57 protein-coding genes and 1 pseudogene (2 of these 58 only partly in view) are annotated in these 57671 nt (G+C 62.3%); 31 read left to right on the plus strand and 27 right to left on the minus strand.

Features of this window, described 5'->3' with window-relative positions:
• A protein-coding gene (locus tag B5527_RS15355) for a helix-turn-helix domain-containing protein (protein WP_079602210.1) crosses the window boundary here: on the minus strand, positions 1-222 show its beginning. It extends 999 nt beyond the left edge of the window; 222 of the gene's 1221 nt are visible here — the first part of the coding sequence; the start codon lies at positions 220-222; its stop codon lies beyond the left edge, outside the window.
• A 223-nt stretch (positions 223-445) separates the two neighbouring features.
• On the opposite strand from B5527_RS15355, the gene B5527_RS15360 reads away from it, so the two are divergent.
• The 5 genes and pseudogenes from B5527_RS15360 (at position 446) to B5527_RS15380 (ending at position 3141) form a co-directional block, all read left to right on the plus strand.
• Positions 446-1270: a DUF899 domain-containing protein gene (locus B5527_RS15360; RefSeq protein ID WP_079602212.1), complete on the plus strand. Its 825-nt coding sequence runs from the start codon at positions 446-448 to the stop codon at positions 1268-1270.
• Between the two features lie 29 nt (positions 1271-1299).
• The gene (locus tag B5527_RS15365; protein ID WP_079602213.1) at positions 1300-1809 is read left to right on the plus strand and encodes an SRPBCC family protein; all 510 of its coding nucleotides are present in this window, start codon (positions 1300-1302) and stop codon (positions 1807-1809) included.
• 17 nt (positions 1810-1826) lie between these two features.
• Complete coding sequence (locus B5527_RS15370; protein WP_079607293.1) at positions 1827-2480, plus strand: glutathione S-transferase family protein; 654 nt, start codon at positions 1827-1829, stop codon at positions 2478-2480.
• A 57-nt stretch (positions 2481-2537) separates the two neighbouring features.
• Positions 2538-2834, plus strand: a pseudogene (locus tag B5527_RS15375) (DUF899 family protein); the annotation flags it as partial.
• Positions 2835-2856: 22 nt separating this feature from the next.
• Entirely contained in the window at positions 2857-3141 is a 285-nt protein-coding gene (locus B5527_RS15380) for a hypothetical protein (RefSeq protein WP_079602217.1), read from the plus strand.
• A 46-nt stretch (positions 3142-3187) separates the two neighbouring features.
• On the opposite strand, the gene B5527_RS15385 is transcribed toward B5527_RS15380, so the two are convergent.
• The 8 genes from B5527_RS15385 to B5527_RS15420 form a co-directional block, all read right to left on the minus strand.
• A complete protein-coding gene (locus tag B5527_RS15385) occupies positions 3188-3988 on the minus strand; it encodes a hypothetical protein (protein ID WP_245332612.1) in 801 nt (266 codons plus the stop codon).
• A gap of 31 nt (positions 3989-4019) precedes the next feature.
• The gene (locus B5527_RS15390) at positions 4020-5033 is read right to left on the minus strand and encodes a YncE family protein (protein ID WP_079602218.1); all 1014 of its coding nucleotides are present in this window, start codon (positions 5031-5033) and stop codon (positions 4020-4022) included.
• A gap of 65 nt (positions 5034-5098) precedes the next feature.
• Entirely contained in the window at positions 5099-5638 is a 540-nt protein-coding gene (locus B5527_RS15395; RefSeq protein WP_154072262.1) for a PepSY domain-containing protein, read from the minus strand.
• Positions 5639-5683: 45 nt separating this feature from the next.
• A complete protein-coding gene (gene chrA, locus B5527_RS15400) occupies positions 5684-6862 on the minus strand; it encodes a chromate efflux transporter (protein ID WP_079602221.1) in 1179 nt (392 codons plus the stop codon).
• Between the two features lie 108 nt (positions 6863-6970).
• Entirely contained in the window at positions 6971-7918 is a 948-nt protein-coding gene (locus B5527_RS15405; RefSeq protein ID WP_154072263.1) for a DUF1259 domain-containing protein, read from the minus strand.
• 110 nt (positions 7919-8028) lie between these two features.
• Complete coding sequence (locus tag B5527_RS15410) at positions 8029-8625, minus strand: superoxide dismutase (RefSeq protein WP_079607296.1); 597 nt, start codon at positions 8623-8625, stop codon at positions 8029-8031.
• Positions 8626-8818: 193 nt separating this feature from the next.
• Positions 8819-9466 (minus strand): family 16 glycoside hydrolase, encoded by a 648-nt coding sequence (locus tag B5527_RS15415; protein WP_154072265.1) that lies wholly within the window; start codon positions 9464-9466, stop codon positions 8819-8821.
• A gap of 23 nt (positions 9467-9489) precedes the next feature.
• Complete coding sequence (locus B5527_RS15420; RefSeq protein WP_154072266.1) at positions 9490-10296, minus strand: chromate resistance protein ChrB domain-containing protein; 807 nt, start codon at positions 10294-10296, stop codon at positions 9490-9492.
• 725 nt (positions 10297-11021) lie between these two features.
• Between B5527_RS15420 and B5527_RS15425 the strand changes: the two genes are divergently transcribed.
• A complete protein-coding gene (locus B5527_RS15425; protein WP_079602227.1) occupies positions 11022-14237 on the plus strand; it encodes an efflux RND transporter permease subunit in 3216 nt (1071 codons plus the stop codon).
• An 80-nt stretch (positions 14238-14317) separates the two neighbouring features.
• Complete coding sequence (locus tag B5527_RS15430; protein WP_172842565.1) at positions 14318-15517, plus strand: efflux RND transporter periplasmic adaptor subunit; 1200 nt, start codon at positions 14318-14320, stop codon at positions 15515-15517.
• Between the two features lie 204 nt (positions 15518-15721).
• Here the strand turns inward: B5527_RS15430 and B5527_RS15435 are convergent, their stop codons facing one another.
• A complete protein-coding gene (locus B5527_RS15435; protein WP_079602230.1) occupies positions 15722-16663 on the minus strand; it encodes a LysR family transcriptional regulator in 942 nt (313 codons plus the stop codon).
• 191 nt (positions 16664-16854) lie between these two features.
• Between B5527_RS15435 and B5527_RS15440 the strand changes: the two genes are divergently transcribed.
• Both B5527_RS15440 and B5527_RS15445 read left to right on the plus strand, forming a co-directional pair.
• Positions 16855-20037 (plus strand): efflux RND transporter permease subunit, encoded by a 3183-nt coding sequence (locus B5527_RS15440; RefSeq protein WP_079602232.1) that lies wholly within the window; start codon positions 16855-16857, stop codon positions 20035-20037.
• A gap of 11 nt (positions 20038-20048) precedes the next feature.
• Positions 20049-21242, plus strand: coding sequence for an efflux RND transporter periplasmic adaptor subunit (locus tag B5527_RS15445; RefSeq protein ID WP_079602234.1), 1194 nt, complete (start codon positions 20049-20051; stop codon positions 21240-21242).
• Positions 21243-21336: 94 nt separating this feature from the next.
• On the opposite strand, the gene B5527_RS15450 is transcribed toward B5527_RS15445, so the two are convergent.
• The 3 genes from B5527_RS15450 to B5527_RS15460 all read right to left on the minus strand — a co-directional run bounded on the left by B5527_RS15450 (position 21337) and on the right by B5527_RS15460 (position 23865).
• A complete protein-coding gene (locus B5527_RS15450; protein WP_079607297.1) occupies positions 21337-22404 on the minus strand; it encodes a Cj0069 family protein in 1068 nt (355 codons plus the stop codon).
• Positions 22405-22473: 69 nt separating this feature from the next.
• Positions 22474-23202: a sulfite exporter TauE/SafE family protein gene (locus B5527_RS15455; protein ID WP_079607298.1), complete on the minus strand. Its 729-nt coding sequence runs from the start codon at positions 23200-23202 to the stop codon at positions 22474-22476.
• A gap of 252 nt (positions 23203-23454) precedes the next feature.
• A complete protein-coding gene (locus B5527_RS15460) occupies positions 23455-23865 on the minus strand; it encodes a RidA family protein (protein ID WP_079602236.1) in 411 nt (136 codons plus the stop codon).
• A gap of 758 nt (positions 23866-24623) precedes the next feature.
• Here B5527_RS15460 and B5527_RS47605 point away from each other — a divergent pair.
• From B5527_RS47605 to B5527_RS15475, 4 genes are all read left to right on the plus strand, one after another.
• A complete protein-coding gene (locus tag B5527_RS47605) occupies positions 24624-24761 on the plus strand; it encodes a hypothetical protein (RefSeq protein WP_154072267.1) in 138 nt (45 codons plus the stop codon).
• A 51-nt stretch (positions 24762-24812) separates the two neighbouring features.
• Positions 24813-26504, plus strand: a complete 1692-nt coding sequence (locus B5527_RS15465) for an SWIM zinc finger family protein (RefSeq protein ID WP_425305073.1) — start codon at positions 24813-24815, stop codon at positions 26502-26504.
• A 154-nt stretch (positions 26505-26658) separates the two neighbouring features.
• On the plus strand, positions 26659-27009 hold the full coding sequence (locus tag B5527_RS15470; protein WP_079602238.1) for a Lin0512 family protein: 351 nt from the start codon (positions 26659-26661) through the stop codon (positions 27007-27009).
• A gap of 91 nt (positions 27010-27100) precedes the next feature.
• Positions 27101-28438, plus strand: a complete 1338-nt coding sequence (locus tag B5527_RS15475; RefSeq protein WP_079602240.1) for an amidohydrolase — start codon at positions 27101-27103, stop codon at positions 28436-28438.
• Positions 28439-28462: 24 nt separating this feature from the next.
• Here the strand turns inward: B5527_RS15475 and B5527_RS15480 are convergent, their stop codons facing one another.
• The 6 genes from B5527_RS15480 to B5527_RS45325 form a co-directional block, all read right to left on the minus strand.
• On the minus strand, positions 28463-29773 hold the full coding sequence (locus B5527_RS15480) for an MFS transporter (RefSeq protein ID WP_154072268.1): 1311 nt from the start codon (positions 29771-29773) through the stop codon (positions 28463-28465).
• Positions 29770-30111 carry a hypothetical protein gene (locus B5527_RS15485; protein WP_079602241.1) on the minus strand — a complete coding sequence of 114 codons (342 nt, stop codon included), beginning with the start codon at positions 30109-30111 and terminating at the stop codon, positions 29770-29772. The genes B5527_RS15480 and B5527_RS15485 overlap by 4 nt, the downstream gene beginning before the upstream one ends.
• Positions 30112-30113: 2 nt before the next feature.
• A complete protein-coding gene (locus B5527_RS15490) occupies positions 30114-30677 on the minus strand; it encodes an isochorismatase family protein (protein WP_079602243.1) in 564 nt (187 codons plus the stop codon).
• 36 nt (positions 30678-30713) lie between these two features.
• On the minus strand, positions 30714-31184 hold the full coding sequence (locus B5527_RS15495; RefSeq protein ID WP_197689305.1) for a MarR family winged helix-turn-helix transcriptional regulator: 471 nt from the start codon (positions 31182-31184) through the stop codon (positions 30714-30716).
• A 79-nt stretch (positions 31185-31263) separates the two neighbouring features.
• Positions 31264-31803, minus strand: a complete 540-nt coding sequence (locus B5527_RS15500; protein WP_245332613.1) for a disulfide bond formation protein B — start codon at positions 31801-31803, stop codon at positions 31264-31266.
• Positions 31804-31830: 27 nt separating this feature from the next.
• Positions 31831-31989 (minus strand): DUF5993 family protein, encoded by a 159-nt coding sequence (locus B5527_RS45325; RefSeq protein ID WP_172842566.1) that lies wholly within the window; start codon positions 31987-31989, stop codon positions 31831-31833.
• A gap of 88 nt (positions 31990-32077) precedes the next feature.
• Here B5527_RS45325 and B5527_RS15505 point away from each other — a divergent pair, with 88 nt between their 5' ends.
• Entirely contained in the window at positions 32078-32461 is a 384-nt protein-coding gene (locus tag B5527_RS15505) for an ArsC family reductase (RefSeq protein WP_079602249.1), read from the plus strand.
• 3 nt (positions 32462-32464) lie between these two features.
• On the opposite strand, the gene B5527_RS15510 is transcribed toward B5527_RS15505, so the two are convergent.
• Positions 32465-33061: a TPM domain-containing protein gene (locus B5527_RS15510; RefSeq protein ID WP_245332614.1), complete on the minus strand. Its 597-nt coding sequence runs from the start codon at positions 33059-33061 to the stop codon at positions 32465-32467.
• A gap of 34 nt (positions 33062-33095) precedes the next feature.
• Positions 33096-33698, minus strand: coding sequence for a PAS domain-containing protein (locus B5527_RS15515; RefSeq protein WP_079602252.1), 603 nt, complete (start codon positions 33696-33698; stop codon positions 33096-33098).
• A 377-nt stretch (positions 33699-34075) separates the two neighbouring features.
• Here B5527_RS15515 and B5527_RS15520 point away from each other — a divergent pair, with 377 nt between their 5' ends.
• The 9 genes from B5527_RS15520 to B5527_RS15560 all read left to right on the plus strand — a co-directional run bounded on the left by B5527_RS15520 (position 34076) and on the right by B5527_RS15560 (position 43244).
• Positions 34076-34831: an ABC transporter ATP-binding protein gene (locus B5527_RS15520; RefSeq protein ID WP_079602254.1), complete on the plus strand. Its 756-nt coding sequence runs from the start codon at positions 34076-34078 to the stop codon at positions 34829-34831.
• 7 nt (positions 34832-34838) lie between these two features.
• Complete coding sequence (locus B5527_RS15525) at positions 34839-35585, plus strand: ABC transporter ATP-binding protein (protein WP_425305099.1); 747 nt, start codon at positions 34839-34841, stop codon at positions 35583-35585.
• A 31-nt stretch (positions 35586-35616) separates the two neighbouring features.
• The gene (locus tag B5527_RS15530) at positions 35617-36840 is read left to right on the plus strand and encodes an ABC transporter substrate-binding protein (RefSeq protein ID WP_079602257.1); all 1224 of its coding nucleotides are present in this window, start codon (positions 35617-35619) and stop codon (positions 36838-36840) included.
• A gap of 68 nt (positions 36841-36908) precedes the next feature.
• Positions 36909-37772, plus strand: coding sequence for a branched-chain amino acid ABC transporter permease (locus B5527_RS15535; protein WP_079602259.1), 864 nt, complete (start codon positions 36909-36911; stop codon positions 37770-37772).
• A 1-nt stretch (position 37773) separates the two neighbouring features.
• Complete coding sequence (locus tag B5527_RS15540) at positions 37774-38742, plus strand: branched-chain amino acid ABC transporter permease (RefSeq protein ID WP_079602260.1); 969 nt, start codon at positions 37774-37776, stop codon at positions 38740-38742.
• A gap of 259 nt (positions 38743-39001) precedes the next feature.
• A complete protein-coding gene (locus B5527_RS15545; protein WP_079602262.1) occupies positions 39002-39646 on the plus strand; it encodes a DUF47 domain-containing protein in 645 nt (214 codons plus the stop codon).
• Positions 39647-39660: 14 nt separating this feature from the next.
• Complete coding sequence (locus B5527_RS15550) at positions 39661-40671, plus strand: inorganic phosphate transporter (RefSeq protein ID WP_079602263.1); 1011 nt, start codon at positions 39661-39663, stop codon at positions 40669-40671.
• Positions 40672-40756: 85 nt separating this feature from the next.
• Entirely contained in the window at positions 40757-42376 is a 1620-nt protein-coding gene (locus tag B5527_RS15555; RefSeq protein WP_079602265.1) for a peptide chain release factor 3, read from the plus strand.
• Between the two features lie 256 nt (positions 42377-42632).
• Positions 42633-43244, plus strand: coding sequence for a hypothetical protein (locus tag B5527_RS15560; protein WP_079602267.1), 612 nt, complete (start codon positions 42633-42635; stop codon positions 43242-43244).
• A 187-nt stretch (positions 43245-43431) separates the two neighbouring features.
• Here the strand turns inward: B5527_RS15560 and B5527_RS15565 are convergent, their stop codons facing one another.
• Positions 43432-43842 carry a hypothetical protein gene (locus B5527_RS15565; RefSeq protein ID WP_079602268.1) on the minus strand — a complete coding sequence of 137 codons (411 nt, stop codon included), beginning with the start codon at positions 43840-43842 and terminating at the stop codon, positions 43432-43434.
• Positions 43843-44111: 269 nt separating this feature from the next.
• Between B5527_RS15565 and B5527_RS15570 the strand changes: the two genes are divergently transcribed.
• The 8 genes from B5527_RS15570 to B5527_RS15605 all read left to right on the plus strand — a co-directional run bounded on the left by B5527_RS15570 (position 44112) and on the right by B5527_RS15605 (position 51933).
• Positions 44112-44696 carry an NnrU family protein gene (locus tag B5527_RS15570; protein ID WP_079607301.1) on the plus strand — a complete coding sequence of 195 codons (585 nt, stop codon included), beginning with the start codon at positions 44112-44114 and terminating at the stop codon, positions 44694-44696.
• Between the two features lies 1 nt (position 44697).
• Complete coding sequence (gene panB, locus B5527_RS15575) at positions 44698-45522, plus strand: 3-methyl-2-oxobutanoate hydroxymethyltransferase (RefSeq protein ID WP_079602270.1); 825 nt, start codon at positions 44698-44700, stop codon at positions 45520-45522.
• A 15-nt stretch (positions 45523-45537) separates the two neighbouring features.
• Positions 45538-47139, plus strand: a complete 1602-nt coding sequence (locus B5527_RS15580) for a class I adenylate-forming enzyme family protein (RefSeq protein WP_079602272.1) — start codon at positions 45538-45540, stop codon at positions 47137-47139.
• 59 nt (positions 47140-47198) lie between these two features.
• Positions 47199-47795, plus strand: a complete 597-nt coding sequence (locus tag B5527_RS15585; RefSeq protein WP_245332615.1) for a TolC family protein — start codon at positions 47199-47201, stop codon at positions 47793-47795.
• Between the two features lie 148 nt (positions 47796-47943).
• Positions 47944-48597 (plus strand): tetratricopeptide repeat protein, encoded by a 654-nt coding sequence (locus tag B5527_RS15590; protein WP_079602275.1) that lies wholly within the window; start codon positions 47944-47946, stop codon positions 48595-48597.
• A 33-nt stretch (positions 48598-48630) separates the two neighbouring features.
• Entirely contained in the window at positions 48631-49224 is a 594-nt protein-coding gene (locus tag B5527_RS15595; RefSeq protein WP_079607302.1) for a hypothetical protein, read from the plus strand.
• 55 nt (positions 49225-49279) lie between these two features.
• Positions 49280-50665 (plus strand): ribosome biogenesis GTPase Der, encoded by a 1386-nt coding sequence (gene der / locus B5527_RS15600; protein WP_079602276.1) that lies wholly within the window; start codon positions 49280-49282, stop codon positions 50663-50665.
• Positions 50666-50673: 8 nt separating this feature from the next.
• The gene (locus B5527_RS15605; RefSeq protein WP_245332616.1) at positions 50674-51933 is read left to right on the plus strand and encodes a TCR/Tet family MFS transporter; all 1260 of its coding nucleotides are present in this window, start codon (positions 50674-50676) and stop codon (positions 51931-51933) included.
• Here the strand turns inward: B5527_RS15605 and B5527_RS15610 are convergent.
• From B5527_RS15610 to radA, 5 genes are all read right to left on the minus strand, one after another.
• A complete protein-coding gene (locus B5527_RS15610; RefSeq protein WP_154072866.1) occupies positions 51925-53076 on the minus strand; it encodes a hypothetical protein in 1152 nt (383 codons plus the stop codon). The two genes, B5527_RS15605 and B5527_RS15610, sit on opposite strands and share 9 nt — an antisense overlap.
• Before the next feature lie 114 nt (positions 53077-53190).
• Complete coding sequence (locus B5527_RS15615) at positions 53191-53931, minus strand: SDR family NAD(P)-dependent oxidoreductase (RefSeq protein WP_079602281.1); 741 nt, start codon at positions 53929-53931, stop codon at positions 53191-53193.
• Positions 53932-54055: 124 nt separating this feature from the next.
• Positions 54056-55609 carry an amidophosphoribosyltransferase gene (purF, locus tag B5527_RS15620; protein ID WP_154072269.1) on the minus strand — a complete coding sequence of 518 codons (1554 nt, stop codon included), beginning with the start codon at positions 55607-55609 and terminating at the stop codon, positions 54056-54058.
• A 23-nt stretch (positions 55610-55632) separates the two neighbouring features.
• A complete protein-coding gene (locus B5527_RS15625; protein ID WP_079602283.1) occupies positions 55633-56262 on the minus strand; it encodes a CvpA family protein in 630 nt (209 codons plus the stop codon).
• Positions 56263-56421: 159 nt separating this feature from the next.
• Positions 56422-57671: the 3' portion of a DNA repair protein RadA gene (gene radA / locus B5527_RS15630; RefSeq protein WP_079607304.1), read on the minus strand. Its footprint extends 229 nt past the window's final position; 1250 of the gene's 1479 nt are visible here — the last part of the coding sequence; the start codon falls outside the window, past its right edge — the gene reads right to left on this strand; the stop codon is at positions 56422-56424.

Raw genomic sequence — 57671 nt, forward strand, 5'->3', positions numbered from 1 at the left:
GGCGACGACGCACCTCGCGCGGGCCACGGCCTCTTTCGCACCGAACGCGCGCGCCGCGCTTCGCAGCAGGGCCTTGGCCCGAACGAGATCGCCGAGCTGCGCCATCGCGATGCCGCGCAGCGCCAGCGCCGGCGCGTCGCCGCGCAGAGCGACCCGCTTCAATGCGCCGAGGACATCGCCCGCCGCCAGCGCGCGCGCCGCGGCTGTTATCAGTGAGTCCATTGGAATCCCGTCACACTTGTCACTCTCACCATCCGCTGTCCGGTCCTATTCTATCACACGACGACAAACCAATGCGTCGCAGCAAGGAGGACACTGTCATGGTTGACTGGACAATCCTTTCCCCAACGTTTCTCGCAGCCGTGGTCCAGTGGGCCGGAGCCGCTGTGACCGTGCTTGCCGTCGGCCCGGGCCAACAGACGATCGAATCCCATGGAGAAGAACGATGACGGAACACAAGACCGGAACACGTGAACAGTGGCTGGCGGCGCGGCTCGAACTGCTTGAGGCAGAGAAGGAACTCACCCGGCGCGGCGACGAGGTGGCGCGGCGGCGTCAGGCGCTGCCGTGGGTCCGCCTCGACAAGGACTACCAATTCGAGACCGAAGACGGAAACGTCTCGCTGGCAGATCTGTTCAAGGGGCGCTCGCAGCTCCTCGTCTATCACTTCATGTTCGGGCCCGACTACACGGCGGGGTGTCCGTCCTGCTCGGCGATCGCGGACGGGTTCGATGGCTTCGTCGCCCATCTGGCGAACCACGACGTCATGCTTTCGGCGGTGTCGCGGGCACCGCTCGCGAAGCTGCAGGCGTACAAGCGGCGGATGGGGTGGACGTTTCCCTGGGCCTCCTCGCGCGGCAGTGACTTCAACTTCGACTTCAACGTCGCGTTCACCGAGGCGCAGCAACGCGGGGGGACGGTCGAATACAACTACCGGCTCGGCGGCCACGCGATGGACGCGGCAACGGTCCCGGCGCCCGTCGCCCAGTTCGCGGCCACCTGCGGAACTGACGCGTCGACCTACAGGCGCGATCTGCCGGGCCTGAGCGCGTTCGTGATCGAGGACGGCGTCGTCTACCACACCTATTCCACCTATGCGCGCGGCGTGGACGGCCTCTGGGGCATGTATCAGTGGCTCGACCGCGCGCCCAGGGGGCGCAACGAGACGGGCCCGTGGTGGCGCCGTCACGACGAGTACGACAAGGGCGGCTCGGTCGCCCGTGGCGGGCACCATCACGCAGCGAGCTCCGGCTGCGGCGCGCAAGGGTGACACGCTTAGTTCTTGAAGGAGATCGATCCATGACCGACGCCGCAATGAAATTGGCTACACAGGACATCGTGGTCGAGGAAGTGCTTCCGCACGCGCCGGAGACCATCTGGAAAACCCTGACGACCGGCAAGCTCGTCAACCGTTGGCTAATGAAGTCGACAGGGTTCCAGCCTGTGAAAGACGCGCGCTTCACGTTTCAGACGACGCCGGCCGGCGCGTGGGACGGCGTGATCCACTGCGAGGTGCTGCACGTGACGCGCAACGAACGTCTGTCTTATTCGTGGCAAGGCGGCCATGACAGCAATGCGCAATATGGCTCGCTTCTCGACACGATCGTCACCTGGACCCTCGCCAGGGTCGACGGCGGCACAAGGCTTCGTCTCGTGCATTCCGGCTTCGTAACGCCGAAAAACGATGCCGCGTCCAAGAATCTGGGCGAAGGCTGGAAGAAGGTCATCGGCAAGATCGGCGCCATTTCCGGCGAACAGACCGAAACGGGCATCTCCCATCCGGAGATGACCGACACCTCCAAAACGTAAAGATGATGGGAAACGACATGGAAAAGATCGCTGTGTGGGGTTTTCGTTGGGCGCCGCCCTTCGCGCAGGGGCTTGTGCGCGATCTACGCGTGCGTTGGGCGCTGGAAGAGGCGGGGCTTGCCTATGAAAGCCGGCTGATCGGCATCGAGGAGCGGACCTCCGATGCCTATCGGCGCATGCATCCTTTTGCGATGGTGCCCGTTCTCGAGTCCGGCGGCGAAACCGTGATCGAGTCGGGCGCGATCGTCCATTCCATCGCCGAAGATTGCGAGGTGCTCATGCCGGCCGGCCGGCGCACCGAAACGCTCGCCTGGATGTTCGTCGCGCTCAATACCGTCGAGCCGCCGGTTCAGAACCTCTCGGCGATGGACCTGCTGCATAAGGAAGAAGAGTGGGCAAAGCTGCGGCGTCCTGGAGCCGTCGATGCGGTGAAGGTGCGGCTCAGCGTGCTTTCCGAACGGCTCGACGGGCGCGATTATCTGCTTGGCCGCTTCACGGCGGCCGACATTCTGATGACGACGGTGCTGAGGCTTATCCGGCATACGGATCTGGTGGCCGGATTCTCCGTAGTCGACGCCTACGTCAAGCGCTGCGAAGCGCGGCCGGCGTTCCAAAAGGCCTTGCGCGATCAGATGGCCGACTACGCAGGCAACGCACCGGTCGCAGCCTGAGAACGATATCAAGATGACAACTCGAACTAAAGGCGCACCGACGAAAGGAGAGCAACGATGACCGATCGTCAAGCCGGAACATGTGAAGAATGGCTTGTCACGCGGCTGCCGCTGCTCGAGGCAGAGAAGGAGCTGACCCGCCGCAGCGACGAGCTAGCGCGCCGACGGCAGCAATTGCCGTGGGTAGGCATCGACCAGGAATACGTCTTCGACACCGACGAGAGCGAACAGTCACTGCGTGATCTGTTTGCCGGGCGCTCGCAGCTTCTCGTCTACCACTTCATGTTCCGCCCGACATGGAGCGCAGGGGGCCCCACCTGCACGCTGCATACGGAAAGTTTCGACCGTGCCGTCGTCCAATCGTGAATCCGCCCCAATGATTGTGACCCGGCGTGAAACTGCTGATGGCTCCGCCCGAAGCGGCAATCCCGCCGCGCTCGGCGCAGCCGACTTTCTATGCCTCGCGGCCGCGCCGGCCTTCGCCATCATGGCGCTGCTGACGGGCGTTCTCGGTGGCGGCCAGCCTGGGATGCTCTGCGCGCCGGATGCGTCACCGCTGAGCGGAATGGTCCCGATGTACGTGCTGATGAGCGCGATCCATTCGGCGCCCTGGCTGAGGCTGATCTCCGGCCGACGAAGCGGTGGCCGCGGATGGAGATAAGTTATGGAGAGACTGACCAAAAGGCTCCACTTACCCAGGCATCATGCTATCTCGATGACCGTTGTTGCCGTTCGCCGACGAACTGCAGCGGAAAGCCAAATGTCAATCCGGCACGCACTTCGTTCACCGGATGCCCGTTCGTGAGAGCATGCCGCAGTCCGACGTCGAAACTGAGATTATCGCGAACCTGCCAGATGAAGCCAACCAAGGCGGATACAGTGTTGAATTGGCCGAAGTCTTGCTCGACGAAAAACTCCGCAACAGGCCGCACAGACCATTTTGACGGTCCTTCGATAATAGCGCCAAAAAACAGATCCGCGTGATGATCTTTGGTAAGAGCTGCTGCAGCATTCAAGTGGATTGTGCCCCAGTCCCACCGCTGCGAGACAATGCCGGCGACACTGGCGCCGACCCCGGAATTTCCCATGCTGTCGGGAAGCAACACACCAAATTCGGTCGCAATACTCGGTCCGGTCTTATCCTGCAGACTGCCAGGCTGCAGGATATGTTTGAGGAATGCGCCGGCCGCCGTCAGACTGGTGGGCCCCGAAGACGACAGCGGCGTTTGCCCCAGTCCTTCCAGTACGGCCTCCCATCCTTCGCTGATTCCGTAATTGAAGACGGTGGCTGGCGCGATGAGAGAGGTTCCGGTCTCGTCGCGCAAGCGTCCCGCTGGTTGCAATTCGATTTCCACCTCTCCCGGAGCGGCCACGGCAGCGTCGGTGCCGTCGAAGGGACGATAAGCGACCGCGGGGCCGGGCCATGCTGCGAGACTCGAAGCGATGCATGATCCCGACACGAACCGTTTGAGGAGCCGCCGTTTGTGGAATGGACTTCTCGCGAGCATGCGTCAGTCCTCTGCGTCGCATTGTTGTCTATCAAGGTATCGGTCGGAACACCCAGATGGCTGCCGGTTCGGCCGTGCTTGTCCGGACGGCAACCAGCAGACGGTCAAGTTCGGGCACAAAGAACGACGTACGTGCCCCAGACACGGTGGGAATGCGCGCGGTCCGCCGATAGGTCGTCCCTTTCGCCTCTAAAACATCGAGAAAACCGGCCCCGCAACTCACGTAGACGCGGTTGCGCTTCGCATCGATGAACAAGTCGTCAGAGTCGCCGCAGGTCTCGGCGGTCGCGATGAGCTTGCCGCCTATTATGGAGAAGACGCCAAGCTCGGCGGGCGCCCGAAAAATCACCAGAACCTGGCGGCGCACAGGATCCAGGGCCATCGGGAAGTTAGCGCCGTGATCGGGTATCGGCCATTTGCCAGTTTGCTTTTGGGAGGCGCGATCGACGACGGCGATACCATGGGCATCCGGCACATTGACGAAGATTTGGCTAGTATCGGGATCGATCTGAAAGCCTTCGGGGTGCGCCTTCACCGGGATGTCGCCAACTTTGCTGCGGGCGGCGGGATCGATGACGGCCAGTGCACCGCTCCCATAACCGATGAAAATCCGATTGGCCGCAGTGTCGACGCGGACATTGTCCGCATCGCTGCCAAGCTCGATCTGGCCTTTGGGTTTGTATTCGGTTCCTTCGAACAAGCGCACGGAACCGTCGCCGGCGTTGGCGACGTAGAGCGTGTCGGTGGACGGCTCGTAGCCGACTCCCTGTGGCTCTTTCAGTCCTGCGATCGTCTGCAGCAATTTGCGATTGGCGAGATCGACTACGCCGACACTGGCGTTGCCCAGTTCGGCCACGAACAACCGCTGCCGTTTCAAATCGACCGCCATGTGGTCAATGCGCCCGTGCACACTGCCGAGAGGAATTTTCGCTTCGAGCTGGAGCGGCGCCGTTTCCGCCGGCTGGGCAACCGCATTACTGCCCACACCCGGGAGCGCCTCGGCGGCGAGGAACAGCGTAACGATTATCGCAAATCGAGGTAACACGATCGCACCTTCCCTTCATCGCGGCGCAACGTCCACGCGATCGGTTGGGTTGCCTCCGGGCACGACTAATCCAGCGGCTGCTGGATCGCTCTGACCTGGTTGTAGGTGAGTACATCGATCGAAGCGATCGGATGTCCGTCCTTCATACTGGGCACCACGCTTACGGCTCGGATGTTCGCCGACTGGGCTATCGTTTTGTCGACCACAGCTTGCAAAGACGTTTTCGCGTTCGCCATCGCCTCGTTTTGCTCCATAGCGGCGGAGAGATCGTCGCCCTCGGTGATGGGCTCGGCTCGCAAAACCTTGCCGGTCACGTAATTGAGCAGCACCTCGAAAAACTTGCCTTCCTTCGCGGTGTAGACCGAAAGCTGGAGCTTGCCGTCGTCGACCTCGAATTTGGCCGAGATCGGCTGACCCTGCTGTTCGCTGGCTGCCAGACCCTGCCGCAAATTAATCTTGGCGGTGTCCAAAAGCTTGATGAGCGCTTCTTGCGATGCATCCTCGTCGTCTGCCGCGAAGGCATTGCTACCGGCGAAACCTGCCAGGCCGGCAAATCCGAGAGCTATCGCGCCGGCCGTCGTGAGCATCATCATTCTTCGCGTCATGTTTTTTCTCCATCGGTCGATTAACTTCGCCCCATTTTTCTCCAGCTATTTGACCATCACCCAGTCTGGCTGCAGCCACGGGAACGCGATCAGACCCACCACCGCGGTCGCGGCGATCAGCAACGGGTTGCTCACTTTCCAACGGAAAAGAATAGCGAGTGAGACCACCCCAATAGCGCAGGTAAGCCAGTCGCCGATGGCGATGCGCCCCAGCAGGATGCAGGCGCCTAATATTGTTCCTATCGCTGCTGCATAAGCGCCTTTGACAAATCCCTGCACGTTGGGATTGCCGCGATGGCGCGCCAGCAGCGGCGCGGCGACCAGCACCAGCAGAAACGACGGCAGGAAAATGCCGATGGTCGAGACCACCGAGCCCCAGAATCCGGCGACGAGATAACCGACAAAGGTCGCGGTGATGACGACTGGTCCAGGGCTAATCATGCCGATGGCGACCGCGATCAGGAACTGGCGCTGGTCGAGCCAGCCGAACTGTTGCACAAGTCCCTGTTCGAGGAACGGCACGATCACAAGGCCGCTGCCAAAGGTGAGCGAGCCCGCCTTGAGGAAAAACAGAAAAAGCTTGCCCAGGATCGAGCCGGAAGCTGTTGGCGCGAGTTGTGCCAGAACCGGCACGACGGTTACCGAAAGCGCCGTCGGCGGCGCACGGCGAAAAAGGCTGCCGTAATAGAGGATACCAACAAGGCCGGCGCCGATGAACAGCAGCGCTACTTCGGCCTGCAGAATGACGGTCACCGCCAGGCAGACGGTGGCGATCACCCACTGCAACCAGTCTTCCATGCCGAGCTTGGCCAGCCGGTAGCAGGAATGCAGGATCAGCGCGATGACGGCGGGACTCACACCGTAGAAGATGGCGGTCACCGGCTGCAGGTCGCCAAGATAGACATAGAGTGCGCCCAGCGCCGCGACGATGATGAAGTTTGGCAGGATGAAGGCCCAGCCGCCGGCCCAGGCACCCCAGAAGCCGCCGCGCAGGTAAGAGACATAGACGCCGACCTGAATGGCAAGCGGTCCGGGCAGCGATTGGCAAATCGCGATCGCCTCGCGCATTTGCGCCTTGGTGAGCCATTTGCGGTCGTTGACCAGCTCGCGTTCCATCTGGCCGACCAGCGCAACCGGGCCGCCGAAGCCGAGGCAGCCGAGCCGCAGGAAGTAACGGACCAGTTCGCCGATCCGGCCTTCCGGAATGGTTGTCGTCATTGTCATCTGAGCCCCCGCCCGTTGTTATGAATTTGTGTCTTGCCGCGAACTCCTCGGCCTCACTCTTTCGAAGAGTCTCGCGGCAAGAGTCTCCTAGCTGTTGAGCCGGATAGCCTAGCTCTTCGCGCTCGCCGTCTTGTCGAGTGCGGCGCGCAGGCCCTTCGCCAACTTCAACGCGTCGTCGACGGCCCAGAAATGCAGGAAGAACAGCCGCGGCTGCTCGTCCAGCATGTGACTGTGGACCGCCGTGACGTCGATGCCGTTGGCGCGCAACGCCTTGATCACTGGATTCACTTCGTCGTTGGTGAGCACGAAGTCGCCGGTGATGGCTGCCTTGCCGCCGCCGGTTGGCTGAAAATTGATGCCGATGGCGGCACCGAGCGGCGCAGGCGGCGTCATGGTCGTGCCGTCCATGCTCACGGGATCGCGGCGCGGCACGTTGAATTGATAGACGCCGCCGTTGGCCTGCCCTTTGGCGCCCATGATTTGATCGAGTTGCGCGGTATCGAGATCGACCGCGGGAGGCGGAGCGGCGGCGGCCGGCATCGAAAGCGGCGTCTTGCTCACGGCCAGCGCATCATGGATCGCGGCAGCCATCCTGGCCGGGTCGCCGTGGCCGCCGACATGCATGTAGAAGGTGGCGGGGCTGGCGCGCAGCAGATGATTGTGCACGGCGGTGATGTCGAGCCCACCTTCGATCATTTTGAGCATGACGGGGTTGATTTCGCTCTCGAGCAACACGAGGTCACCCATCACCATGGCTTCGCCGTGCATCGGCTTGAACGCAACCCAGCCGCCAAGCGCCAGGGCCGGTTTGATGGTGACGCCGTCGAGCGTCACGGTGAGATCGCTGCGCGGAAAGCCGTAACGGCGCACGTCACCGGAGACCGCAGGCTTCCTGCCGAGCGCGTCGTCGACCTTCTGCCAGTTGATTTCCTGGGCGTGGGCGGAGGTCACGAACGGCTCCGTGAAAATCTGCCAGTCGATGTTTTGCGCACTTGCGCCGGTGGCAAACGAGACCGCGAGAATTGAAGTCGCAGTCCAAAGTCGAATCTTACGCATGGTTAGGTCCTCCTTGGTTGAGCCGATGGTCATCTCGTCGGCTCGAATTATCGTCGGCTGGTAACGGGCGATCGTGAGTTCTTTGCGCGAGGCGTCGCGCACGGCAGGCGTTAGCTTTCGTGGCTGTACTGGTCGTACAGCTTCGCGGCGTTGTCCCAGCGGATTGCCTCCATATAGATGTCGACATAGCGCGCGGCCGCCGCACCGTAATCCATATGATAAGCGTGCTCGTACATATCGAGCACAAGCACGGGCCGGCCACCGGCTAGTGTCGTGCTATGGTCTGCCGCCCATTGGTTGACGAGGCGTTTGTCGCGCGGCGAGTAAGACAGGATCACCCAGCCGGAACCGCCGCCTTCTGCCTTGCCCATCGCGACAAATTCCGCGCGCCAGCGCTCAAGGCTGCCGAAATCGCGGGCGATCGCCTCCGCCAACGCGCCGTTCGCGCCGGTACCACCACCAAGCCCATCGAAATATATCTCGTGCAGGATCATTGAGTTCGCAGCGATCAACTCTTCACGCTTCAAGCCGTTGATCATGAAATTGGGCGCTTTGGCAAAATCCAGCTCGGCCAGCTGCGCGCCGATCGCGTTGAGGCGCTTCACGGCGCCAACGTAGTTGTTTTCGTAATGGCTCACGAGAACCTTTTCCGAAATGCCCTTGATCGACTTTGGATCAAGCGACAGGGGTTTTGCTTGATAAGGCATCGTTCTGGCTCCGCTCGGTTGGTTGCTTTGTGCGAATGCTGGGCTCGCCGCCAGCGCTGCTGTTGATGCGGCGGCCGCAACGAGTCCCGCTCCCTGAATGAAGCTCCGGCGTTCGGTTGTGATGGTCATGGAATCTCCTTGTGTTAACAATCACGAGAGGTGACGGCTGCAGATGGCAGGTTTGCTATGGGTCTCATTGCAACGGTTCGATCTCGATCTGGTCGAATCGCGTGATGCTGTCGCCTTTGGTCCAGAGTGCGACGCGGCCTGCACGGGATAGAGTTCTATCGAACCCGGTGAATACCCAAACCCCGTCGAGCGAGACGGTGAACTGATTGTCTACCGCCCGAACCGTCAGCGTATGCCAACTGTGCGACGCAATGTCGGCATCGACGCCTGCGATCTCCTCGGACGCCCCGTTGCTCACCAAAGAGAAAAGAACTCTGTCCCTCAGTGCGTCCACTTGAACAAGATAATAGTCTTGTGGGCCGCTCAGCCGCACGGCGATCCCACCACCCTGATCTGACTTTCCTCCGTCCGCCTTAAGACGAAGGCTGATTTCCGCATTCTTGACCGCCGCAGTTTTATAGATTGCGAGCGGGAATCGGTCCTCGGTCGTCTGTACGCCGGACTGTTCGATGGCGAGGCCGGCTGTGGCGGTCGCGTCACCCACGATCTTCCACCGCCCTCGCGATACATTGAATTCGGCCGGCGCGGCTCCAACGCCCTCCTTTCCGATGTCGATGCTCGTTGCGGCGACCAGGCCACTTCCGCCCAATTCCACCCATGTGACGCACGCAACAGCCAAGAGCACACGATAAATGCGTGCTCGCCTCGACATTGGTTGGTCTCTCAATGGCATCTTCAAGTTCCCGCCGCTCGCGCGGGCCAGTTGTGGGTCTCCGCCTGTAGCGTGCGGCACCAGGTGTAGAGCGCGTCATAGATGACCATGCCGTGCTTCAGCATCTCATGGTCGTCGGGAAAGTTCGCTGACAGGCCCAGAGAGATTGCGAACAGCCCGCCGCACTGGGGACTTAAATCGTGCCGCGAGGTGTCGGCGCCCCGGACGATCGTCGCCAGATGGTCGAGTGTCGAGTCCTTGATGTCGTAGATGCGCAGGATGGTGTCGAACGAGCAGCGCTCGCCTTCATGGGTGAATTCCACCCCATCGATGTCGTAAGGAATTCCGCCTGTCTGCTGAGCGACGGCGACGACCTGATCCTTGGGGACATAGATGAATTCAGCGTTGGGATCGATGAAGCGCCGGATCAGCCAGGGACAGGCGATGCGATCGATCTTCGGGTGTTCGCGCGTCACCCATTTGCTGGGGGAAGGGCCGATATTCCGGCGCGTCGGCAATCCCTGTTCGGTCCAGCCCGCGATGCCGCCTTCGAGGAAATTTGCCTCTATCCCCATGATGCGCAAGGCTGTGGCTATGCCTTGGCTGAGCTCTTCTCCGTGAGCGCAATAGGTGACGACCGTGCGTCCACTGGGAAGTTCGTTGCGCCATTCATCGATCCGATCCGGCGAACGATGGAACGCGGGAGCGACGACTCTCTCGGCGCCGAGGATGTCGGTGTCGCGCCGAACATCGATAACGATCGGCGCGGCTTCGGAGCCGAGCCGTTCGTAAAGGTCGCGAGGTGAAATGGAGTGGCTGTCTCGGTCCATGCGCAAATCTCCTCGACAAGTCGAGTGTTGCGCAGTCGTTGGACCGAAGTCTGAAGGGGAGACTGCATAGTCCCCTGCGCGCTTTTTAAGTTGATCCGATCGCAAAAGCAAGAGGGACAACGAACGGGCGCGGTCCATCACAAATTCGTGCGGACTGATAGTCGCTTACCGCCGCGAGTTCTGGCCAGGGAACTCCGGCGCACATCCTTGAACGTCAACGCCGGCTTGCAAGCAAACTGCGCCGTGGCTGGGGTGGCCACGCCAAGCACCAGGCTCGCAACGAGGCATGCACCAACGCATGCCAAACACTCTCGTCGTTCTCATCAATAAAAAAGGTGTGAGTGTTGTCGTCCATGCGCAAATCTCCGCGACACTTCGAGTGCTGCGGCAGGGCCGTCGGGGCAGCCTTCTACGGAACGCAGGTCCACAATTCGTCCGCACCTTCGATCGGATTTCAGAAATGTGAAACTAAATTTACTTGAGACGATCGCAACCGACTGCGATGTTCGGCCATCATCTATCGCCGGGGCTCGCAGACCCCCGGCATCCCAAGACGGTTCTCCGTCCAAGCTCTGCTCGCAACTCGAGGTCGTCCGACCTCGGGGAGCTGAGCATTTGGACGGAAATATGCGCCGCATTTCTCAAAAAAGTACCACCAGCTTTTGCTGGAGCCATCGAGGCTCACTCCGCTGTGCGTGTGCGGCAGAGCGGACTGAGGCATCAAGATGAACTTGGCGTCGTTTGCGTTGCGACGCCCGATCTCGCTTTTGACAATGGTCCTAGCCGTTGCATTGGTGGGTTTTCTGGCGGCCCATCGAATGTCTCGGGACATCTTCCCGGATCTCGGCGTACCCGTCCTGTACGTGGCACAGCCGTACGGCGGCATGGACCCGGCGCAGATGGAAGGGTTCATCGTCAACTATTATGAATACCACTTCCTCTACATCACCGGCATCGAGCATGTCGAAAGCAAATCGATCCAGGGCGTCGGGCTGATCAAGCTACAATTTCATCCCGGCACCGACATGGCGCAGGCCACGGCGGAGACTGTCGGCTACGTCGACCGCGCCCGCGCCTTCATGCCTACGGGAACGGTACCGCCTTTCGTGATGCGATTCGACGGTGGCAGCGTTCCGGTCGGCGACTTGGTCTTCTCCAGCAAGACAAAAACAGTCGCCGAGCTTCAGGATGCGGCGCTCTTCAAGGTTCGCCCGTTGTTCGCGACTTTGCCAGGCGTGTCGGCGCCGCCGCCCTTCGGCTCGAGCCAGCGCACCATCGTTGTCAGCTTGGATCCTGACAAGCTCCGTTCCTACAATATGTCACCGGATGAGGTGGTGCGGGCATTAGGTGCCGGTAACACGGTCAGCCCATCTGGAAACGTCCGCATCGGCGATCTCATGCCAATGGTGCCGGTCAACTCCGTTGTCGGGGATTTCAAGGGTCTGAGCAACATTCCCATCCGCTCGCGCGGGACGCAGACGATCTTCATACGCGACGTCGGATCGGTCGAAGACAGCGCCGACATCCAGACCGGCTACGCGCTGGTGAATGGACGCCGCACGGTCTACATCCCCGTAACCAAACGAGCCGACGCCTCGACACTTGCGGTTGTCCAGGCTGTCAAAGCCAACATGCCCCGCTTCCAATCGGTACTGCCCAATGATGTTGAGGTCAGTTACCAGTTCGACCAGTCTCCCTACGTCACGCGTGCCATCCAGGGCCTGTTGGTCGAAGGCGCTCTCGGCGCGGTGCTCACGGGCCTCATGGTGCTCCTGTTTCTGCGGGATTGGCGCAGTTCGCTTGTCGTGGTTTTAAACATTCCGCTCGCGATCCTCGCATCGGTGACAGCGCTCTGGGTATCGGGTCAGACGATCAACATCATGACCTTGGGCGGGTTGGCGTTGGCAGTCGGCATCCTGGTCGACGAGGCGACAGTCACCATCGAGAACATCCATACCCATCTTGCTGATGGCCAAAGCCTTGCCCGTGCCGCGAGTAAGGCCACGGCCGAGACCACGCTGCCCCGTTTTGTGGCCATGCTCTGCATTCTGGCGGTGTTCATTCCCGCCTTCTTCATGACCGGCGCCGCGCACAACCTGTTCGTACCGCTGGCCTTGGCAGTCGGCTTCTCGATGGTTGGGTCGTATCTGCTTTCCAGTACCTTTGTGCCGGTGCTCTCGGTCTGGATGTTGCGCGATGCGGGCACGCGCCCCGAACCGCAAGAGACGTTTTTCGATCGGCTGCGTGCCAGGTACGATCGGTTCGCGCGCGCCGTCATGAAACGGCGGCGCATCGTCGTGTTTTCCTATCTCATCATCAGCGGCGCAATCATTTCCCTGGTCGGCGGCTCCCTCGGCACCGAGATTTTTCCAGTCGTGGATACCGGCCAGCTTCAATTGCATCTTCGGGCTCCGGCAGGAACGCGCATCGAGCGGACCGAGCAGATCGCGCTACAAACACTCGACGTGATCAAGCGCGAGGTCGGGCCGGATAACGTGGACATCAGCCTGGGTTTTGTCGGCACGCAGCCGCCCAATTACCCGATCAATACCATTTACCTCTGGAGTTCCGGCTCCGAGGAAGCCGTGCTGCAGGTGCAGCTCAAACGCGGCGCCGGGATCCGCATCGAGGATTTGAAGGAGCGACTGCGTCAGACACTGCCCCAAGAACTGCCGGGTGTACGCTTCTCATTCGAACCAAGCGACATCGTCAGCCGGGTGATGAGCTTCGGTGCGCCGACACCAATCGAAGTGGCCGTGAGCGGGCCGAACCTCGCCGATAGTCGCCAATACGCCGACAAGCTCCGAGCCAAATTGGCACAGGTGCCGACGCTGCGAGACCTGGGATTCGAGCAGGAACTCGATTACCCGACCGTAAACGTCGCTGTGGATCGCGAGCGAGCGGGCGTATTGGGGGTAACGGCGGATGATGTGGCAAAATCGGTCGTCGCGGGCACGTCATCCAGTCGCTACACCTCCGCGAATTATTGGGCCGATCCCAAGAGCGGCATTGGCTATCAGGTGCAGGTCGAGATCCCCGAGCACCGGATGAATTCCCTGGAGGAGGTAAAGAACCTCCCCATCGCTCGCCGGTCGGGCGGACAGATCGACCTCCGCAACGTGGCCGGCGTCACCGACGGCGCGGCGCTCGGCGAATATGACCGCTACAACATGCAGCGCATGCTGACACTCAGCGCCAACATCTCCGGCGAAGATCTTGGACGCGCGGCAGCCCGCGTGCAGCAGGCGATCAACGATACGGGAAAGCCGCCCGATCGGGTAAACGTGACGGTGCGCGGGCAAGTCCAGCCCATGGCGGAGATGTTCGAAGGCCTGCGTCTGGGACTCTTGATGGCGGTGGGTGTCATCCTCCTGCTGCTGACCGCCAACTTCCAATCGCTCCGGCTTTCCCTGGCGGTGGGGTCGACGATTCCCGCCGTCATCGCCGGGGTCGTACTTGTGCTGTGGCTCACCCGGACCACGCTCAACATTCAATCTTTCATGGGCGCGATCATGGCGATCGGAGTGGCCGTGGCAAACGCGATCCTGCTGGTCACTTTCGTTGAGCGCAGCCGCATCGAAGGCCGCGAGCCATGGGAGGCGGCAATAGAAGGCGCACGGAGTCGTCTGCGTCCGATCCTGATGACCAGTTTCGCGATGCTGGCCGGGATGGTGCCGATGGCGTTGGGCCTGGGCGAAGGCGGAGAGCAAAGTGCGCCGCTTGGGCGGGCGGTGATCGGCGGTCTCCTCGGCGCAACCTGTGCCACGCTCATCGTCCTGCCGGCGATCTTGGCCACGCTCCAGTCGCGGCATGCCTTGATTTCCGCCTCGCTCGATCCTGATGACCCGCATAGCCGCTATTTCGAGTCGGAGCCGCGGCTCGGCCCGGTATCGGAACGTGGCGACGGATTCCCTGAACACCATGCTCGGGCAGCGGAATAGGCGGAACAACCACAAACTGAATTTAAAGGCGGAACATTATGAATTTCAGGGGTCGAAGGGGCGTAAAGCTCTTGGTAGTCGTGGTCGGCGTCGGCGCGGCAGGCGTCGTTGCGGATTGGCATTTGGCAGCATCGCCATCGCCACCGCTCGTGAGTCCGTGGAAGCCGGATAACCTGCCGCGGGTCGAGGTTGTGCATCCGCGCCGCGCTGCTGTAGCCCAACGTCTCCAAACCAACGCCACCCTCGAAGCCTTTGAGGAATCCGATCTCTTCGCCAAGGTCTCCGGGTACCTGTCCGACGTCCGCGTCGATATCGGGGATCACGTGAAGGCAGGTCAAGTGCTCGCGATCATCGACGTTCCCGAAATGAAGCAGGAGCTTGCCGAAGCAGAGGCCCAGCTGGAATCCAAGAAAAGCTCGCTAGAGAGCGCGCGCCACCAACTGGATCACAACAAGGCGGACGCAGCGCTTCAAAACGCCTTGGCGAAAGACCGGGAGCAACTGGGCGAGGGACGGCAGTTCATCAGCGACCGGACCCTCGATCAGGTGCACGCCAACGCGGATATCGCCAAGGCGGATCTCGGCGTGGCGGAAGCGAACCGCGACCTCGCGGCCAACCAGGTCGACGTCGCCACCGCGACTGTGGAGAAGATCAAGACACTGCTCGCCTATACCCAGATCGTGGCGCCTTTCGATGGCGTGGTGGCACGACGCCAGGTGAACCGGGGCGATTTGGTCCAGGCCGCCACGGCCACGCGGACGACGCCGTCTGCGGGATCGCTGTTCACAGTGCAGCGGATCGACACGATTCGGGTGTTTTGCGACGTTCCGGAGAACGACGTGCCTCACCTTCACGTTGGCGATCCGGCCATCGTCAAGCCGTCTGGCTTCGACGGGAAGGCATTTATGGGCAACGTAACCCGTTTCTCCCTACGTCTCGATCCCGAGACCCGCAATATGCGTACCGAGATCGACCTGCCCAATCCCAAGGAGCGACTATATCCCGGAACGTATGCGGAGGTCTCACTGGAAATGAGCCGGCGCCCCAATGTTCTCACCGTACCCGCGGCGGCTGTAGGTTCGGATGACGGCGGAAGCTTCGTGTACACCGTCACCGACGGACGTATCGCACGCCTAGCGGTCAAAACTGGTCTTACCGATAACGGCCGCATCGAGGTAGCTACCGGTGTGTCGGAAGAGACACCGGTGGTCGCGAGCAGTAAGGGCGTGCCGCCACTGACAACGGCCGTTCAGCCGCAGATGATCCGCGAGAACTCCTAGCGTCGCGCCACGGAGACCAAATGCGTTCCTCTTGAGGGCTAATCAGAACGAAACAGCATTATAAACTAGCTAGGGCCCGTACTCATGCGCGACCAAATTCCAATGCGTCGCGAAACGACGCGACGTGCCGATATCGGGCTCATGCACCGCATAAAGTCCGGGTCGTCTCGGTCAGGGCTGATTCGCTTCTGAGCACCCAACAGTTCATGTGCCACGAAGGTCGTCGGATACACGGGCGATGACGTCGCGCAACCAGGCGTGCGCAGGCTGGTTATCGAACCGTCGTAGCCAGATCATGGCCGCCTCGATCGGCTTGGGCGAACGTGAAAGCCGACGGTAAACAAGCTGGTGCGACCTCGTCATGCCTTTCGCGACGTTCAGCGGAACCACCGCCACCAGGTCCGATGTGGCGAGGATCTGCGCCGTCGACAGGAATGGCGCCCGCATCGCCCGTTTGGCGCCGGGCTTTGGTCCTGCTGGTCCGGTTTCGGCAAATTCGGTCCCAAATTGGGCCGACGAGATTTCCAGCTGGAAGAGGGCTGCCAGGTGTTCCGTCGAGATTTCCCGCGCTTTTGCGGCCGGGTGACCCTTGCGATGCACCACGACGAATTGGTCCTGCAACAACCGCCGCCGCGAGAACCGCTCGCCCTGGGGGGCTGACGGACCCATCGCCAGATGCAGTTCGCCTCGGTCAAGCTGCTCCAAAACATCCAGGGTGCCGCTTGGCCGAAAATCCAGGCTAACGCCAGGAGCAATCCTCGCCACATATGCGGCGATTGGCGCGACCAGAACGATCGCGGCATAATTGTCGACGGCGATGCGAAAGGTCGTCGTCGCCTTGGCCGGTTCGAAATGATCCGGTTCGAGCGATTGCTGCAGCCCGTCGAGCGCGATCCTGATCGGGGTGGCGAGATGTTCGGCGCGCGGCGTCGGCATCATTCCGTATGGGCTGCGGACAAACAGCTCGTCTTTGAGCATGTGACGCAATCGGGTCAGGGCATGGCTGATGGCCGGCTGACTGAGTCCGAGCCGTTGCCCCGCCCGCGTGACGGACCGCTCCCGCATGATGGCGTCGAAAACGACCAGCAGGTTCAGATCGATCGCACCTAGTTTGGGCGCTGTCTTGTTCAAATGTTCGGTCGCCATTCAAAATTCAGAATGCGCATCTGCAAATGAAGATAATGCATTTTACGAATGCGAAACTCAACCGTAGATTCCGGATTGTCGGTTCGAAAGGTCGCGCCGCGCGGACTGCAAACCAGCAGCTTGGGGGCGCTGAAGGTGCCGGAGGGGTCGACGGCGAAGCCGATGACTGATCGGCAGCATCGGAGAACGTTATGATCGGAATCGTCCGGCTCGCCTTGCGGCGTCCCTATACGTTCGTTGTCATGGCGGTGCTGATCCTGATCTTCGGCACGGCGTCGGCGCTGCGCACGCCCACCGACATCTTCCCCAACATCAACATCCCCGTCATCAGCGTGGTGTTCAGCTACACGGGCCTGCCTGCCGATGACATGGCCGGCCGCATCGTCACCTTCTACGAGCGATCGCTGCCCAATGCCGTCAACGACATCGAGCATATCGAATCCCAGTCGATCGTAAACTACGGGATTATCAAGATCTTCTTTCAGCCGACGGTGAACATCAATGCCGCGTTGGCGCAGGTCAACGGCATGTCGCAGACGGTGCTGAAGCAGATGCCGCCCGGCATCACACCGCCGCTGATCCTGAGCTTTAATGCGTCGAGCGTCCCAATTTTTCAGCTGGCTCTTTCGAGCGATAAAATGTCCGAAACCCAGGTTTTCGACTCGGCGCTGAACTTCATTCGCCCGGCTCTCGCTCCCGTCCCGGGAGCCTCGCTTCCGCTTCCCTACGGCGGCAAGGTGCGGCAGGTCCAGGCCGATCTCAATCAGCAGGCTTTACATCAGTACGGGGTTTCCGCGAACGACGTCATCAATGCGCTTTCGTTGCAGAACCTCATCACGCCGGTCGGCACCCAGAAGATCGGCCCTTACGAATACACCGTCAACCTCAACGACTCGCCGAAAGCGGTGGAAGCTTTCAACGATCTCCCGATCAAGACAGTCAACGGCACCGTCATCTATATGCGTGATGTCGCTTACGTGCATGACGGCAGTCCGCCGCAGACCAATGTCGTTCGCGTTAACGGCGCCAGCGCCGTGCTGCTGACCATCATGAAGGCGGGCGCGAGCTCGACTTTGGATATCATCAACGGCGTCAAGCGCCTGCTGCCTTCGGTGTCGCAGACACTTCCCGACAGCCTGAAGCTGACGGCGGCTGGCGATCAATCCGTTTTCGTGACCGATGCGGTATCAAGCGTCATCAGGGAAGGCGTGATCGCGGCGGCGCTGACCGGGACGATGATCCTGCTGTTCCTTGGAAGCTGGCGCTCGACGCTCATCATTACAGTATCAATTCCGTTGGCGATATTGGCGGCGCTCATGGGCCTGTCCCTGCTGGGCGAAACGATCAATGTCATGACGCTTGGTGGTCTGGCGCTGGCCGTCGGAATTCTGGTCGACGACGCGACCGTAACCATCGAAAACATCAATTCGCATCTCGAGCGGGGCAAGCAGATCGAGCCTGCCATTCTCGATGGCGCGATGGAAATCGTTGCGCCGGCGACGGTGTCGCTGCTCTGCATTTGCATCGCATTTGTGCCGATGTTCGGGCTCGGTGGTGTCGCCGGTTACCTTTTTCGGCCGCTCGCCGAGGCGGTCACGCTCGCGCTTGCCGCTTCCTATGTCCTTTCGCAGACACTGGTGCCGACGCTGGCAAACTATCTCTTGCGCAGTCAACGCGTACACGGCTCGCCGGATGACACCGGGCAGGCGAAAGCCAGCCGCAATCCGCTTGCACGCTTCCAGCGGAGTTTCGAGCGCCATTTCGAGAACGTCAGGAAACACTATCTGGGCTTGCTGCAACTCTGTCTGCGGAACCGGGTCAAGGTAATCGCCGGATTTCTGTGCTTCAGCCTCCTGTCGTTCGGCCTCGCGCCTTATCTCGGCCAGGACTTTTTTCCGACGGTGGATGGTGGGCAGATCAAGCTTCACCTTCGCGCGCCGACCGGAACGCGGATCGAAGAAACGACCAGCCTGACCGACCGGATCAGCACGGCCATTAAAGGCATCATTCCGCCCGGCGAACTCGACGGCATGGTGAGCAATATTGGGCTCTCCGTCAGCGGCATCAATATGGCCTACAATAACTCCGGCACCATCGGCGTGGGAGACGCCGACATCCTGATCAGTCTGAAGCCCAATCACGCGCCGACCGACGGCTACATCAAGACCATGCGGGAGAAACTGCCCCAGCAGTTTCCCGGCACGAACTTCGCCTTCCTCCCGGCGGATATCGTCAGCCAGGTCCTGAACTTCGGAGCGCCGGCGCCGATCGACCTGCAGGTTGCCGGTAAGGACCTTGCCGCAGATCGGAAGTACGCAAATTCCGTGCTGGCGAAGGTCAGGGAGATTCCAGGCATCGCCGATGCGCGGATCCAGCAGGCGTTTCAGCAGCCGACCCTTGACGTCAATGTCGACCGCTCGCTCACCTCGCTCGCGGGCCTTAGCGAGAAGGACGTAGCCACCGCCATGCTGACGACGCTGTCGGGAAGCTCGCAGTCTGCTCCGACCTACTGGCTGAACCCTGCCAACGGCGTGTCCTACGCGGTCTCGGTTCAGACCCCCCAGCGTAATATCAACTCCATGACCGGCCTGGAAAACATTCCGGTGACATCCGCCGCTGCCGCTCCCCAACTTCTCGGCGGCCTGGCGCAGGTCCAGCGGACCAACAGCAACGCCGTCGTGTCCCACTACAACGTCCAACCCGTGATCGACATTTTCGCGACGCCGCAGGGGCGCGATCTCGGAGCGCTCGCATCGGACATTCAAAAGGTCATTCACGACACCGCAAAAGATATGCCCAAGGGAGCGAGCGTCGCATTGCGAGGTCAAGTGAGTACGATGACCAGCGCCTACCAGCAGCTCTTCATTGGTCTCGCCGCAGCGATCGTTCTCATCTACCTGTTGATCGTCGTCAACTTTCAGTCCTGGGTCGATCCCTTCGTTATCATCATGGCGCTGCCGACTGCATTGGCCGGTGTCGTCTGGGCTTTGTTCGGGACCGGGACAACGCTTTCGGTCCCCGCGCTTACCGGCGCGATCATGTGCATGGGGGTGGCGACCGCCAACAGCATCCTGGTGACCAGTTTTGCCCGCGAGCGGATGGCGGCCGGAGCGAATGGTATGGCGGCTGCGTTCGAGGCGGGCGCAGCGCGGTTTCGCCCGGTGCTGATGACCGCGCTCGCGATGGTCATCGGCATGCTGCCGATGGCGACCGAAGCCGGACAGAATACGCCCCTGGGGCGTGCGGTGATCGGCGGGCTGATCTTTGCTACCTGCGCCACGCTGTTTCTGGTGCCCACGATTTTCAGCCTGGTGCACGGCCGCCAGCATGCCAACGCAGATCGGGCGGACGCCCCGCCTTCGCCGTCGCATTGATCGGAGAACAAATGTCCTCGGAAGACGTCAAAGCTCCAAGCCGGCGAAGCCTCCTGACGGCGGCTACAGCCGCGGTTCTGCTTGCCGCCGTGGTGGTCGGCTATGGCTTCGTCAACCGCGCCCAGAGCAAGCAGGAAGTGGAGGACTGGACCGCGGCGGCAAGTGTTCCAACCGTTGCGCTGGCTCAATCGATTCCGCAGAGCCCGACTCAAACATTGACGCTGCCGGGAAATATCCAGCCCTTCAACCGGGCGGAGATCTTCGCGCGGGTGAACGGTTACCTTAAGAGCTGGGACCACGACATCGGCTCGCAGGTTAAGTCCGGCGAGGTGCTCGCCACCATCGACGCCCCCGACCTCGATCAGCAGCTTGGTCAGGCCAAGGCAACGCTGGCAAGCGTGAGGGCCAATCATCAGATTGCGTCCCTCACCGCAAGCCGCAACAACATCCTGCTGCAAAAGCAGATCGTTGCCCAGCAGCTTGCCGATCAGACCACCGCCGACGAAAAGGCGAAAGAAGCCGTCGTCGACGCCAATGAAGCCAATGTCCGGCAGCTCGAGGCCATGCAGTCGTTCAAGACGCTTGCCGCGCCCTTTGATGGCGTCGTGACCGCCCGAAACGTAGAGCTTGGCATGCTGATCAACTCGGGAGGCTCAGGTCAGCCGTTGTTCGAAGTGTCAGACCTGCATCGTATCCGACTTTACGTGCAGGTCCCGCAATCGTTCTCAGCCGCGCTAACGGTGGGAATGAAAGCCAAGTTCGGGATGCCGCAGTATCCGGGCGTGCAATTCGACGCCACGCTCTCGCACATATCCAAGGCGATCAATCAAGCTTCGCACAGCATGCAGGTCGAGCTGCAGGCCGACAATGCAGACGGAAAATTTTTCGGCGGTAGCTACTGCATTGTGCACTTTGAAATTCCGACCGACGCCAATCTCGTGAAGATTCCGTCCACCGCCCTCGTCACCGGCAATCAGGGCACGCAGGTCGCAACGATCGACGGGAATAACAAGGTCGTATTCAAGAGAGTGCAACTGGGCCGCGATCTCGGCGACAGCGTGGAAGTCCTTGCAGGCTTGTCGCCGTCCGACCGGATCATCGATAACCCGCCGGAAACATTGACGACCGGCGATGCGGTCCGCGTCGCTGGCGCGACGCCGCAAAGCGCGGGGGTGGTGTCGCGGGCGTCAACGGCCCGACACTGATTAATGTTCCTCCATATCTCCTTTGGCAACGCGCGACGTCCGGCTCGACCTGTTCCTCGGCCTCACGAATTGGGCGATCTTTCTGGCTGCCTCGTCAACTTAATCGTCGCGCCCCGTCTTTCGATTGCAGCCGAGTCATTGCCAGGCGCGCGATTTCCAAGGGCGCCTGTTCCGGAAAGGGAAACACGGAACTGACATTGATCTCGCAAAGCACGTAAGTATCCTGGCCCGCTGCGTCGCGTGGTCCATAAAGAAAGTCGGCGTCCCAGATGATCGGCAGAGAGTCGGTGTCGATGCCCAGCAGTTGCATCATATGAGGCGTCCACTCGGACTCCATCTTTGTCCTCAGCGCCTGAAACGCCCGCGCCGAAGCCGGATGCATGATGCGCGGGCCGGGCTGTGCCGCTTCCGAGTACGGACCTTCGGGAGGCGGCGGCATCAGCGCCTTGATGAGCTGGTGTCCGAAGCCGACGACCTTGTCCGCGCCCATGTAGCAACGGATCATGCCGTCGGGCAGCCGGGCCTGGAATGGCTGATCGACGATGCAGCCGTCGTTCGCGAAATACGTTTCGCACCGGGTCATGAAATCGCCGAGCTGTATATCCTGAGGTACGCTGCCACGGGGCGCATGCAGCACCCGAACGGTTTCGCCGCCTCGCGCGGGTTCGGATGCGAGCTCGACTTTCCACACGCCTTCGCCGCCGTTGCCTCGGTTCTGTTTCAGGACCCGCGCACCCGCCACTCGCAGGCGCTGCGGAAACTCTTCGCGGAATGCTGCAGCGTTGCGATACAGATGGGTGTCGGTGCCCCAGCCGAGATGCCGGGTGCGATAAAGGACTTCCTTCACGCCCATCTTGAGGATCACGTCGGGATGGGCACTGACCCACACGCCTTTCGACGCCACGTCCCGCAACAGCGCATCGAGCACAACCCGGTTCTGTCCGGCAAAAAGAGGATCGACCCAGACGAGGACACCGCTGCAGCGGAGAAGCTGCTCGCGCACTTGATCGGCCACATCATCGGCATAGATCGCGGGCTCCGCTTGGATGCCGAGCGCGGCCATCGCTTCGAAAACGCGATGAAGTCGATAGTCTTGTGGCGTAAGCGCATGCCATTTCGGGGTGTCCCGGGGCCAGAGTAGCGCCAGCTTGCTTGGGGTCATGTTGAGCCTTTCGTTTTTCACCTGCCGCTAGAGAAGGGAGACCAAGCAACTGCCGCGATCTCAAACCCGCTAGAAACTCAAAGCCAAACCCGAGGCGAACAGCAACGCAAGCACCAGCTTTCGAAATGCCGCTTCGTTCAATCTTCCGAAAAGCTTCAGTCCGAGCCAGCTTCCCGCGAGGAGGAAGGGAAGGCCGATCACAAACAATTTGACCGTTTCGGGCGTCACGGTTCCTTTTGCGCCGAGCCACAGCGCGCTTAATGCAAAAATGAAAACGGCGACCGGTTGGAATACGGCGCGTTGCACATCTTTGGGCCAGCCGCGCAGGCCCGACCATATCGTGACCAGGATTCCAGCAAGCCCGGTCAGTCCGCCGAGAACCCCATTCAGGAATCCGACGCCCGCGTCGGCCACGGCTCCGCCCGCGGTCGGCTTTAGCGCCGGCCGCAAAAGCGCGTAAACGCTATAGACGATCAGAAGAACACCGACGCCGACGCGAACCTTGTGCGGGTCGGCCCAGGTCAGAAGCGTGACGCCGACGGGAACGCCGATGGTCGCACCCAGGAGAAACGGCCAAAGCTTTCGCCCGTCCAGCGAGTTCCGGAGCTTCCAGACCGAGTAACCCTGCACGATCAGGCCGAAGGCCACGATCAGCGTTGCGGTCTGCAGAGGGGAAAGGAAATAGAGCCAGAGGGACGCGGCAACCAGCCCGAAGGCAAAACCTGAAAGCCCGGCGACGAAGGCGCCGGCGAACGTGGCGAAAAGAAAAAGCGGGATTTCCAGATTTAACCCATCCATATGCTCGCTCCATAATTTGGGCGAGCAGCGCTTGAATGGGAATGCCATTTGAAGGGGAGGCTGCGAGATCCCCATTTGCAGCTTAGCAGGTAAGCGCCGGCATGCAAGCAGGCGCGCGCCCTATTATGCTTCCCGGCGTTTACTGTTGAGATCTGCAATAGCGGGGCGAGTAACGGCAGAAGAATGCAATCAGGGGCAAATCCTGGCAAGTGGCTACGGGCACGAACTCGCCAGGCGGGGGCGGCCTCTTGATCAGACCGCGGCGATCGTTTGCACCTCGACCAGGAAAGCTTCCTTGACCAGCCGGTCGACCATGAGAAGGGTGTTCGGCGGATACTTGCCGTCCGGAAACATCTTTGGGAATTCGCGCAACCGAAATTCCATGAACTTTGGGATGTCCTGCGAATGGACAAGGTATGTCGTGAACTGAACAACGTTGGCCCAGGATGCTCCCGCCGATTTCAGTGCCGCCTCGATATTGCGAAAGACCTGCGCCGTCTGAACGTCGAATTCGCCCTCGCCGATGACATTGCCTGCGGCGTCGCCCGACAGCATTCCCGCAACAAACAGGAATTCGTTCGCCCTGACGCGCGTCACATGGGTGTACTGCCCCATGGGAGGGCCAAGTTCCTCGGGATTATAGATGTTAATTTCTGCTGGCATCGCCGTTCCTTTCTTTCCTACCCTGCTCATGGAACGGCAACGGTAACAACAACCGTGGGAGGTCGGAAGCGTCGGTACCGGTTATTTACATGAATCCTGCTGATGTCTGTTTGGATCTTGTGTCACGAGTACGCCGGTCCACACGGTGGTGCGGCGACGGAGTCGATATCAGGGGCTTCCGGACGGAGATAAATGGTCGAGGACGGCCATGGACCTTCATTTGCAAACTGCCTGTCGGGCAAATCAAAAAAGCCTGTCCAGCCCTATTTGAAAAAATATTCGGATTTTCAGAAAACGCAAATCAGCCTATCTCATTCGCCGTCCCGTCCCAACAGAGGGGCGGCTCGCGATCGTCACGAACGCGGGGCGGGATGCGGTGGCCGCAGCAGTGTCGGCACGCAGCGTGGTTGCAGGGCGATCCCTTCGGGGATCGTGAGCAATTAACAGCGTGCAGACGAACGATGCTGACGCGGACGGCGAAGTCGTGTGGTCCTGACGCCTCGACGCTGGCGTCAAGTTTTGCGGAGACGTTTTGCGCCCAACCGGGTTGCAACGCGCCACTATCCGCAAGGCGACGGTGGCAAACAAGCCGATCACCGGGGAGAGCGCGAAATAAGCCGTAAAACCATTGTGCAGGGAAGGCCGGATGAAACCGGTGACCTGTGGTCCTACCCCCGTGCTCTCTTTGCACGGGACCCATGGGTGCATCGGACACCCGGCTTTCCCTGCGCCCTCTGTTTTCAGGAGGGACAAAGTTCATGCATAGCTCGGGCGCCTCGCGTCGCGGGATCGAACGCGCACGCGTGCGGCTGTTTGAAAATCGCACGACCAAGAGTGTTGATCGTTTGGTTTATGGCCTTGACGTCAAAGCCGCCGGGACGATTGAATGGAAATGAAAAGCGCGCCGGGCACCTGATCGGCACCGAACCGCTGCTGCAGCCGAACCCATGAAAGCCGATAGCCGACCTCGTTTCGACGTTGACGTTTTGCGCAAGCTTGCCGGCGCGAAAGTGTTCGCGCGCGGCGAAGCCTATTACCGCGACGGCCAGGTCGAGATTGTTCTCGTCAAGCCAGGGCGCGTGCTGGCGCAGGTCGCAGGTACGGAGGACTACCGTGCGGAACTCACGGGATCCGGCAAGGATTTTGACGGCGAGTGTTCCTGTCGTGCGTGGGAGGATTTTGGCTTCTGCAAGCACCTCGTGGCCACCGCGCTGGCGGCCAACGATCTCGGTGCCGACGATGCCGATGGCCCCAGTGCGCTCACCCGCATCCGCGATCACCTGAAGCAAAAAGGTGTCGATGCCCTGGTCGAGATGGTGCTGGATCTGGCGGAGCAGGATCTAGCGCTGCTTCGCAAACTCGATGCGGCTGCGGAATTGATCCACGCGGATGACAAGACACTGAGGGCGCGACTGAGCAAGATGATCGACGGCGCGACGCGCACGAGAAACTTCGTTGACTATCGTCAGGCACCGGGTTGGGCAACCCAGGTCGATAGCGTACTGGACACCATTGCCGCCCTGACGCCGGGTGCTCGCGCCGGCGTCGCGCTCGAGCTTGCCGAGTACGCGATCGACAGCATCGAACAGGCGATCGAGGAGATCGACGATTCCGACGGCCATTGCGGGGCGCTGTTGGGCCGCGCGCGCGACATCCATCTCGCCGCCGCTCGCGAAGTGCGGCCCGATCCGGTACGGCTTGCCCGCGATCTTTTCGCCCGCGAGATGGCGGAAGCCTATGACACCTTCGACGGCGCCGTCGCGCTTTACGCGGACATCCTCGGCGACATCGGGCTCGCCGAATACCGCCGCCTCGCCACGGAGAAATGGGAGAAATTGTCAGCCATCGGTGGCCGGGAGCAGAGCGATGAGGAGGATGAGGACGAGTCGTTCGGCAATCAGCATCGGCTGATGCGCATTCTCGATTTCTTCGCCGAGCGGGCCGGCGAGGTCGACACAAGGATCGCCCTGCGGGCCAAAGATCTGTCCTCGCAGTGGAGCTATCTGCAACTCGCCGAGTTTTGCCGTTCCCAGGGCCGCGAGGAAGAGGCTCTTCGCCGTGCCGAGGAGGGCCTTTGGATATTCGAGGACGCGCGCCCGGACGAGCGGCTCGTGTTGTTCGTCGTCGAACTCCTGTCCGGGGCTGGCCGAAAGGCGGACGCGGAGGCGCATCTGCAGCGGGCTTTCGAAAAGGCGCCAACCCTCGAACTCTACAAGTGGCTTCGCAAATTCGGCGGTGATGCTGCGCGCGAGCGTGCCGTGAAGTTACTGGAAGCCAGGCAGGGGCGGCGGGAGCGAACGGGTTGGCATGACCACGGTCAGCTTCTCATCCGCATCTGGTTGCATGAGAAAATGTTCGACGCAGCCTGGGCGGCCGTGGGCAGGCACGGGGCGTCAGCGGGCTTGAAGGATGAGCTCGCCAAGGCCAGCGAATCGACGTATCCGCGCGAGGCGGTCGAAGTGTATACCGAACGTGTCGAACAGTTCGCCATGGCTGGCAGCGCGTCGGCATACGCGGAAGCTGCGAAACTGGTCGCGCGGATGGCGACGTTGCGCGGCAGGACCGAACAGGCCACCTATGTGCTGGAACTCAAGGTGCGCCACGGGCGCAAACGCAACTTCATGAAGCTGTTGGGCTGAGTTCGACGTTGGTGCGCGTCAACCGCATGGTCTATGACGTCACGTGGAAGCCGCCGGGGACGATCGGGTGGGAGCAGCGCCAGCCTTGACCGCCGCGACGAAAATAGCGAAAGATGAATTACTTTCTCGCACCCTAACGAAAGCAAAAAACCCGATGGCACGCGTGCGCTGTATCACCGAAATGGGCATGGGCGTCGACGTTCACGGCCGCGACTCTACTAAGGCCGCCAGGCGCGCGGTTTCGGACGCCATCCGCCACTCCAGCGTCGGATTTTTTCGGATGGTGGGCAAGACCGCCAACGACATGTTCGTCGATGTCACCATCGGCGTGCCGGACCCCGGCTCGGTCGATACCGCAGCGGTCGCCAAGGAGCTGCCTTACGGAACGGTGACCGTCACCGCGGTCAAAGGCGGGCTCGAAATTCCTGCGGAGCAGGGCGGCGATGCCATCATCATCGCCAATGCCGCCGTAATCGTGACTCTCGACGACGGCAAGTCCGGTTAGCCACCCCTCCATCTGTCGTCCGAGCTGCCCGGCCCGCGGCCGCTCACGTCGACCAGAAATCCTCATCCGGGCGATCAAGGAGCGTTTTGCGATGCACCGGTTTACCAAATCCCTGCTCGCGTCCGCGGCGCTGTCCGCGGCGAGCCTTTTACCGGCCCACGCGGAGATCGACGTTATCAGGCTGAAGGCCGCCATCGGGAAGTCGGTCGAAGCCGACTATCCAAAACTCGACGCGCTCTACAAGGATATCCACGCGCATCCGGAAATTGCCTTTCAGGAGGTGAAAACCGCGGCGAAGCTCGCCGCTGAAATGCGCGCGCTCGGTTTCGAGGTCACCGAGAAAGTCGGCAAGACCGGTCTGGTCGCCATCTACAAAAATGGCGATGGTCCCACCATCATGGTGCGCACCGAACTCGACGCGCTGCCGATGGAAGAGAAGACCGGCCTTTCCTATGCCAGCCACGACAAGACCACCTGGAACGGGCGGGAGACCTTTGTCGACCACAGCTGTGGCCACGACATTCACATGGCGAGCTGGGTCGGAACCGCGAAGACGCTGGTCGGCCTGAAGGACCAGTGGCAGGGCACGCTGATGTTCATCGCCCAGCCCGCCGAAGAGACGGTGTCGGGCGCCAAGGCCATGCTTGCCGACGGCCTGTTCACGCGATTTCGCAAACCCGACTTTGCTTTTGCGCTGCATGACGGCCCCGGCGCTTATGGCACCATCACCTATCGCGAGGGCATCGGCTCGTCCAATTCCGACAGCCTCCAGATTACGTTCCACGGCCGCGGCGGTCACGGCGCGGCGCCGCAGCGCACCATCGATCCCGTGATGATGGCCGCGCGCTTCATCGTCGATGTGCAAAGCGTGATCAGCCGCGAAAAGGACCCGACCGAATTCGGTGTCGTGAGCATCGGCGCGATCCATGGCGGCACCGCCGAGAACATCATTCCCGACGACGTCCAGATTTTCGGAACCATCCGCACCTTCAAGCCGGAGGTGCGTGCCAAAATGCTGGCCGGGATCGAGCGGACGGCGAAGGCGGCGGCCGCCATGTCGGATGCGCCGGCACCGGACATCAGGATCACCGAGGGCGCCAAGGCCGTCATGAACGATCCCGCCGTGGTCGAAACCGCGGCCAAGGTGATGAAGGTGGCCTTCGGCGACAAGTTCAAGACTTCGCCGCCGGGTACCCCCAGCGAGGATTTCTCCGAATTCGTCAACGCCGGCGTGCCGTCGATGTTTTTCAACATCGGCGTCTACGAGCCGGAACGTGTTGCCGCGGCAAGCAATGGAACCGGTCCGCAATTGCCGTCCAACCATTCGCCGCTGTTCGCGCCGGTGCCGAAGCCGACCATCGAAACCGGCATCGAGGCCATGACGCTCGCGGTCCTCAGCGCCTTCGATCAGCACGCCCGGGGCAAATGAGAGCCGAGGACGCAAGCCAGGGATTCACGTCGCCTGCTGCTCGCCGGCGGGATGGCTGGGTCGACGCGAACCGGTCACGGGCTCGCCGTCATCGATGTTGAAGTGCAGGCGCGCGCCGTCGAGGCGCAGGCTGAGGTGACGGTACTTCACGAGATAGTGGATGCCGACGATGGCGGCGGCAAATCCGCCGGCGGCGCCGACGCCAAGCGCCCACGGCGGGCCGAACCGGTCGGCCACCCAGCCGACGATCGGCGCGCCGATTGGCGTGCAGCCCAGCGCGATCGCCAGACGGATCGCCATCACGCGCCCGCGCATCGCCTGATCGGTGGACAGTTGCATCAGGCTGTTGGTCGAGTTGGTAAACGTCAAAGCCGAGACGCCGATGATGACGAGCGCGATGCCGAACAGCGAGCTATTCGGCGCCACCGCGGCCAGCGCGCACCCGAGTCCGAAGATCGCGCCGCCGGCCACGAGCAGCGCGAAGCGCGGTTTTTCGCGGCCGGCGGCGAGCAGCGCGCCGACGACCGTTCCGATCGCCATGATCGAGGTCAGGAAGCCGTATTGGCTGGCTCCGCCATGAAACACCTTGACCGACATCGTCGAAATAAAGATCTGGAAGTTGAGCCCAAACGTTCCGATCAAAAACAGCATGACGAGAACGGCCTTGAGGTCGGGCCGTTTCCAGACATAGCGGAAACCTTCAGCGAAGCTGCCGCGCGTCCGCACGGCTCTGCTTTGCGGATGAAGTTCGCCGACGCGGATGAATGCCAGCGAGCCGAGCACGGCGACAAAGGAGGCGGCATTGATCAGGAACACCCAGCCGGATCCCACCGACGCGATCAGGGTGCCGGCGATGGCCGGACCGATCATCCTCGCGGCGTTGAAGGATGTGGAATTCAGCGCCACGGCATTCGACAGGTCGGCTTCTCCGACCAGTTCGGCGACAAAGGTGTGCCGCGCCGGCGAGTCAAACGCGGTGACGCAGCCGAGCAGAAACGCGAACATGTAGACGTGCCACAACTGCACGAGCCCGGTGACGGTAAGGATGCCGAGGCCAAGGGCAAGGGCGCCCATCGCGGCCTGGGTGCCGATCAGCAGCTTTCGCCGATTGAGGTGATCGGCCGCATAGCCGGTCAACGGCAGCAACAACAGATGCGGTCCGAATTGCAGCGCCATCACCACGCCCATCGCGGTGGCGTTGTTGTGGGTCAATTGGGTGAGCACCAGCCAGCCCTGGGCGATGCGCTGCATCCAGGTCCCGACATTGGACACGATCGCGCCGGCGGCCCACAGCCGATAATTGAAGCCATTCAGCGAACGAAAGGTGCGCTTCACCGGGCCTCCCGTGAGTCGCCGGGAGAATTGCCGCCGTGGAGGCGTCCAAACATCCGCGCCATCAGCAGCGCCATGAGAAGCCCGCCGAGCCCGCCAGCAACCGCATGTTCCGTCGAACGCAGATCGAAGTCTCCGACGCGGCAGATCAGAACATAACCCACGACCAGGTTGAAAAAGCCCCAGAGCACATTGACCGTCGAAGACGACAGACCCTCGCCGCGCGGTTTCGCAAACGGACTTTGAAAGGGACGTCCCATTACGCCGCTGACAACATGCGGAACAGCGTTGGCGAGAAACGCGCCGCCGAAAAAGTAGGATGCATCGTGCAGCCAGTTCATCGTCATGGGCTCCTCTTGTCGAGAAGATCGATGATCTCCTGGCTGGTGCCGGTTTCGCCCAACTTCGGGAAGATGTGCGCGACGCTGTTGTGGTGGGCGTCGAGGTTCAAGTCGGTCAAGGCGTCGACCGCCAGCCCGACGTTGAAGCCGAGTTCGTAGGCGTGGCGCGCCGTCGACTCGACACCGATGCTGGTGGCGACCCCTGCGATCACGACCTGCGTGACACCGAGGCTCTTCAGGTACGTTTCGAGATCGGTGTCGGTGAAGGCTCCCCACGTCCGCTTCGTCACCAGATGGTCTTGCGGCTGCCGGTTCAGTTCGGGAATGAGATCGGTCCACCCGGCGGGAAACTCTGTCATCCGGCGTGGCTGTTCGGTCCGGCCCGGCGGGCCGGCGTCCACATTGACGAGCACGACCGGCAGGCGGTGGCGGCGAAATGCTTCGGCGAGCGCGCTGGCGTGCTTCACGACATCGCCGATCGGGTGAACGGTCGGCAGCGAAACGATGCCTTTTTGCAGGTCGATGACGATCAGAGCGATTTTGGGATCAATGATGGTGACGGTCATGGTTCTCGCTTGCGTGTGGTTTGAAGTGTGGGCCGTTCATGACTCGGCCAGGCGCTTGATCAGCGCGGCGGCGGAGATCAGGGATTGCTGTTCTGATGGGTCCAACTTCGCCGTGGCGGCCAACAGCCATTCCCGCTTGGCGATATTGCGCTGCCGTCTCGCCTCGATACCCTCGGCGGTCAGCTCGAACAGCACTTGCCGGCCATCGGTCGGATGCGGCCTGCGCTGGACCAGCCCTTCCTGCTCCAGATCGGCCAACGTGGTGCCCATCGATTGCGGCTTCACGTGCTCCGAGCGGGCGAGGTCCGCCGTCGTCATCGCGCCGACCCTTTCGAGCCGGGCCAGCGTCGTGAGCTGCGACCAGGTCAGCTCACCCGGGTTCACCTCCGCGCGCAGCCGGCGCATCAACTGCCCAATCGCCAGCGAAAGCTCGGTGACAGCGGTTTCGACGGGGACGGGCGGATGGGGGATTTCGTCCATAGGCCCGTGATAGAGATCGCCAGCCAAACTTGCAAGTCCAAACTGGCAAGTTTAACTGTCGTCTATGACCTGAGGTCCAAGCCGGGACGATCGCGTGGGACTGATGTCATTTCGTCGAATTGAGCAGTTCGTAAACAACGGGGTCTTCCGCGCAGGCCGCAAAACCACATTCCAGCAGGGTCGAAACGACATTCAACACGGTCAGGCCGATCACCAGCGCCACCGCCGTATGAGCGAAGGCGCCGGGCGCAACCTGCAGCCCTTCGGAGCCCCGCGCGAATTGGCGGTCAAACAGCAGGACCGCCGCGAGCAGGAAAATGGCCGCGGCAAAGCCGATCAACGCCCACGAATAATAATGGTAACCGAACAGCGCCGTGCCGTAGCCGGCGTCTCCGGGCGCGATATGCAGCAGGACCTGGCGTGTCGAAAAGGCCGCGCCGACGGCGGCCGCCAGCAGCGACAAAGCATAGTGACTGGGGCGTGGCCCCCAGCGGACATTCAAAATGGGGCCGATAGCCAGCAGCGCGAACTGGATGCGCTGGAGCAGGCACAGAGGGCAGGGCAGTTCGTGCAGCAAGAGTTGTACGGCGAAGGCCGCCGCGAGGACCAACGCTATCGCGTAGAGGCCAAGCGCGTTGAGGATCACGGCGAACGCGCGGGTCATCGAAGTGCCTTAGAACGACAGCTTCAGCGTATCGGTTGCGTGGTGCAGATAGGTTGCGACGGAGCCGGCGAGCGTGGCAGCGAACAGCGTGAGTGCGAGGGATCGCGAGCCTCGCCAGGCAACGAGCATGACGATTGATATGGCCAGGAAAAGCGCTGTGAATTCCATCTTCGCCCCGGATGCAAGTAAGCCGACAGTACTTTACACAATACGCTACATTAAGCCGCCGATCAGCGCCATTGTGGAATGAATTGAAATGACCATCACCGTCTACGGCATCAAGAACTGCGACACCATGAAGAAGGCGCGCGCCTGGCTCGACGGCCACGGCGTCGCTTACGCATTTCACGACTACAAGACCGAAGGCATCGCGAAAGACAAACTCAGGCAATGGTGCGACGAACTCGGCTGGGAGACGCTGCTCAATCGCGCCGGCACCACGTTCCGCAAATTGCCGGACGCCGACAAGGAAGGCCTGAATGAGCGCAAGGCGCTGGCCTTGATGCTGGCGCAGCCGTCGATGATCAAGCGGCCGGTGCTCGATCTCGGCGGCAAAGTGCTGGCGGGCTTCAAGCCGGAAATTTATGCGAAGGAAGTGGCGGCATCGGGCAGCAGTTCGCGCGGCAAGTCGGCTCGTTAAAGTCTAGCTCAACTCGATAATGTCTTCCGACGCGCGGTGGCCGGCCAGGACGCGGACGAGATCGCGATCGATCACCGCCCTGACGATGATGACGGGCACGGCCTTGGGCCGGATTCCCATCAGGTTCGAGAGCTTGAAACCGCCCTCGATGCTGATGGCCTTGTAGGAGCCGACGATCTGCTCGACGCGACCGGCGCTTCCGAACGGCAGCAGCAACCGCTCATAGGAGACGTCCTTGCCGTCCGCGTCCTGCACCGTCGAAATCGAATAGATCGGCCGCTTTCGGGCCAGGCAAGCGCGGTAGCAGGGAACCACCCGCGCGTAGAGTTCCGGCGCGATCGCATCGTCGAGATAGCGGTTGGTCCGCTTGTCCGGATCGATGTGCTCGTTGCCGTAGGTCATGGCCAGCCGCGAACCTTCCTGAGTAATCAGGAATCGCGCGCCATCGCCTTCACCCTCGACGTCGAATCCCATCATTTCCGCCAGCTCGTCCGCGATCTGATCGGGTTGGTAATCGTCGATCGCGGGCATGGTGCGGCGCTTGTTGTGCGCGCGCAGCCACGCATTGAGCAGTTCGCGCTGCTTTATGGACCGGACCACCGAGGGATTAGCGCTAGCAAATTCCATTCGAATGCTAACTGAATTCGATCACGTCGCCGGCCGGAATGCGGCCGGGGGCGCGGTGGAAAAGATCGCGGTCGATAACGGCGCGAAGCTTCGGCGTCGGCATCGAATCATTGCCTCGCATCAGATTTTTGATCTCCAAGCCGCCGTCTTCGCTGATGGTCTTCAGCGATGCGATCACATGCGTGACCTGGCCGCCTTCCGAGAACGGCAGCAACAGCCGTTCATAGGCAACGATCCGTCCATAGATGTCGTCGATGTTGGCGATGGTGTAGACGGGAAGGGCGCGCTTGAGGCATTCATGGTAGACCGGCATCACGATGGGTATGAGCCGGGGCCCGAGATATTCGTCGAGATGCCGGCCCTTGCCGGTATTGCCGTAGGCGCTCGACATCCGCGTGCCCTCGCTCTGGATCATCAGGCGCCGCGGCTGCTGTGCGCCATCGACGGTATAATAGACGAGGTCGGCAAGTTCATCGGCGAGCCGCGTCGGCTGGTATTCCTCGATACGCGGCATCAGCTGCTCGCGGGCGTAGAGCCGCAACCAAGTGTTCAGCAGATCCCGCTGCTTGATCGATTTAACGACCGATGGGTTGGCGCTCTCGAAATCCAAGGCTGCAATCCGTCACCAGTGCAAAACGCCAGACCATCGGCTGGATCGGCAAATTTTTGATGAAAGCGCTTGATTGCATCGAAACACCGTTAATGGCGGCTTTCGGTGCGGCAGGGCGTCGCGCTGAAAACGTCCGTCAACCCCGCCCAAATGTGGCTCTCGGGCAATTCGACTATGGGCCAAACCATGGCGACGCCCGCGCCGCCCGTCTGCCCAGCTTTCCACCTTGCGCAAACCCTGCCGTTGACGGCATATTCCGGCCGGAGGCGGCCGGTCCGGGACGGAATTTCCAAGACGTCTTGAGAGCACCGGCCGATTAGGAAAAATTAGCTACGCGCGAGGGGACTTCGCGACGATGGCTAATGGGGGAACTTTGATTGGCCGATGAGTTCATTCTCGAAACCCACGGATTGACCAAGGAATTTGCGGGATTCTTCGCCGTTCGCGGTGTCGATCTGCGGGTCCGCCGTGGCAGCATTCACGCGTTGATCGGGCCGAACGGGGCCGGTAAAACGACGTGCTTTAATCTGTTGACCAAGTTCCTGAAGCCTTCAGCGGGTACAATTCTGTACAAGGGACAGGACATTACCGCGCTGGCGCCCGCCGATGTAGCGCGTCTCGGCCTGGTGCGCTCGTTTCAGATTTCGGCCGTATTTCCGCATCTGACCGCGCTCGAGAATGTCCGGGTCGCGCTGCAGCGTCAGCACGGGCATTCCTTCGATTTCTGGCGTTCCAAAACGGTGCTCGACCGCTTCAACGGCCGCGCGCATGAATTGCTCGACGATGTCGGCCTGAGCGAGTTTGCAATGACGCCGGCGGTCGAGATGCCCTACGGGCGCAAGCGCGCGCTCGAAATTGCAACCACGCTGGCGCTAGATCCCGAGATGATGCTGCTCGACGAGCCGATGGCCGGCATGGGGCATGAAGACATCGACAAGATCGCGGCGTTGATCAAGCGCATCTCGGCGAAATACACCATCCTGATGGTCGAACATAATCTGAGTGTGGTCGCCAACCTCTCCGACATCATCACGGTGCTGACGCGCGGTCACGTGCTGGCGGAAGGCAATTATGCCGACCTCACCAAAGATGAGCGCGTCAAGGAAGCCTATCTGGGGGCAGGTCATGCCTGATTCAGTGATGACCGGTGCAGTAGCGACCAAGTCCACACCAACGGCCGGCGCCGGCACGCCGGTGCTGTCGGTTCAGAATCTCCAGGCCTGGTACGGCGAATCGCACATCCTTCACGGCATCGATTTCAATGTGAAGGCCGGCGAAGTGGTCACGTTGCTGGGGCGCAACGGCGCCGGCAAGACGACCACGCTGAAATCGGTGATGGGGATCATCGGCAAGCGCACCGGCGCGATCCGTTTCAACGGTCAGGATATTATCCGCGCATCATCGGATAAGATCGCCCGCCTCGGCGTCGCTTTCTGTCCGGAGGAGCGGGGGATTTTCGCAAGCCTCGACGTGCGGGAAAACCTGTTGCTGCCGCCGATCGTCCGCAGCGGCGGCCTGTCGCTGGACCAAATCTTCGAGCTGTTTCCCAATCTGAAGGAGCGCCTCAACAGCCAGGGCACCAAATTGTCGGGCGGCGAGCAGCAGATGCTGGCGATCGCCCGAATCCTGCGGACCGGTGCCCGCTTCCTGATGCTGGACGAGCCGACCGAGGGGCTTGCGCCGGTCATCATCCAGCAGATCGGCCACACGATCGCGCGGCTCAAGAACGAAGGTTTTACCATCCTTCTGGTGGAGCAGAATTTCCGCTTCGCCGCCACCGTCGCCGATCGCTACTACATCGTCGAGCACGGCAAGATCATCGACGGTTTCGCAAACGCGGAGCTGTCGGCCAATATGGACAAACTTCACACCTATCTGGGCGTCTGACAACAATGAGAAAATCAAAAAGGATATCAATATGACCAACAGGATTATCGCATCGTTGTTGCTTGGTACCGCGCTGAGCATCGCCTCGGCGAATTTCGCCGTTGCGCAGGACAAGACCGTCAAGATCGGCGCACTGTCCGATCAATCCGGGTTGTACGCCGACCTGGGCGGCCCGGGTTCGACGCTGGCCGCCCAAATGGCGGTCGAAGATTCGGGCCTGACCGGCAAGGGCTGGAAGATCGACGTCATTTCCGGCGATCACCAGAACAAGCCCGACGTCGGTGCGAACATTGCGCGCCAATGGTTCGACGTCGACAAGGTCGATGTCATCGTCGACGTGCCGAACTCCGGCGTCGCGCTTGCCGTCAACAACGTCGTCAAGGAAAAGAACGGCGTCTACATCAACTCGGGCGCCGCGACCTCGGATCTCACCAACGCGCAGTGCTCGCCGAACACCGTGCACTGGACCTACGACACCTACATGCTCGCCCATTCCACCGGGCAGGCGCTGGTAAAGGCCGGCGGCGATACCTGGTTTTTCCTCACCGCGGATTATGCCTTCGGCGCCGCGCTCGAACGTGACACCACGGCCGTCATTTTAGCCAATGGCGGCAAGGTGCTCGGCGGCGTCAAGCATCCGCTGAACACCTCGGACTTCTCGTCGTTCCTGCTGCAGGCGCAGTCGTCGAAAGCCAAGATCATCGGTCTGGCCAATGCCGGCGGCGACACCACCAATTCGATCAAGCAGGCGGCCGAATTCGGCATCGTCAAGGGCGGGCAAAAGCTCGCGGCGCTGCTCCTGTTCCTGACCGACGTCAAGGCGATCGGTCTCGAAACCGCGCAAGGGCTGAACTTCACCGAGACCTTCTACTGGGACATGAACGATCAGACCCGCGCCTTCTCCAAGAAATTCGAGGCCCGGATGAAGAACGGCGCGCCGCCGACCATGGTTCAGGCCGGCGTCTATGCCGGGCTGCTGCACTACTTCAAGGCGCTGGAAGCGCTCGGCGGCAATCCGCACGACGGCATCAAGGTCGTGGACAAGATGAAGTCGATCCCGACCGACGATACGCTGTTCGGCAAAGGCATGATCGAGTCCAACGGCCGCACCATCCACTCGGCCTATCTGTTCGAGGTGAAGAAGCCGTCGGAATCGAAGGGACCCTGGGACTTCTACAAGCTGATCGGCACGGTTCCGGGCGACCAGGCTTTCACGCCGCTGGACAAGAGCACCTGTGCGCTGCTGAAAAAGTAACCCCTGACGTTCGGCGGCATGGTGCCGCCGAACGTTTCGCTGTGAGACGTTGATCGCGAGAAAGATTCATGCAGGCCCTTTACGCCCAGCTCCTGGTGGGACTGATCAACGGCTCGTTCTATGCGCTGCTCAGTCTTGGGCTTGCCGTGATCTTCGGCATGCTCAATATCATCAATTTCGCGCATGGCGCGCTCTACATGATGGGCGCGTTCTGCGCTTATTTTCTGCTGAACGTGGCCGGCATCGGATACTGGCCGGCGCTGATCGTGGCTCCCATCGTGGTCGGCATTTTCGGCATGATCCTCGAACGGACGATGCTGCAATGGCTTTCCGGCCTCGATCATCTCTATGGGTTGTTGCTGACATTCGGGCTGGCGCTGATCATCCAGGGCGTGTTTCAGAATTATTTCGGCTCCTCGGGACTGCCTTACGCGATCCCAGATGAATTGAAGGGCGGCATGAATCTCGGCTTCATGTTCCTGCCGATCTATCGCGGCTGGGTCGTGGTGTTCTCGCTCATCGTGTGCCTGCTGACCTGGTATCTGATCGAGCGGACGCGGCTTGGCGCCAATTTGCGCGCCGCCACCGAAAATCCGACGCTGGTGCGTGCTTTCGGCATCAACGTGCCCAGGATGATCACGCTGACCTACGGGCTGGGCGTCGGCCTTGCCGCGCTGGCCGGGGTGTTGTCGGCGCCGATCAACCAGGTCCGGCCGCTGATGGGCGCCGATCTGATCATCGTGGTGTTCGCGGTGGTAGTGATCGGCGGCATGGGTTCCATCATGGGATCGATCATCACCGGCTTTGCACTTGGCGTGATCGAGGGACTGACCAAATACTTTTATCCCGAGGCCTCCAACACCGTGGTATTTGTCCTGATGGTGCTGGTGCTGCTGGTAAAGCCATCGGGACTGACGGGACGGGCGAGCTGACATGACGGCGATGACCGACGATACGCTGCCGGTGACTCCGCGCACCATTCGCGACGAGATGATCGCGTTCGGCGTCATGACGGCGCTGCTGCTGATCGTGCCGTTCACCGGCGTCTACCCGTTCTTCGTGATGCAGGCGCTGTGCTTTGCGCTGCTGGCCTGCGCGTTCAACCTTTTGATCGGTTATGGCGGGCTGTTGTCGTTCGGCCATGCGATGTTTCTGGGCACGGCTGGATACGTTTCCGCGCACGCGCTGAAAGTGTGGGGGGTGTCGCCCGAACTTGGAATTCTGGCCGGCACCATCGCCGCCGCCGGGCTTGGCGTCATCACCGGCCTCGTCGCCATCCGCCGCCAGGGCATCTATTTCGCGATGATCACGCTGGCTCTGTCGCAACTGCTGTATTTCATCTACCTGCAGACGCCGTTCACCCATGGCGAAGACGGCATTCAGGGTATCCCGCAGGGCTACCTGTTCGGAATCTTCAATCTCGCCAGGCCGACGGTGCTTTATTACGTCATCGTGGCCGGGTTCCTGTTCGGTTTCCTGGTGATCTTCCGCACCATCAATTCGCCGTTCGGCGAGGTATTGAAAGCGATCCGCGAGAATGAGCCGCGCGCGATTTCGCTCGGCTACAAGACCGACCACTACAAGCTGCTGGCCTATATCCTCTCCGGCACGCTGGCGGGATTGGCCGGCTCGCTCAAGGTGTTCGTTGCGCAGAACGCATCGCTGACCGACGTGCACTGGAGCATGTCGGGCGAAATCGTGCTGATGACGCTGGTCGGTGGCCTCGGTACCGTGTTCGGCCCGGTGGTCGGCGCCTTCGTCATTATCGCCATGCAGCAATATCTGGCCGGCTTCGGACAATGGGTGACGGTGATCCAGGGCGTCATCTTCGTGGTCTGCGTGCTTACCTTCCGCCGCGGCGTGATCGGCGAGATCGCGCATTATTTCCGGCGGTCGCTGTAAGTCCGCGTGTCCCGGACGCGGTGCAGCGCCCTTCGCGCTGCTCCGCTGAGCCGGGACCGATCCTTCCTCCCGTGCACCAGATGGGCCCCGGCTCAGCTGCGCAGCATTCCATGCTGCGCAACGTCCGGGGAACGTCCGCACAAACCAGTGGATGACCGGGTTCCGGCGGCCGCTCGCGGCGCGCTTGCCCGGGAAATAGTTTATGACAATTATGTGACAGGCGGGTGGCCGGTCAATCCCGCAATAATGGACATGTCAGATGCTGCGTTGGTTTCGCGCCTTTCTCCCCAGGGAAGAGCGGTTTTTCGACCTGTTCGCCCGGCATGCCCAGACCGTGCTGCAGGGCGCGCTGGCGCTACAGGACATGCTGCGCGGCGGCGATGAAACCCCGCTATTCTGCCAGCGCGTCAACCAGTTCGAAAACGACGCCGACAATATCACCCGCGAGGTGCTCACCGCGGTCCGCCGCACGTTCATCACCCCGTTCGATCGCGGTGACATCAAGAACCTGATCACCGCGATGGACGACGCCATCGACCAGATGCAACAGACCGCGAAGGCGGTCGTGCTGTTCGAGGTCCGCACCTTCGAACCGCCGATGCGGGAAATGGGAACGCTGCTGGTCGAATGCGCCAATCTGGTTGGACGTGCGCTGCCGCTGCTGAAATCGATCGGCGACAATGTCGCGATGCTGACGGCGATCACCGAAGAACTGACCAAACTGGAAGGCCGGGTCGACGATCTCCACGACATCGGCCTGAAGGAGCTTTTCCTCAAACATCGCAACGCCAACACGATGGATTTCATCGTCGGCGCGGAAATCTACGACCACCTCGAGAAAGTCGCCGACCGGTTCGATGACGTCGCCAACGAGATCAACAGTATCGTGATCGAACAGGTATAGGGCAGGGCCGCGCAGTGGATGCCACGCTTGGTCTTCCGATTCTGGTCGGATTAATCGCAGTCGCGCTGCTGTTCGACTTCCTCAATGGATTGCACGACGCCGCCAACTCGATCGCGACCATCGTATCGACCCGGGTGCTGCGGCCGCAATACGCCGTGCTGTGGGCTGCGTTCTTCAATTTCGTTGCCTTCGCGGTATTCGGGCTCAACGTCGCGCAAACCATCGGCACCGGGATCATCGAGCCGAGCATCATCGATGCGCAGGTGATCTTCGCTGCCTTGATCGGCGCCATCATCTGGAACCTGATCACATGGGGATTGGGGATACCGTCCAGCAGTTCGCATGCCTTGATCGGGGGCCTGGTCGGCGGCGGAATGGCCAAGGCCGGGGTTTCGGCCGCGGTCTGGAGCGGCCTGTCGAAGACATTGCTTGCCATCGTGCTGTCGCCGGTGGTCGGATTTTTGCTGGCGCTGGTCCTGGTGGCGATCGTGTCCTGGGCCTCGGTACGCTCGACGCCGTTCGCGGTCGACCGCGCCTTCCGCATCCTGCAGTTCGCGTCCGCCTCGCTGTACTCGCTGGGTCATGGCGGCAACGATGCGCAAAAGACCATGGGCATCATCGCGGTGCTGCTTTATTCGCAGGGCGAGCTCGGCGAGCACTTTTTCGTGCCGTTCTGGGTGGTGCTGGCGTGCCAGGCGTCGATGGCGTTGGGCACCTTGATGGGCGGCTGGCGCATCGTTCGCACCATGGGCTTGCGGATCACCAAGCTGACGCCGATGCAGGGGTTTTGCGCCGAGACCGGCGGCGCCGCGACGCTGTTCATCGCGACCTGGCTCGGCGTCCCCGTTTCCACGACGCATACCATCACCGGCGCCATTGTCGGCGTCGGCGCGGCACGCCGGGTCTCGGCGGTGCGCTGGAACGTGGCGAGTTCGATCGTCTATGCCTGGGTGATCACCATTCCGGCCTCGGCCGCCGTCGCGGCGTTGGCGTACTGGTCGGTGTCGCTCTTGCGCCACCGCTGATTGGAGTTTGGCCGCCTAATCCCTATATCGGATTGTGCCGATCCTCCTTGATCCAACCGGGTTTCCCTGCCAAACGCTCAGCCCCATGTCCGACCCCGCTATCGCCACCGAATCACCGACCCGTGCACCCTTCGCCGCCGAAGTGGCGCGACGGCGGACCTTTGCGATCATCTCGCATCCGGACGCCGGCAAGACCACGCTGACAGAGAAATTGCTGCTGTTCGGCGGCGCGATCAATCTCGCCGGCCAGGTCAAGGCCAAGGGCGAGCGGCGTAACACCCGTTCCGATTGGATGAAGATCGAGCGCGAGCGCGGCATCTCCGTGGTCACCTCGGTAATGACGTTCGAGTTCGAGGGCCTGGTGTTCAATTTGCTGGACACGCCGGGCCACGAGGATTTTTCCGAGGACACCTACCGCACCCTGACCGCGGTCGACTCTGCGGTGATGGTGATCGACGCCGCCAAGGGCATCGAAGCACGGACGCGAAAGCTGTTCGAGGTCTGCCGTCTGCGCGACATTCCGATCATCACCTTCATCAACAAGATGGACCGCGAGAGCCGCGACACCTTCGATCTCCTGGATGAAATCGAAAAGACGCTGGCGCTCGACACCACGCCGATGACCTGGCCGGTCGGCCGCGGCCGCGATTTCCTCGGGACCTACGACGTCGTCAACGGCGGCGTGCGCCTGCTCGAAGGCGGCGGCGCCAAGACCGGTGCCGCGCAACAGATCGACATCGCCGATCTCGCCGGCCGCAACGCCAATCTCGACGTCGGCGCCATCAAGGATGAACTGGCGCTGGTGTCGGAGGCCTGCCAGCCGTTCGAACTCGAAGCCTTTCGCGAGGGCCATTTGACGCCGGTCTATTTCGGCAGCGCGCTGCGCAATTTCGGCGTCGGCGATCTGTTGGAAGGTCTGGGGCGTTTCGCGCCGCCGCCGCGCGCGCAGGACTCCAACCTGCGCAAGGTCGAAGCCGCCGAACCGCGGATGAGCGCCTTCGTTTTCAAGATCCAGGCCAACATGGATCCGAACCATCGCGACCGCATTGCGTTCGCGCGGCTGTGCTCGGGCAAGCTTACACGCGGCATGAAGGCGAAGCTGGTGCGCACTGGCAAGAACATGTCGCTCTCCAGTCCGCAATTCTTCTTTGCTCAGGATCGTGCGCTGGCGGACGAGGCCTTTGCCGGTGACGTCGTCGGCATTCCCAATCACGGCACGCTACGGATCGGCGACACGCTGACCGATGGCGAGGACCTCAGCTTTGTCGGCGTGCCCTCGTTTGCGCCGGAAATCGTCCGCCGTGTCAGGCTGACCGATGCGATGAAGGCGAAGAAGCTCAAGGAGGCCCTGCAGCAGATGTCGGAGGAGGGCGTGGTGCAGGTGTTTCGTCCGCGCGACGGCGCGCCGGCGCTGGTCGGCGTGGTCGGTCCGCTGCAGCTCGACGTGCTGAAGGCGCGGCTCGACGCCGAATATGCGTTGCCGGTCGAATTCGAGGTCAGCGAGTTTCAGCTGGCGCGCTGGATTTCGTCCGACGACCGCAAGAAACTCGACGCCTTCATCGCCGCCAACGGCTCGGGGGTCGCCGACGACGTCGACGGCGATCCGGTGTTTCTCGCCAAGAATGAGTTCTATCTCGGCTACGTCAGCGAGCGCGCCGAGGGGATTAATTTTTCCAGCATCAAGGACGTGAAAAAGAAGGCGTGAGACGGGACGCCGCTCAGCCTTCTTGCCGTCGTCCTCCGCGAAAGCGGGGGACCCAGTACGCCGCGGCCTTTCGATTCAATCACAGGCGCCTCCGGAATACTGGGCGCCCGGTCAAGCCGGGCGAACGGCGGTGGTTTTCGTGGGAACCGCGTAACCAAGCGCGCGGATGTGAACGAAACCAGCCTTGATACCGGCCAACGGGTCCATCATTTTCCAACGGGGTATCTCTATGTGTTGCCCATGAGGGGCTCGTTTCATGCTCGGACGCATCTTCATCTGGCTCGTCGTCGCCGTTGCGGTCATCGCCGGCGCCGGAGCGGCTCAAGCCCAGCACCGGCATGAAATCAATCCCGTGCCGTTCTCGCATTCCCCCTGCAGCGTGCTCGAACGCGGGCCGTGCACGCCGTATTACTGCAGCGTGTTCAATCACGGCCCGTGCATTCCCGAAATCGATTATCCCTATGGCGAAAATCTGCAGGTGACGGTCGACAGCGTGCCGCCGCATGACGACGCCGCCAAATATAAAAAGCCCGACCACGATCTCAACACCATCGGCGACTTGTTTGCGGCCCTGCGCTCCTGCTGGACACCGCCGCCGGCGGATTCCGCGCGCGAGGGCATGCAGATGTCGGTGCGCTTCAGTTTCAAGCGGTCGGGCGAGATGATCGGTGCCCCGCGCATGACCTACTCCACGGAAGGCGCTTCGGCGGATACCCGCGCCACCTATCTGAAGGCAATCAACGCCTCGCTTGACGCATGCATGCCGCTCAAATTCACCGGCGATCTCGGCGGCGCGCTTGCCGGACGGCCGATCGCGATCCGCTATGTCGATAATCGCGAGCTGCAGAAGCAGTCGGGAACGCCGTGAGCGGGGTATGTCATTCCGGGGCGCGCCAGCGGCGCGAACCCGGAATCCCGAGGTTGGCTAGTGACGCTTCATCGCTTCGAACTTCCGGGTCTGGCCCTCCGGGCCATCCCGGAATGACCGCGGGGGTGGGAGAGCGCACAAAAAGGGGCGGCCGATGCGGCCGCCCCTTTTCGCCATTATGGTCTGATTACTGGCAGAGATGCCGGCGGCCGTCTTCGCCGCGGAACCAAGTCCCGGGCTGACAGACGAAGCCGTTCTGGGGCCCATAGCCGCTGTCGTACGCGCCATAACCGCCGTCGTAACCGTTATCGTAGGCATATGAATCGCCGTAATAGCCGGGGCCGTAGCCGCCGCCATAATAGCCGCCGCCGATCACTGCGCCGGCAATTGCGCCCGCTGCGAGTCCGGCTCCAATCCCGACGCCGCGCCCCCCGCGAAATCCACCGCCTCTACCGCCGCCGCCCGCGAAGTGCGCGCCGCCGCCGTGAAATCCTGCGTGACCTCCGCCGCCGCCATGTCCAGCCCGTGCGAACGCGGGGGAAGATGCCGCCAGTGCAACTGCCAGACAGGCAGCGCCGATCGTTCCAAATTTCGTCATAACTGTTTCTCCTGATGTGTCAGGAAGCAATGGACCGGCGGATGATATGTTCCGAAGCTAACCGCGTTGTAATGTGGTCAAAACAGCTCTGGATTCCTTCGGGAAGGCCGTTGTCCGCTGGCGCGGACGATGGAGGGTCAAGCCCGCGCATCTGAACCTGCGGAGCCGTCTCGCGCCCAGGATCGGCCCACGCATTTTGGCGCATTGCGGCCTCGGCCCCTAAAGTGTTACCCGATGCTCGCAACGCCGGCCCTGCAATGGAGGACATCTTGGGACTGCTGATGATGATCCTGGGGCTGGTGCTGTTTCTCGGCATCCACACGCTGACCACGCAGCGCGAACTGCGCGCGCGCGTGATCGGGTCATGGGGCGAGGGCGGCTACAAGATCGGCTATGCGCTGGTGTCGCTGGCGGGCCTTGCGCTGATCGTCTGGGGCTTTGCGCATTATCGCGCAGAGGGGATGATCGAGATCTGGACCCCGCCGCGGGCGCTGAAACACCTCACCGAGGCGCTGATGCTGCCGGCTGTCATCCTGGTGGTGGCGGCCTATATCCGCGGCCGGATCTTCACCACGCTGAAGCATCCGATGCTGGCTGGCGTCAAGCTGTGGGCGGTGGCGCATCTGCTCGCCAACGGCGATCTCGGCTCCATCATCCTGTTCGGCTCGTTCCTGGCCTGGGCGGTGTTCGACCGAATCTCGCTGAAACGACGTGCCGATCCCGGCGCGCCGCCAATCCCGGTCGGCGGCGTCGGCAACGACCTGATCGCGGTGGCGGTCGGGGTCGTCGCCTATCTGGCGCTCGGCTTCGCATTCCATCCCGTCGTGATCGGCGTTCCCGTGTTCGGAGTCTGACATGTCTGTTCAATCGACCATCAAGCGCAAGACCGCGCCCGATATTCGCGCCCGCAAGAATGGCGAGCCGATCGTGATGCTAACCTCGTATCACGCCCATACCGCGGCATTGGTCGATCGCTATTGCGACGTCATTCTGGTCGGCGATTCCCTTGGCAATGTGATGCACGGTTTCGAGACCACGGTGCCGGTGACGCTCGACATGATGATCCTGCAGGGACACGCGGTGATGCGCGGCTCGCAACATGCGCTGGTTGTGGTCGACATGCCCTTCGGTTCCTATGAAGCCTCGAAGGAACAGGCGTTTCATTCCGCGGTCAGAATCCTCAAAGAAACCCATTGCGGCGCTGTCAAGCTCGAAGGCGGTGCGCGGATGGCGGAAACCGTCGCGTTTCTGGCCGAGCGCGGCATTCCCGTGATGGGCCATATCGGGCTGACGCCGCAGTCGATCAACACGCTCGGCTCGTTTCGCGCGCAAGGCCGCGAAGAGGGCAGCTGGGAGCCGATCGAGAACGACGCCACAGCGATTGCGCAGGCCGGCGCATTTTCGGTGGTGATCGAGGCGGTCGCCGAGCCCCTGGCGCGCAAGATCACCGAGACCATCGCGATCCCCACCATCGGCATCGGCGCCAGTGCGGCCTGCGACGGCCAGGTCCTGGTGCTGGAAGATATGCTGGGGCTGTCGCCGCGGGCCCCGAAATTCGTCCGTCGCTACGGCAATCTCGGTCCGATGATCGAGGCCGCCATCGAGGGCTATGCCACCGACGTGCGCTCGCGGGCTTTCCCCGGACCCGAACATGTCTACGGCATGAAGGCCAAAAGCTGAGAGGCGGCAGCGGCGATGGACTGGTCGCATTATTCCATCCCGGCGATGCGGCGCGAGGCGCGCTTCGGCGACCGCGTGGTGCCGGCGTTCTGCGAGCGGCCCAAAAACATCTGGGCGATGGTGTCGGATGCGGCGTTGAGAAATCCGGACGGCGAAGCGCTGGTCTGCGGCGACAGGCGGATGACATGGCGCGAGGTCGCGCAACAATCCGCTGACGTAGCGGCGGGGTTCCGGAGGATGGGTCTGCAACGCGGCGACCGTATTGCGCTATTGCTCGGCAACCGCGTCGAATTCGTGCTGGCGATGTTCGGTGCGGCACATCTCGGTCTGGTGACGGTGCTGCTCAGCACCCGCCAGCAAAAGCCTGAGATCGCCTATGCGCTTTCCGACTGCGGCGCCAGGCTCCTGATCCACGAGGCCACGCTTTCCGAGCGTCTGCCCGACGCGCGCGACATTCCCGATCTGCAGTACCGGATCCCGGTCGACGATGGCGAAAGCGCATCGAGGCTTTTCGATTCGACCGATAGCGCGCCTTGGCATGAGCCCGCCGATGTCGACGAAGAGGACACGGCGATGATCCTCTACACCTCCGGCACTACCGGGCGACCCAAGGGCGCGATGCTTGCGCATTGCAATGTCATTCATTCGGCCATGGTCTATGAAGCCTGCATGGCGCTGACGTCGGCGGACCGTTCGATCGCCGCGGTACCGCTCGGGCATGTCACCGGCGTGATCGCCAACATCATGTGCATGGCCCGTTGCGCGGGAACGTTGATCGTCGTCGCCGAATTCAAGGCTGCGGAGTACCTGAAAATCGCAGCGCGCGAACGCGTCACCCAGACCCTGATGGTGCCGGCGATGTACAATCTTTGCCTGCTGCAGTCGGACTTCGACTCCTACGATCTTCGCGCGTGGCGGATCGGGGGTTATGGCGGCGCGCCGATGCCGGTCGCCACCATCGAAAAGCTGGCCGTCAAGCTTCCCGGTTTGAAGCTGATCAATGCCTACGGTTCAACCGAGACCACGTCGCCGTCCACCATCATGCCGCCGGAGCTGACCGCCGCTCACATCGACAGCGTCGGCCTGCCGTGCCCGGGCGCGCAAATCATCGTGGTCGATGCCGACGGGCACGAACTGCCGCGCGGCGAGATCGGCGAAATCTGGACTCACGGCGGCTCGGTGATCAGGGGGTACTGGAACAATCCGAAAGCGACGGCCGAAAGTTTTACCGGCGGTTTCTGGCATTCCGGCGATCTCGGTTCGATCGACGCCGGGAATTTTGTCCGGGTATTCGATCGCCAGAAAGACATGATCAACCGCGGCGGGCTCAAGATTTATTCCGCCGAAGTCGAATCCGTGCTGGCGAGTCATCCCGCCGTGGTCGAGAGCGCCATCATCGCCAAGCCGTGCCCGGTGCTCGGCGAGCGCGTGCATGCCGTGATCGTGATCCGCGACGGCAGCGTGAGCGGCGAGACCTTGCGCGCGTGGTGCGCCGAGCGGCTCTCGGACTACAAGGTGCCGGAGACGATCGATCTCACCGCGGAGCCGCTGCCGCGCAATGCCAACGGCAAGGTGATGAAGCGGCAGTTGCGCGAGGTCTGGGCCGCAGCACAATGACCGCGAGTGATCGAGCCGCCTGGCGACGTAGGCGGGTTCCATCGTCCGCATGTCGCCTCGTGGAACTTCACCAACGATATTTTGCGGCCGAACACATCGCTGAGCCAGCCCGAGATCGTCAGTACGATGCCGTTGGCCCCAGCGTTTCGCTGCCGATTTTCTCGGGCGGGCGGCTGCGCAGCACGCTCGAATTGCGCGAAGCGCAGCAGCAGGAAGCTGCCACCACCTATCGCAAGACCGTGCTGCAAGCCTGGCACGACGTCGTCAACGCGCTGGTCGCCCACCGCCTCGAACAGAACCGCCGCGCCAGATTGCGGTCGCAGGCCGACCACTCCCGGGCCGCGCTCGAGCTCGCCCGCGCGCGCTACAATGACGGCGTGACTGAATTCCTCAACGTACTCGACGCCGAGCGGTCGCTGCTGGACGCAGACCAGCAATATGCCGCCAGCACCACCAACGTCTCGCTCGATCTGGTGCAGTTGTTCAAGGCGCTTGGTGGCGGCTGGGAAACGACGTTTCCTGACGTGCCGTCGGAGACCGCGGCGGTCCCCGTGCCCGGTATTGCCGTCGATGCAGCGATAGATACGCATTATCACGCCGAACCTGCGGGGATTCCGCCGGGGCCGGTTCAGGGGTCAGGCAGCCCGGGCCTTTGACCTTAAGCATGTCCCTGGTAACGCTTTGATCGGGCTGACTTTGCCTTGCCGTCGCCATATCACTAGGGTATCGCCGCGCTCACGGGGAATAAGCCTTTTGCGGGACCAGCGGATTTGGCGCGGTCCGTCGGGGATGGGATATCTTTAAGTGTCTGAATTATTTGATGAAGTAGACGAGGACGTCCGCCGCGATCAGCTCAAGCAGCTGTGGGACCGGTATTCGATCTACATCGTGGCCGGCGCGCTGCTGATTATCGCCGCGGTCGGCGGCTGGCGCGGTTACCAGTATCTGGAGGCGAAAAAGGCGGCCGAGGCCGGTGCTTCCTTCGACCACGCCGTCGAACTCTCCGAACAGAACAAGCATGCGGAGGCGGAAGCGGCCTTTACCGAGCTCGCCGCGAAGGCGCCGTCGGGATATCGCGTGCTGGCGCGACTGCATGCCGCAGCCGAAGCCGCGACTCGCGATCCGCAGGCGGCGGCAAAAATGTACGACGATATTGCTGCCGATCGCAGCGTCGGCACCGCCGAGCAGGATCTCGCCAAGATCCGCGCCGCCGGATTGCTGCTGGAAACATCAACCTATCCCAGCATGGTTGCGCGCCTTGAGCCTCTCACCGGGCCGGACTCGACTTTTCGCCATACTGCACGTGAGCTGCTGGCGCTCTCGGCCTGGCATGCCAACGATACGACAGCGGCGCGGCAGTGGCTGGATATGATCGCCAACGATGGCGAGACGCCGGCTAGCCTGCGCTCGCGTGCCGAGGCCCTGCAGGCCTTGCTACCGCCGGCCGCCAAGAGCTGACGGCAGGACAACGAGTTGACCGAGAAATCGACCATGCGCCGCTCGCAACGCCTGATTGCTGCCGCTGTCCTCATCGCGCTGTCGGGCGATCTGGCCGGCTGCTCCAGCAGCTTGAGCAATTTCGATCCGTCTGATCTGCTGGATTGGCTCGACACCAAGAAAAAGCTGCCGGGCGAACGCAAGCCGGTCTTCCCCGACGGCGTGCCGGGCCTCGAGCAGGGCGTGCCGAAGGAATTGTACAAGGGCAACGTCGAGCAGCAGCAACAACTCGATCAGAATCAGGCTGCTGCTGCGGCCGCCGCCGCTCCGCCAGCCGAGCCGGCGAAACCGAAACGCACCGCGAAATCCAACAGCAAACAGCCCGCGACAGCCGCCACCGAGCCTGCGCAGGACCCTGCGGCCGGGGCTGACCCTAACGCCGCGGCTGCGGAGGGCGGTGCCGCGGCAGCGCCCCCGGCTCCCAAGCCCAAGAAAATCGTCCGACGGCGCACCACCGCGCCGCCAACCGATCAAACCGCCGCGCAACCGGCGCAGCAGCCCTCACAACCGGCGCAGCCCGCGCAATCGCAGCAACAATCTGCCGCGCCATTCCCGGCGCCACTGCCGAGCGGCACCTTCGCGCGTTAGTTTCAGGTTTTCATTGCATTGACACGCGCTTTGTAAAAGGCGCACGGATCGCTTTATGTCCTTCACGATTGCCATTATCGGCCGGCCCAATGTCGGAAAATCGACGCTGTTCAATCGGCTGGTCGGGCAGAAGCTCGCGCTGGTTGACGACGAGCCCGGCGTTACCCGCGACCGTCGCGAAGGCGAGGCCCGTCTTGGCGATCTCGAATTCACCGTGATCGACACCGCGGGCCTCGACGAGGGCGCCAAGGGCTCGCTCACCGCGCGGATGCAGGAGCAGACCGAGGCCGCGATCGGTCTCGCCGACGCCCTGATGTTCGTAGTCGACGCCCGCGCGGGCCTCACGCCGAACGATCGCGCCTTCGCCGATTTTGCGCGCCGCGCCAACAAGCCGGTGGTGCTGGTCGCCAACAAGAGCGAGGGCAAGCAGGGCGATGCCGGCGCCATGGAAGCTTACGCGCTGGGCCTCGGCGAGCCGATCCAGATTTCGGCCGAACATGGCGAGGGGCTCAGTGATCTCTACGACTCGCTGCGCGCGCTGATGCCGGAGCCGGTCGACGAGGGCGAAGAGTTCGACGACGACGACGTCATCGATTCCGATGAGGACATTTCGAAGCGGCCGATCCGGGTGGCCATTGTCGGCCGTCCCAATGCCGGCAAGTCCACGCTGATCAACCATCTGCTCGGCGAGGAGCGGCTGCTGACCAGCGCCGAGGCCGGCACCACCCGCGATTCGATTTCCGTCGAGGTCAACTGGCAGGGCCGGGATTTTCGCGTGTTCGACACCGCGGGCTTGCGGCGGCGCTCGCGGATCGAGGAGAAGCTGGAAAAACTCTCGGTGGCGGACGCGCTGCGCGCGATCCGCTTCGCCGAGGTCGTGGTGCTGATGATGGACGCGCAGAACAAGTTCGAGGAACAGGACCAGCGCATCGCCGACCTGATCGAGCGCGAGGGCCGCGCGCTGGTAATCGCCGTCAACAAATGGGATTTGATGGGGCGGCATTCGAGCCTGATTTCGGCATTGCGAACCGACGCCGATCACCTGCTGCCGCAGGTCAAGGGCATGCCGATCGTTGCGGTATCCGGCCTGATGGGCGAGGGCATCGACCGGCTGATGAGCGCGGTCGAACAGGCCTACGCGGTATGGAACAGGCGCGTCCCGACGGCGTCCCTCAATCGCTGGTTCGAACAGGCGGTCGATGCCAACCCGCCGCCAGCGGTGTCGGGGCGGCGGCTGAAGCTGAACTACATCACCCAAGCCAAGGCGCGGCCGCCGAGTTTTGTTCTGTTCTGCTCGCGCGCCGACGCCGTGCCGCAATCCTATCTGCGTTACCTCATCAACTCCTTGCGTGAGTTTTTCGAGATTCCGGGTACGCCGGTGCGGATCAGCCTGCGCGAAAAGGCTAATCCGTTCGCCCATAAGCGCAAGCGGCCGTCGTGAGCGAAGGGGTGTCCGAGAGCGTTGTCGAAGCGCCCCAGGAAGCGCGCGCGGTGCGCGGCGGGGCGGTAGCCTTTATCTTCGTCACCATTCTCCTGGACATGTTCGCGCTCGGCATGATCATGCCGATCCTGCCCAAGCTCGTTGAAAGCTTTGTCGACAACGATACCGCGAGCGCGGCACGGATCTTCGGCCTGTTCGGCACCGCATGGGCGTTGATGCAGTTTTTCTTCTCGCCGATTCTCGGCGGCCTGTCGGATCGGTTCGGCCGGCGGCCGGTGGTGCTGTTGTCTAATTTCGGGCTCGCGCTCGATTACGTCCTGATGGCGCTGGCGCCGTCGCTGATCTGGCTTTTCGTCGGCCGCGTGATCTCGGGCATCACCTCGGCCAGCATCTCGACGGCATTCGCCTACATCGCGGATGTAACGCCGCCGGAACGCCGCGCGGCGGTGTTCGGCAAGATCGGCGTCGCGTTCGGCGCCGGCTTTATTCTTGGACCCGCGATCGGCGGCCTGCTCGGCGGCATGAATCCGCGACTGCCGTTCTGGGTCGCGGCGGGTTTGAGTTTTGCCAACACGCTCTACGGGCTGCTGATCCTTCCCGAGTCGCTGCCGCGCGACCGCCGCTCGCCGTTCCGCTGGAAAAGCGCCAATCCGCTGGGCGCCCTGCATCTACTGCGCTCCGACCGGGTACTCGCAGGCCTATCGGTGGTGACGTTTGTCGCGCAGCTCGCGCATGTGGTGCTGCCCTCGACGTTCGTGCTCTACGCGACCTATCGATATGGCTGGGATGCGACCACCGTCGGCCTGACGCTGGCCATGGTCGGGATCTGCGCGATGGCCGTGCAGGGAGCTGCTATCGAGCCGATCGTCCGGCGTTTCGGCGAGCGCCGCGCGCTGCTGCTTGGGCTCGGCTGCGGCGCCGTGGGCTTTCTGATTTTTGGTGCTGCGCCAAATGGTCCGCTGTTCTGGCTCGGGATTCCCGTGATGGCATTGTGGGGCGTTGCCGGTGCGGCGACGCAGGCGCTGATGACGCACTCGGTCGCGCCGGACCAGCAGGGCCAGTTGCAGGGCGCGACCTCGAGCGTGCAAAGCGTGTCCCAGCTGGTGGGACCGTTCCTGTTCACGCTGACATTTTCCTATTTCATCGGCGCGCAGGCTCCGCTGAAATTGCCGGGCGCGCCGTTCCTGCTGGCCTCGGCGCTGTTGGTGCTGGCGCTGGTGATCGCCGCGCGCACGCTCTCGCGCCGTGCGGCGGTGCGCTCAGCGTAGCGCGTCCGAGGTAAGCTTGAATTTCTGGATCCGCTTTCCGGTATCGACCTCGCCGGTATAGACATTGCCCTTGGCGTCCACCGCCATGGCGTGCACCCAGTGGAACTGCCCGGCGTTGCGGCCGTTGTGCCCAAAGCTGCCGACCACAGTGCCGTCGTCGCGCTTGAGCACCCGGATTTCATTGTTCTCGCCGTCGGCGCTCAGCAGATAGGTCTGCTTCGGATCGGGCCAGATCGCGACATCCCATACCGAGCCATTGCCGAGCGTGCTCTTCTCGTAGAACCACTCCTTTACGAAGCTGCCGTCCGTGTGGAACACCTGGATGCGGTCGTTGATGCGGTCGCAGACATAGACCAGACCGTCGTTGGTCACTTTCACGCAGTGCACGGGATTGCCGAACTGCTGCGACACCGGCGCCTTGGGATCATAAGCCGCCTGCTTGGCGTCATCAGGCTTGTTGCCATAGGCGCCCCAATGCCGCTTGTAGGCGCCCGTGGTGGCGTCGAACACGATGACGCGGTGGTTGCCGTAGCCGTCGGCGACATAGAGTTCGTTGGCGTCCTTGTCGTAGGTGGTCTCGGCGGGCTTGCCGAGCACGGTGGTGTCGTTGCTGCCCTTGCTCGGCCCGATCTTGCCGATCTGCATCACGAACTTGCCGTCCTCGGTGAATTTCAGAACCACATTGTCGGTATCGGCATTGCCGGTGAGCCAGACAAAACCCTTGTCGTCGACCTCGATGCCGTGTTCGCGGCCGACCCATTCATAGCCCTCGCCGGGGCCGCCCCACGAACGCAGGAGGTTGCCGTCGGTATCGAATTCCAGCACCGGCGGCGCCGAAACGCAGCATTTCGAGCGCGGCGGCGTCAGTGACGCACCCTTCTCGTCGTCGGTCAGTGAGCGCGGGCGGTGGAAGACCCAGATGTTTCCCTTTGAATCGGTGGTGATGCCGCCGACCTGACCGATAATCCAGTTGTTCGGCAGCGGCTTCGGCCAGGAGGGATCGACCGCAAAGGTCGGGACGTCGCCGGCATGCGCGGCGCGCGAAAACGTGGCCGCGGCGATCAGAACAGCCGCCGCGATGCAAACGGAAATGGTTTTGGCGAGATTGGCGGCGATACGTATCTGTCGACCGCGATGTGGCATCGGCGTCATGGGCGTCCTCCCCGCATTTTTGGCCTTGCGGTTTTTCCCGCTTGGGGCGCAGTGAATAGAGGGGACGCGCAGGAGTCAATTGCGCGGGAAGCGCAATGCGGTGCGTCACGCCGGCGCGCGAAAGCTCATCAAGGTGCGGCTCGGGTAATCATAAAACTTGCCGGTCTCAGACCAATCCGGTGCGCACATCGGCACGATGAATTCCGCGGCCTGTTCGGGCGTGTCGAGCGTCAGCGGGTCTTCGCCGGGAAACACGGTGGCGCGCATGCGGGTGCGGATTGGGCCGGGGTTGAACAGGTTGACGCGAACCGGTGTGGTCGCCGTCTCGTTGGCCCACACCCGTACCAGCGTTTCCAGCGCGGCCTTCGACGCCGCGTAGGGGCCGAGATAGCCAAGCGCCTTGTTGGCGGCGGCCGAGGTGACGAACACCGCGCGGCCGGCATCGGATTTCTTCAACAGCGGCTCCATGCAGCGGATCAGCTGGAAATTCGCCGTGACATTGATCGCCATCACCTCGTTCCACGGTTTCAGCTCGATATGGCCGAGCGGTGAAGAGGGCCCGGCCACTCCGGCATTGCCGACGAGAATGTCGAGCTTGCCGTGGCGTTCATGCAGCGCCGCGCCGAGCCGGGCGATGCCGTCGAAGTCGGTGAGATTGAGCGGCACCAAAGTGGCGCTGCCGCCGTCCTGCCGGATCTCGTCGTCGAGCTCCTCGAGGCCGCCTTGCGTCCGCGCCACCGCCACCACATGCGCGCCGGCTTTTGCCAGCGCCCGCGCGGTGGCATAGCCGATGCCGCGCGAGGCGCCGGTGACGAGAGCGATACGGGAGGCGAGGAGTTTTGTCATGGCCAGTCAATTCCGGAGCTACATAGGCGGTGTCATACGGGCTTGACCCGCGTATCCACCGCCTTGGCAAGAGAATTTCATGAGACGATGGATTGCCGGGTCAAGCCCGGCAATGACGAGCCCGTCAGCTCGCCTCCGCCAGCAGCGACAATTGCCGAGGTTGTGGCTCGACCTGGGTCTGGTCGGTGAGGTGGGTCGGGTAGGCGCCGGTGAAGCAGTGATCGGAAAATTTTGGATTGGCGGGATCGCGGCCGGGCTCGCCCATGGCGCGATACATGCCGTCAATCGACAGGAACGCCAATGAGTCGGCGCCGATGATTTCGCGCATTTCCTCCAGGCTGTGGGTCGCAGCGAGCAGTCCGCCACGGTCCGGCAGATCGATGCCATAATAGTCGGGATGAATGATCGGGGGTGAAGCCAGCCGGAAGTGGACCTCGCGCGCGCCGGCGTCGCGCATCATGCGCACGATCTTCCTCGAGGTGGTGCCGCGCACCAGCGAATCGTCAATCAGGATGATGCGCTTGCCCTCGATCGCGGCGCGGTTGGCGGAATGCTTCATCCGCACCCCTAATTCGCGCACGCTTTGGGTCGGCTGAATGAAGGTGCGGCCGACATAATGGTTGCGGATGATGCCGAGTTCGAACGGCACCCCGGAATGCTGGCTGTAGCCGACGGCTGCGGGGACGCCGGAATCCGGCACCGGCACCACGACGTCGACGTCGACGTGGCTTTCGCGCGCGAGCTGGGCGCCGAACGCCTTGCGGACTTCATACACCGATCGCCCGCCGACGATGGAATCCGGCCGCGAGAAGTAGATGTATTCGAAAATGCAGGGCCGCGGCGGTTTCGGCGGAAACGGCTTGTGGCTTTGCGCGCCGCGCTCATCGAACACAACGACTTCGCCGGGCTCGACGTCTCGGACATATTTAGCGCCGATGATGTCGAGCGCGCAGGTTTCCGACGTGAGAATCGGGCAGCCGTCGAGTTCGCCCAACACCAGCGGGCGAATGCCGAGCGGATCGCGCGCGCCGATCAGCTTCTTGTTGGTGAGCGACACCAGCGAATAGGCGCCCTCGATCGCCTGCAGCGCCTCGATGAAGCGGTTGATGAAGCGCGGGCGCTTGGACTGCGCCACCAGATGCAGGATGACTTCGGTGTCGGTGGTGGATTGCATCATGGCGCCGTTGCGCACCAGTTCGCGGCGCAGCGTCAGCCCGTTGGTGAGATTGCCGTTGTGGCCGACCGCGAAGCCGCCGGCGTTGAGTTCGGCGAACAAGGGCTGCACGTTGCGCAGGATGGTGGCGCCGGTGGTGGAGTAGCGGACATGGCCGATCGCGGCGTTGCCGGGCAGCCGTTCGATCACCTCGCGGCGGGAGAAGGTGTCGCCGACGAGGCCGAGCCGGCGCTCGCTATGAAATCGGCTTCCGTCGAAGGAGACGATGCCGGCGGCCTCCTGGCCGCGATGCTGAAGCGCGTGCAGGCCGAGCGCGGTGATGGCGGCGGCTTCGGGGTGGCCGAAGATGCCGAACACGCCGCATTCCTCGCGCAGAGTGTCGCCGTCCAAATCGGAATCTTCCAAGCCGGAATCTGCGGGATCAGGCAGGTCGGGGTTGAAATCGCAGTGCGCGTCGGGATCAGGTTGGGCGGCAAGATCGGAAGGGCTCTGTATCTTGTCCATCTCGCCTCTCTTTTGGCCTGGTATCAATGCGTTGCCGGCTTCTCGATCAGCTTTTTCAGGCTGTCGCGGGCAGGCTTGGTGTAGCCGTCACCGGCAGCCGGCGCCGCCGGGTCGATGTCAGTTTGTTCGTCGTCGGGTTTGTTCTTCTTGAATCTCTTCAAGATGGTGTTCTCGGGGTCGTCAGGCAAGAGCGACATCAGCCATTCGCCGGTTCCCTGCAGCACCATCCGGGATTTCGCCCCGGTCACCCAGTCGGGCCGCTGCTTGTCCGGCACCAGCCAGATGAAGAATTGGTAAGCCACCACGACGATCAGCAGGCCGCGCGCCAGCCCGAACAGGAAGCCGAGCGTGCGGTCAAGCGCGCCGATCCGGGAATCCAGGATCATGTCGGAAATCCGCACCGTGATCACGGAGACCACGATCAGGGTGCCGATGAACACGCCGGCGACCACGACCACGGCCGCAACGGTGTCGTTGTTGAAATAGCTCTTGGCGGTCGGCAGCAGCTTCGAGAACGCGTAGAGCGTTACCAGCGCCGCGGCGCCCCACGCCGCGATCGACAGGATCTCGCGCATGAAGCCGCGCACCATCGCGAGCAGGCCGGAGACGAGCATCACCGCAAGCAAAGCGAGATCGAGGATCGTTATCGGCATCGGCTGGTCAGGTCCGCTCGTAAACTCAAAAACCGCGAATCGGCGTGTCGGTGCCGTTCTAAGTGACGGGGATATGGCACGTCCCGCAAGGCCGGAATTTGTGCCATCAAGCCCTGCGCGCGTTGTATAGCGGCGAGGGCGGGTAAGGTCACGCCCGGCTTAAGCTTTTTGAGGCCGGAATCTCGCGGGTGTGGCATTTTTCTCCACTGCGGCGTCGTCACGGTTTCCGCCCTGATTTCGGTCCTGATTTCCCCTGGGATTGCCGCGCGCGGCGATATCCGCGACCAGGCTGGTCAATCCGCCGACGGTATTGAGCACCATGCCTGCATCGCCGCCGCTCTCGCCCCGGGCCGATTCGGGCAGCACGGCGCGGCCGAAGCCGAGTTTGGCGGCTTCCTTGAGCCGGGCCGAGGTCTGCGCCACCGGCCGCACTGCGCCAGACAGGGAAATCTCGCCGAAATACACCGCGTCGGTCGGCAAGGGCGCATTCACCAGCGACGACACCAGCGCAGCGGCGGCGGCAAGGTCGGCCGCGGGCTCCTGGATGCGCAGGCCGCCCGCCACGTTCAAATAAACGTCATGGCCGGACAGCTTGACGCCGCAATGGGCCTCCAGCACCGCCAGCACCATCGACAGTCGGCTCGGATCCCAGCCGACCACCGCGCGGCGCGGCGTGCCGAGCGAGGTCGGCGCCACCAGCGCCTGCAATTCCACCAGCACCGGGCGCGTGCCCTCGATCCCCGCAAATACCGCCGTCCCCGGACTGCCGAGGTCGCGTTCCGATAGGAACAACTCGGAAGGATTGGAGACCTCGCGCAGGCCGAGGCCGGTCATCTCGAATACGCCGATCTCGTCGGTCGGACCGAACCGATTCTTGACAGCGCGCAGGATACGGAATTGCTGCGAGCCTTCGCCTTCGAACGACAGCACCGCGTCCACCATGTGCTCGACCACGCGCGGTCCGGCGATCTGGCCGTCCTTTGTCACATGGCCAACCAGGATGATGGCGGCACCGGATTTCTTGGCAAAGCGGATCAGCGCCTGCGCCGAGGCGCGCACCTGAGTCACCGTACCCGGCGCCGACTCGACGGTGTCGGTCCACATGGTCTGGATCGAATCGATCACGATCAGGCGCGGCACTGCGCCCTCGGACAGCGTCGAGACGACGTCCTCGACGGACGTCTCCGCCGCAAGCTGCACCGGTGCGTCAGCGAGGCCGAGCCGCTCGGCGCGCAGCCGCACCTGCGCCACCGCCTCTTCGCCTGAAATATAGACTGCGCGATGTCCGGCCCGCGCCATCAGGGAGGTAGCCTGTGTCAGCAGCGTCGACTTGCCGATGCCGGGATCGCCGCCGACCAGCAGCACCGAGCCCCTGACAAAGCCACCGCCGGTGACGCGATCGAGCTCGG

The sequence above is a fragment of the Bradyrhizobium erythrophlei genome, from assembly GCF_900129425.1.
Lineage (GTDB): Bacteria > Pseudomonadota > Alphaproteobacteria > Rhizobiales > Xanthobacteraceae > Bradyrhizobium > Bradyrhizobium erythrophlei_C.

Excerpts from the sequence above, each read along its gene's own strand:
- B5527_RS15360 (WP_079602212.1), top strand. The coding sequence starts at position 446 with ATGACGGAACACAAGACCGGAACACGTGAACAGTGGCTGGCGGCGCGG.
- B5527_RS15365 (WP_079602213.1), top strand. The coding sequence starts at position 1,300 with ATGACCGACGCCGCAATGAAATTGGCTACACAGGACATCGTGGTCGAG.
- B5527_RS15370 (WP_079607293.1), top strand. The coding sequence starts at position 1,827 with ATGGAAAAGATCGCTGTGTGGGGTTTTCGTTGGGCGCCGCCCTTCGCG.
- B5527_RS15380 (WP_079602217.1), top strand. The coding sequence starts at position 2,857 with ATGATTGTGACCCGGCGTGAAACTGCTGATGGCTCCGCCCGAAGCGGC.
- B5527_RS15385 (WP_245332612.1), bottom strand. The coding sequence starts at position 3,988 with ATGCTCGCGAGAAGTCCATTCCACAAACGGCGGCTCCTCAAACGGTTC.
- B5527_RS15395 (WP_154072262.1), bottom strand. The coding sequence starts at position 5,638 with ATGACGCGAAGAATGATGATGCTCACGACGGCCGGCGCGATAGCTCTC.
- chrA (WP_079602221.1), bottom strand. The coding sequence starts at position 6,862 with ATGACAATGACGACAACCATTCCGGAAGGCCGGATCGGCGAACTGGTC.
- B5527_RS15405 (WP_154072263.1), bottom strand. The coding sequence starts at position 7,918 with ATGCGTAAGATTCGACTTTGGACTGCGACTTCAATTCTCGCGGTCTCG.
- B5527_RS15410 (WP_079607296.1), bottom strand. The coding sequence starts at position 8,625 with ATGCCTTATCAAGCAAAACCCCTGTCGCTTGATCCAAAGTCGATCAAG.
- B5527_RS15415 (WP_154072265.1), bottom strand. The coding sequence starts at position 9,466 with ATGTCGAGGCGAGCACGCATTTATCGTGTGCTCTTGGCTGTTGCGTGC.
- B5527_RS15420 (WP_154072266.1), bottom strand. The coding sequence starts at position 10,296 with ATGGACCGAGACAGCCACTCCATTTCACCTCGCGACCTTTACGAACGG.
- B5527_RS15425 (WP_079602227.1), top strand. The coding sequence starts at position 11,022 with ATGAACTTGGCGTCGTTTGCGTTGCGACGCCCGATCTCGCTTTTGACA.
- B5527_RS15435 (WP_079602230.1), bottom strand. The coding sequence starts at position 16,663 with ATGGCGACCGAACATTTGAACAAGACAGCGCCCAAACTAGGTGCGATC.
- B5527_RS15440 (WP_079602232.1), top strand. The coding sequence starts at position 16,855 with ATGATCGGAATCGTCCGGCTCGCCTTGCGGCGTCCCTATACGTTCGTT.
- B5527_RS15445 (WP_079602234.1), top strand. The coding sequence starts at position 20,049 with ATGTCCTCGGAAGACGTCAAAGCTCCAAGCCGGCGAAGCCTCCTGACG.
- B5527_RS15450 (WP_079607297.1), bottom strand. The coding sequence starts at position 22,404 with ATGACCCCAAGCAAGCTGGCGCTACTCTGGCCCCGGGACACCCCGAAA.
- B5527_RS15455 (WP_079607298.1), bottom strand. The coding sequence starts at position 23,202 with ATGGATGGGTTAAATCTGGAAATCCCGCTTTTTCTTTTCGCCACGTTC.
- B5527_RS15460 (WP_079602236.1), bottom strand. The coding sequence starts at position 23,865 with ATGCCAGCAGAAATTAACATCTATAATCCCGAGGAACTTGGCCCTCCC.
- B5527_RS47605 (WP_154072267.1), top strand. The coding sequence starts at position 24,624 with ATGCATAGCTCGGGCGCCTCGCGTCGCGGGATCGAACGCGCACGCGTG.
- B5527_RS15465 (WP_425305073.1), top strand. The coding sequence starts at position 24,813 with ATGAAAGCCGATAGCCGACCTCGTTTCGACGTTGACGTTTTGCGCAAG.
- B5527_RS15470 (WP_079602238.1), top strand. The coding sequence starts at position 26,659 with ATGGCACGCGTGCGCTGTATCACCGAAATGGGCATGGGCGTCGACGTT.
- B5527_RS15475 (WP_079602240.1), top strand. The coding sequence starts at position 27,101 with ATGCACCGGTTTACCAAATCCCTGCTCGCGTCCGCGGCGCTGTCCGCG.
- B5527_RS15485 (WP_079602241.1), bottom strand. The coding sequence starts at position 30,111 with ATGAACTGGCTGCACGATGCATCCTACTTTTTCGGCGGCGCGTTTCTC.
- B5527_RS15490 (WP_079602243.1), bottom strand. The coding sequence starts at position 30,677 with ATGACCGTCACCATCATTGATCCCAAAATCGCTCTGATCGTCATCGAC.
- B5527_RS45325 (WP_172842566.1), bottom strand. The coding sequence starts at position 31,989 with ATGGAATTCACAGCGCTTTTCCTGGCCATATCAATCGTCATGCTCGTT.
- B5527_RS15505 (WP_079602249.1), top strand. The coding sequence starts at position 32,078 with ATGACCATCACCGTCTACGGCATCAAGAACTGCGACACCATGAAGAAG.
- B5527_RS15525 (WP_425305099.1), top strand. The coding sequence starts at position 34,839 with ATGACCGGTGCAGTAGCGACCAAGTCCACACCAACGGCCGGCGCCGGC.
- B5527_RS15530 (WP_079602257.1), top strand. The coding sequence starts at position 35,617 with ATGACCAACAGGATTATCGCATCGTTGTTGCTTGGTACCGCGCTGAGC.
- B5527_RS15535 (WP_079602259.1), top strand. The coding sequence starts at position 36,909 with ATGCAGGCCCTTTACGCCCAGCTCCTGGTGGGACTGATCAACGGCTCG.
- B5527_RS15540 (WP_079602260.1), top strand. The coding sequence starts at position 37,774 with ATGACGGCGATGACCGACGATACGCTGCCGGTGACTCCGCGCACCATT.
- B5527_RS15545 (WP_079602262.1), top strand. The coding sequence starts at position 39,002 with ATGCTGCGTTGGTTTCGCGCCTTTCTCCCCAGGGAAGAGCGGTTTTTC.
- B5527_RS15555 (WP_079602265.1), top strand. The coding sequence starts at position 40,757 with ATGTCCGACCCCGCTATCGCCACCGAATCACCGACCCGTGCACCCTTC.
- B5527_RS15560 (WP_079602267.1), top strand. The coding sequence starts at position 42,633 with ATGCTCGGACGCATCTTCATCTGGCTCGTCGTCGCCGTTGCGGTCATC.
- B5527_RS15565 (WP_079602268.1), bottom strand. The coding sequence starts at position 43,842 with ATGACGAAATTTGGAACGATCGGCGCTGCCTGTCTGGCAGTTGCACTG.
- panB (WP_079602270.1), top strand. The coding sequence starts at position 44,698 with ATGTCTGTTCAATCGACCATCAAGCGCAAGACCGCGCCCGATATTCGC.
- B5527_RS15580 (WP_079602272.1), top strand. The coding sequence starts at position 45,538 with ATGGACTGGTCGCATTATTCCATCCCGGCGATGCGGCGCGAGGCGCGC.
- B5527_RS15595 (WP_079607302.1), top strand. The coding sequence starts at position 48,631 with ATGCGCCGCTCGCAACGCCTGATTGCTGCCGCTGTCCTCATCGCGCTG.
- der (WP_079602276.1), top strand. The coding sequence starts at position 49,280 with ATGTCCTTCACGATTGCCATTATCGGCCGGCCCAATGTCGGAAAATCG.
- B5527_RS15610 (WP_154072866.1), bottom strand. The coding sequence starts at position 53,076 with ATGCCACATCGCGGTCGACAGATACGTATCGCCGCCAATCTCGCCAAA.
- B5527_RS15615 (WP_079602281.1), bottom strand. The coding sequence starts at position 53,931 with ATGACAAAACTCCTCGCCTCCCGTATCGCTCTCGTCACCGGCGCCTCG.
- purF (WP_154072269.1), bottom strand. The coding sequence starts at position 55,609 with ATGGACAAGATACAGAGCCCTTCCGATCTTGCCGCCCAACCTGATCCC.
- B5527_RS15625 (WP_079602283.1), bottom strand. The coding sequence starts at position 56,262 with ATGCCGATAACGATCCTCGATCTCGCTTTGCTTGCGGTGATGCTCGTC.